46 protein-coding genes (2 of these 46 only partly in view) are annotated in these 57671 nt (G+C 39.2%); 45 read left to right on the plus strand and 1 reads right to left on the minus strand.

Translation table 11 applies throughout. The features are described from left to right. The 4 genes in view from BO18_RS10190 to BO18_RS32645 are tightly spaced (at most 40 nt apart) and all read left to right on the plus strand, a layout consistent with a single transcriptional unit that may run on beyond the window. Window positions 1-176 carry the end of a Gfo/Idh/MocA family oxidoreductase gene (locus tag BO18_RS10190; protein ID WP_034445912.1) on the plus strand. The gene continues 820 nt to the left of window position 1, outside the view, so the window shows 176 of its 996 coding nt (coding positions 821-996); the start codon falls outside the window, past its left edge; it ends in the stop codon at window positions 174-176. Further along, window positions 166-1110: a Gfo/Idh/MocA family protein gene (locus BO18_RS10195; RefSeq protein WP_034445914.1), complete on the plus strand. Its 945-nt coding sequence runs from the start codon at window positions 166-168 to the stop codon at window positions 1108-1110. Before BO18_RS10190 ends, BO18_RS10195 begins: the two co-directional genes overlap by 11 nt. Window positions 1111-1112: 2 nt before the next feature. Further along, window positions 1113-1877: an acylneuraminate cytidylyltransferase family protein gene (locus tag BO18_RS10200; protein WP_034445916.1), complete on the plus strand. Its 765-nt coding sequence runs from the start codon at window positions 1113-1115 to the stop codon at window positions 1875-1877. A 40-nt stretch (window positions 1878-1917) separates the two neighbouring features. Then, window positions 1918-2514: an acyltransferase gene (locus BO18_RS32645; RefSeq protein ID WP_185752397.1), complete on the plus strand. Its 597-nt coding sequence runs from the start codon at window positions 1918-1920 to the stop codon at window positions 2512-2514. Here BO18_RS32645 and BO18_RS10210 read toward each other — a convergent pair. Further along, window positions 2511-3338 carry an NAD-dependent epimerase/dehydratase family protein gene (locus BO18_RS10210; RefSeq protein WP_034445917.1) on the minus strand — a complete coding sequence of 276 codons (828 nt, stop codon included), beginning with the start codon at window positions 3336-3338 and terminating at the stop codon, window positions 2511-2513. The two genes, BO18_RS32645 and BO18_RS10210, sit on opposite strands and share 4 nt — an antisense overlap. A gap of 193 nt (window positions 3339-3531) precedes the next feature. Between BO18_RS10210 and BO18_RS10215 the strand changes: the two genes are divergently transcribed. The 41 genes from BO18_RS10215 to BO18_RS10420 form a co-directional block, all read left to right on the plus strand. Further along, window positions 3532-4461 carry an alpha-1,2-fucosyltransferase gene (locus BO18_RS10215; RefSeq protein ID WP_034445919.1) on the plus strand — a complete coding sequence of 310 codons (930 nt, stop codon included), beginning with the start codon at window positions 3532-3534 and terminating at the stop codon, window positions 4459-4461. Between the two features lie 168 nt (window positions 4462-4629). Further along, complete coding sequence (locus tag BO18_RS36620; protein WP_442856562.1) at window positions 4630-4839, plus strand: alpha-1,2-fucosyltransferase; 210 nt, start codon at window positions 4630-4632, stop codon at window positions 4837-4839. Window positions 4840-4873: 34 nt separating this feature from the next. After that, entirely contained in the window at window positions 4874-5821 is a 948-nt protein-coding gene (locus BO18_RS10220; RefSeq protein WP_034445921.1) for a glycosyltransferase family 2 protein, read from the plus strand. A gap of 1 nt (window position 5822) precedes the next feature. After that, window positions 5823-6569 (plus strand): class I SAM-dependent methyltransferase, encoded by a 747-nt coding sequence (locus BO18_RS10225; protein ID WP_034445923.1) that lies wholly within the window; start codon window positions 5823-5825, stop codon window positions 6567-6569. Window positions 6570-6586: 17 nt separating this feature from the next. Further along, window positions 6587-7000, plus strand: a complete 414-nt coding sequence (locus BO18_RS10230) for a sugar 3,4-ketoisomerase (RefSeq protein ID WP_034445925.1) — start codon at window positions 6587-6589, stop codon at window positions 6998-7000. A gap of 58 nt (window positions 7001-7058) precedes the next feature. Further along, window positions 7059-8516 (plus strand): DUF6056 family protein, encoded by a 1458-nt coding sequence (locus tag BO18_RS10235; protein WP_185752398.1) that lies wholly within the window; start codon window positions 7059-7061, stop codon window positions 8514-8516. Window positions 8517-9274: 758 nt separating this feature from the next. Further along, window positions 9275-10891, plus strand: coding sequence for an ArnT family glycosyltransferase (locus BO18_RS10245; RefSeq protein ID WP_034445932.1), 1617 nt, complete (start codon window positions 9275-9277; stop codon window positions 10889-10891). A gap of 103 nt (window positions 10892-10994) precedes the next feature. After that, window positions 10995-12422: an MBOAT family O-acyltransferase gene (locus tag BO18_RS10250; RefSeq protein ID WP_051688642.1), complete on the plus strand. Its 1428-nt coding sequence runs from the start codon at window positions 10995-10997 to the stop codon at window positions 12420-12422. A 125-nt stretch (window positions 12423-12547) separates the two neighbouring features. Beyond that, window positions 12548-13447, plus strand: a complete 900-nt coding sequence (locus BO18_RS10255) for a hypothetical protein (protein ID WP_185752399.1) — start codon at window positions 12548-12550, stop codon at window positions 13445-13447. 26 nt (window positions 13448-13473) lie between these two features. Beyond that, on the plus strand, window positions 13474-15090 hold the full coding sequence (locus tag BO18_RS10260; protein ID WP_034445937.1) for an ArnT family glycosyltransferase: 1617 nt from the start codon (window positions 13474-13476) through the stop codon (window positions 15088-15090). Window positions 15091-15207: 117 nt separating this feature from the next. Then, entirely contained in the window at window positions 15208-16986 is a 1779-nt protein-coding gene (locus tag BO18_RS10265; RefSeq protein ID WP_034445940.1) for a DUF6020 family protein, read from the plus strand. Next, window positions 16983-18656, plus strand: a complete 1674-nt coding sequence (locus tag BO18_RS10270) for a hypothetical protein (protein WP_034445942.1) — start codon at window positions 16983-16985, stop codon at window positions 18654-18656. The genes BO18_RS10265 and BO18_RS10270 overlap by 4 nt, the downstream gene beginning before the upstream one ends. Then, the gene (locus tag BO18_RS10275) at window positions 18653-20284 is read left to right on the plus strand and encodes a hypothetical protein (RefSeq protein ID WP_034445944.1); all 1632 of its coding nucleotides are present in this window, start codon (window positions 18653-18655) and stop codon (window positions 20282-20284) included. Before BO18_RS10270 ends, BO18_RS10275 begins: the two co-directional genes overlap by 4 nt. Before the next feature lie 43 nt (window positions 20285-20327). Then, entirely contained in the window at window positions 20328-20759 is a 432-nt protein-coding gene (locus BO18_RS10280) for a hypothetical protein (protein ID WP_034445946.1), read from the plus strand. Window positions 20760-20792: 33 nt separating this feature from the next. Beyond that, the gene (locus BO18_RS32650; protein WP_051688643.1) at window positions 20793-23600 is read left to right on the plus strand and encodes a glycosyltransferase family 4 protein; all 2808 of its coding nucleotides are present in this window, start codon (window positions 20793-20795) and stop codon (window positions 23598-23600) included. Further along, window positions 23569-25281 carry a hypothetical protein gene (locus BO18_RS10290; RefSeq protein WP_034445948.1) on the plus strand — a complete coding sequence of 571 codons (1713 nt, stop codon included), beginning with the start codon at window positions 23569-23571 and terminating at the stop codon, window positions 25279-25281. The genes BO18_RS32650 and BO18_RS10290 overlap by 32 nt, the downstream gene beginning before the upstream one ends. Beyond that, window positions 25268-26938, plus strand: coding sequence for a hypothetical protein (locus tag BO18_RS10295; protein ID WP_185752400.1), 1671 nt, complete (start codon window positions 25268-25270; stop codon window positions 26936-26938). Before BO18_RS10290 ends, BO18_RS10295 begins: the two co-directional genes overlap by 14 nt. Before the next feature lie 18 nt (window positions 26939-26956). Further along, window positions 26957-27967, plus strand: coding sequence for an acyltransferase family protein (locus tag BO18_RS10300; protein ID WP_034445953.1), 1011 nt, complete (start codon window positions 26957-26959; stop codon window positions 27965-27967). A gap of 1 nt (window position 27968) precedes the next feature. Next, window positions 27969-29723 (plus strand): ABC transporter ATP-binding protein, encoded by a 1755-nt coding sequence (locus BO18_RS10305; RefSeq protein ID WP_034445957.1) that lies wholly within the window; start codon window positions 27969-27971, stop codon window positions 29721-29723. 88 nt (window positions 29724-29811) lie between these two features. After that, a complete protein-coding gene (locus tag BO18_RS32655) occupies window positions 29812-30576 on the plus strand; it encodes a hypothetical protein (protein ID WP_051688645.1) in 765 nt (254 codons plus the stop codon). A gap of 119 nt (window positions 30577-30695) precedes the next feature. Continuing rightward, on the plus strand, window positions 30696-31823 hold the full coding sequence (locus BO18_RS10315) for a DegT/DnrJ/EryC1/StrS family aminotransferase (protein ID WP_034445959.1): 1128 nt from the start codon (window positions 30696-30698) through the stop codon (window positions 31821-31823). 10 nt (window positions 31824-31833) lie between these two features. Beyond that, window positions 31834-33033 (plus strand): glycosyltransferase, encoded by a 1200-nt coding sequence (locus tag BO18_RS10320; protein WP_034445961.1) that lies wholly within the window; start codon window positions 31834-31836, stop codon window positions 33031-33033. A gap of 56 nt (window positions 33034-33089) precedes the next feature. Then, window positions 33090-34058, plus strand: a complete 969-nt coding sequence (locus BO18_RS10325) for a hypothetical protein (RefSeq protein ID WP_051688646.1) — start codon at window positions 33090-33092, stop codon at window positions 34056-34058. 39 nt (window positions 34059-34097) lie between these two features. After that, the gene (locus BO18_RS10330; RefSeq protein ID WP_034445964.1) at window positions 34098-35252 is read left to right on the plus strand and encodes a glycosyltransferase family 4 protein; all 1155 of its coding nucleotides are present in this window, start codon (window positions 34098-34100) and stop codon (window positions 35250-35252) included. Window positions 35253-35254: 2 nt separating this feature from the next. Beyond that, on the plus strand, window positions 35255-36088 hold the full coding sequence (locus tag BO18_RS10335) for a glycosyltransferase family 2 protein (protein ID WP_034445968.1): 834 nt from the start codon (window positions 35255-35257) through the stop codon (window positions 36086-36088). A gap of 2 nt (window positions 36089-36090) precedes the next feature. Continuing rightward, window positions 36091-37962, plus strand: coding sequence for a hypothetical protein (locus BO18_RS10340; RefSeq protein ID WP_034445972.1), 1872 nt, complete (start codon window positions 36091-36093; stop codon window positions 37960-37962). 119 nt (window positions 37963-38081) lie between these two features. Continuing rightward, window positions 38082-39431: a WecB/TagA/CpsF family glycosyltransferase gene (locus tag BO18_RS35595; RefSeq protein WP_242856550.1), complete on the plus strand. Its 1350-nt coding sequence runs from the start codon at window positions 38082-38084 to the stop codon at window positions 39429-39431. A 541-nt stretch (window positions 39432-39972) separates the two neighbouring features. Beyond that, on the plus strand, window positions 39973-41256 hold the full coding sequence (ltrA, locus tag BO18_RS10350) for a group II intron reverse transcriptase/maturase (RefSeq protein ID WP_034445975.1): 1284 nt from the start codon (window positions 39973-39975) through the stop codon (window positions 41254-41256). A gap of 172 nt (window positions 41257-41428) precedes the next feature. Further along, window positions 41429-42856 (plus strand): sugar transferase, encoded by a 1428-nt coding sequence (locus BO18_RS10355; protein WP_034445977.1) that lies wholly within the window; start codon window positions 41429-41431, stop codon window positions 42854-42856. 107 nt (window positions 42857-42963) lie between these two features. After that, window positions 42964-44016 carry an NAD-dependent epimerase/dehydratase family protein gene (locus BO18_RS10360; RefSeq protein ID WP_034445980.1) on the plus strand — a complete coding sequence of 351 codons (1053 nt, stop codon included), beginning with the start codon at window positions 42964-42966 and terminating at the stop codon, window positions 44014-44016. Next, window positions 44013-45509 carry a DUF6056 family protein gene (locus BO18_RS10365; RefSeq protein ID WP_034445982.1) on the plus strand — a complete coding sequence of 499 codons (1497 nt, stop codon included), beginning with the start codon at window positions 44013-44015 and terminating at the stop codon, window positions 45507-45509. The genes BO18_RS10360 and BO18_RS10365 overlap by 4 nt, the downstream gene beginning before the upstream one ends. Next, a complete protein-coding gene (locus BO18_RS10370; protein WP_034445984.1) occupies window positions 45509-46447 on the plus strand; it encodes a glycosyltransferase in 939 nt (312 codons plus the stop codon). Before BO18_RS10365 ends, BO18_RS10370 begins: the two co-directional genes overlap by 1 nt. Window positions 46448-46684: 237 nt before the next feature. Next, entirely contained in the window at window positions 46685-47854 is a 1170-nt protein-coding gene (locus tag BO18_RS10375; protein WP_034445986.1) for an NAD(P)-binding protein, read from the plus strand. Window positions 47855-47875: 21 nt separating this feature from the next. Next, window positions 47876-48643: a glycosyltransferase gene (locus BO18_RS10380; RefSeq protein ID WP_034445989.1), complete on the plus strand. Its 768-nt coding sequence runs from the start codon at window positions 47876-47878 to the stop codon at window positions 48641-48643. 263 nt (window positions 48644-48906) lie between these two features. Next, window positions 48907-49998 (plus strand): DegT/DnrJ/EryC1/StrS family aminotransferase, encoded by a 1092-nt coding sequence (locus BO18_RS10390; protein WP_034445994.1) that lies wholly within the window; start codon window positions 48907-48909, stop codon window positions 49996-49998. Window position 49999: 1 nt separating this feature from the next. Then, window positions 50000-51586 (plus strand): glycosyltransferase family 39 protein, encoded by a 1587-nt coding sequence (locus BO18_RS10395; RefSeq protein ID WP_034445996.1) that lies wholly within the window; start codon window positions 50000-50002, stop codon window positions 51584-51586. A 73-nt stretch (window positions 51587-51659) separates the two neighbouring features. Continuing rightward, window positions 51660-53255: a hypothetical protein gene (locus tag BO18_RS10400; RefSeq protein WP_185752401.1), complete on the plus strand. Its 1596-nt coding sequence runs from the start codon at window positions 51660-51662 to the stop codon at window positions 53253-53255. 23 nt (window positions 53256-53278) lie between these two features. Further along, entirely contained in the window at window positions 53279-54298 is a 1020-nt protein-coding gene (locus BO18_RS10405; protein WP_034446000.1) for a radical SAM/SPASM domain-containing protein, read from the plus strand. A gap of 25 nt (window positions 54299-54323) precedes the next feature. Next, a complete protein-coding gene (locus tag BO18_RS10410) occupies window positions 54324-55277 on the plus strand; it encodes a glycosyltransferase family 2 protein (RefSeq protein WP_034446003.1) in 954 nt (317 codons plus the stop codon). A 27-nt stretch (window positions 55278-55304) separates the two neighbouring features. Then, complete coding sequence (locus BO18_RS10415) at window positions 55305-56789, plus strand: ArnT family glycosyltransferase (RefSeq protein WP_034446005.1); 1485 nt, start codon at window positions 55305-55307, stop codon at window positions 56787-56789. Between the two features lie 143 nt (window positions 56790-56932). Then, window positions 56933-57671: the 5' portion of an SGNH/GDSL hydrolase family protein gene (locus tag BO18_RS10420; protein ID WP_034446007.1), read on the plus strand. The gene runs 455 nt beyond the window's last position; the window shows 739 of its 1194 coding nt (coding positions 1-739); it begins with the start codon at window positions 56933-56935; the stop codon falls past the right edge of the window.

Genomic DNA, 57671 nt, shown 5'->3' on the forward strand with positions numbered 1-57671 from the left:
ATGAGGAGGTGCAACATCAGGAGGGTTATAATCAACTTATAATTGAAGATGATTATGAATCTGAAGTGTTGGATTTTCTTAACTGCTTAGAAAACAATAAGCAACCCGATTATGGTTTTGAACAAGATAAGATAGTTTTAAAATGGGTAGATAAGATAGAAAAAAATGAAAATTAAGACATTAAATGTTTGTTTTATAGGTGTTGGATCGATAGGGAAAAGGCATATTAGAAACCTGAGAGCGTTATGCCCAAAAGAAGGCATTGAGCTAACTGTTGATGCATTAAGAAGAACTGAGTCGAGAAAAGATGATGAAGGGTTGGTTGATACTGAGTATTATCAAATCACTGATCTTCCTAATAATTATGATGTTATATTTATTACAAATCCGACAGATAAGCACGTAAAGACATTGCTTGATGTTCATGATAAGGCAAAAAATTTTTTTATCGAAAAGCCAATTTCATCCGTTGGTGATTTGCTGAAATTGGATGGTTTTGTTTTTGATTCGAGCAAAGAGTATTACGTTGCATGTCCGATGAGATATGAGGGTGTGCTTCAATACATCAAAGAAAACATTGATCCCGGATGCGTGTTGTCTGCTCGCAGCATATGTTCTAGCTATCTTCCGGAATGGAGACCTGGAATGGACTATAGAGACTGCTATAGTGCTCATAAAGATATGGGTGGAGGAGTAGACATAGATCTTATACATGAATGGGATTATTTAACATGGCTTTTTGGCTATCCTATTAAGATTAGTGCAATGATAGGAAAAAAATCAGATTTGGAAATTGATTCAAATGATTATGCTATTTATATTTCTGAATATAGAAATAAGATAGTAGAACTGCATCTTGATTATTTTGGTAGGCAGTCAGTAAGACGGTTAGATTTATTTACTAAAGATGATACTATTGTATGTGATTTTTTGGAAAATACAGTATGCTATCTGAAGCAGAATAAGAGAATAACATTTGAAGAAAAAAGAGATGATTATCAGACACGTGAGTTAGAACATTTTTTAGGCATAATTGATGGCTTGATTCAGAATGACAATACACCTCAGATGGCCTGTAAAACGTTACGATTAACACAAGGAGAGATATAGTTTTGAAGAAAAAAATATTATTCACATTATGTGGAAGGGCAGGATCAAAAGGAATAAAGAGCAAAAATGTGAGGTTTTTTTGTGGCATACCGTTGGTATACTACTCATTGTCCGCGCTAGAGTTATATCTTCAATCAGATTCTGCGGAGTATGAATATAGTATTGCATTGTCTACAGATAGTCCTGAGCTGATGGAACAGGTAAGGAATTACACCAGTTTACATGTGGAAATGATTAGTCGCTCTGACGAATTAAGCGGAGATCTGGTAGGGAAAAAAGATGTAATACTAGATTGCTTGATTCAGATGGAGGATAAAGAAAGATGTAAGTATGATGCTGTTGTTGATTTGGATCTTACATCTCCGTTAAGAACAAAAACTGATATTAAAAATCTTATAGAAAAGCACTTTGCTACAGATGCAGACATTACATATTCAGTAACTCCAGCGCGAAGAAATCCTTATTTTAATCAGGTTCTACAGGTGGAAAAGGGATATAGGAAGGTAATAGTATCTGAATTTACTGCTAGACAACAAGCTCCGGAAGTGTTTGATATGAATGCTTCACTATATGCATATAATCCTTCTTTCCTAAAAAATGGGGGTGGATTTGAAGATGGCTACTATGAAGTTATTCAGATGTATGATACGGCAGTGTTGGACTTGGATAATGAGAATGATTTTGAACTAATGCAAGTAATAGCGAGATATTTGTTTGAAAAAAATAAGGATTTTGGGGAAGTCTTCGAAAACGCTAGACGAGTATAATGCGAATCCTGTTGAGTGGGGCTTATAAAATGGCATGGGTATGAGTTTATTAGATAAGGCAATTAGAAAAGGAATTAACTATTACAAGAATAAGTGTGAAGATGAGATACTTTCTCAACTCGGTGTATCTAAGAACAGAGGCATTAAGATAGTACATCCTTTTTTTATAGCGCATCCTGAGCTTGTCGCTATAGGGAATGGAACACAGATTTTGGCTGGTTCGAGAATACAGTTGTATCCGGAACTGGTTGAAGAAAAGCCTCATTTGCGAATAGGCAGTGGATGTTTTTTTGGCTACAGACTGTGCATATTGGTTGGAGCAGATATTACTATTGGTAATAATGTTTTAATGGCTAGTGATATAACTATTGTTTCTGAAAATCATGGTACAAATCCGGAATCTGAATTACCTTATAAGAAACAACAACTTAAGGTTGCTCCAGTGACAATTGGAGACAATTGTTGGATTGGCGACAAAGTAATAATCCTACCGGGAACAAACATTGGCGAAGGATGTGTGATTGGCGGCGGCGCTGTGGTTACAAAGGATATTCCCTCGTATTCTATTGCGGTAGGAAATCCGGCTCGCGTTATAAAAAGATATGATTTTGATATGCACAAGTGGGTGAAAGCTTAAGAAGACATAATCTTATTTATAATTGAAGGATCCCCCCATACTCCTGGTGAATCATATGGACGATCAGGGAATGCGCCATATTTTAGTTTTATGGTCATTCCTTTTTCTTTTATATAGCTTTCGACTTTATCTGCCAGAGATATTGGGGTGCCGGTACATACGTTTATTACTCCGGTATAAGTACTTTGGAGACTGGCTTTTGCGATCATTTCTGCAAGCTCGTTAACGTTTATAAAGTCGTACAGTCCTTTTCCGCTGGTAAACGGGAACTCAGTTTTGCCTTCTTCGTTTGCCTGATAAAGCTTAGCAAAAATTGAACTTCCGTGGGCATCATCTCCGAAAATGTAGAACGCTCTTAACCAGTGGAAGTTTACTTTTTTATCTTTGGTATACAAAAGTAGTTCCTGGCGTAGAGCATTTTTAGCTATGCCATACATTGAGAGCGGATTGCATGGAGTATCAGCGTTGATTGCACCTTCCCAATATCCTATTTCATGCATGCTCCCCATGACTGTAAGGTACTCTAAACCACCATCTATCATATGATTGAGGAATGTCACGTGGTTTGATAAGTCTGCCATATGAGCTACAGAGTTATGAACAAAACCATCCCGCCATGCAAGGTGGATAAGCACATCAGGGCATCCGAGCTGGGCATAAATATCTTTATCACCTGAAAAGATAGATAAATCGACTCTTTTTGCTCTGTCATCAAGCCCTTTAAAAGTAAAGTCAGATGCATAGACTTCATGACCAAGGTTAAGACATGATGTAACTACATGTCTTCCAATATATCCAGATGCGCCGGTTACTAGTATTTTCATATGATAACATTTTGCCTTTCAAATATTTGATAATTTAGATTAAGCGGAGCTAAAGTTTTGAGATTAAAATGAATATTTCTGTGAATAATGATATCATGTAATTCTGCAAAAAGGCAGTAGAAATTATGGTGACTGTAATTTCGCATTTGTGGTATCATAAATCAAGGCGGTTAACACAATTTTAGGTGCGTAGATGAAAAACAAGACAAAGATAATATATCTTCCCATTATGGGCAGGATTGGCAACCAGCTGTTCCAATATGCTTTTGCATATACTTTGCAAAGAAAAATGGGGAGTGATGTTAAAATTATTATTGATGAATATGGCGTAACATCTGTTAATTGGATAAATTCACTAAGGGATTATGATCTTCCTAATGTGGAGTATGTATCTGGGCGCGATTTGACTTTGGATAGGCGCGTTGGTAGTGGGAGTATGGCGTTTAAAGCATATATGCGTTGGTTATATACAGAAGATGCAAATGTGCTTTATAGCAGAGAACATATATTTCAACGATTGCTAAATAAGCTGGGATTGATTGCGATAGTAAGAGGGTATGGAAAATATTGGTTAAATAGTAAAAAGAGCGTATTCTTATATGGATATTTTCAAAGTGAGAATTTTTTTAAAGAGTACAGAGATGATATAAAAAGGCTTTTTGATAAGAGTATAGATTTAAAGAGCTGCAGCTATCCATATATCGAGGAATTAGAACATAGAAACTCTGTATGTATAAGCATAAAAATAGAACATAATACGGGGTCTTCAATTTATGATGTATGTGATGATGACTATTATAGAAGGGCTATTAGTTTTATCAATTCGCAAGTAGACAACCCCTTATTTTTCTTGTGCTCGGATAATGTTGATAAGGCGAGGAAACTATTCTTTGCTGATGTGGACGTTGATATAGTTTGCCAGCCCAAGGATTATAGTGTGTCATTGACTTTGTCAGCAATGAGTAAGTGCAAGCACTTTATTATAAATAATACGTCATTTGGATGGTGGGCACAGTATCTTTCGGACAATAATGAAAAGATCGTGGTTGCTCCAAAAAGATGGAAAAGAAATGATGACCCAGTGAGTATTTACGATAATCAAGATAGGTGGCATTTGATGTAGATAAATAATCCTTTGACAATGTTAAAGGGGTATTAAAAAACTTGATTTGTGCAAATACTATACGGAAAAGCAGACATATAGCTTTGATAAGGAAGCTTTAAAAATAAGAAATGAATATTTAGATGGATATTGGCAATGTCCAAAGTACTTTGCTGATGTGCCTATTTATTGGGGGAATTATATAATACTGAGGAAACGGCATATTATGATTTGGCACTTATGAGAAAATGTAAACATGCGATTATTGCTAATAGTTCTTTTAGTTGGTGGGGAGCATATGTGGGCGAAAATCCTAACAAGATTGTTGTGGCTCCTAATAGATGGACTAATGAAAAGGACTCATTTGATATTTGTGATGATGACTGGATAAGGTTATGAATGACTAGTACTATTAAAGATAAGATGGAGTATTATGAATAAACTATCAATAGTTATACCAGTGTATTTTAATGAAGATACGCTCGAGCATCTTTATGATGATCTAACGGATAAGGTTATCCACCAATTGGATGATTATGAAATAGTATTTGTTGATGATGGTTCAGAGGACAAATCCTGGGAAATAATAACTCTTTTGAGAAGCAAAGATTCACATATCAAGGCAGTTAGATTATCAAGGAATTTTGGTGAACACTCTGCAATTTTGGCTGGATTGTCAGTTTGTACTGGTGACTGCGCAGTTACTAAGCAAGCAGATATGCAAGAAGATAGTCTTCTTATTATGGAGATGTATAATAGTTGGAAAGCTGGAAACAAGGTGGTTTTAGCAGCTAGATCTGAGAGAGAAGATTCTTTTGGAGTCAAGTTTTTTGCGAATATTTATTACAATCTAATCAGAGGTTTTGTTAGTAAGCGTATGCCTAGGGGGGGATGCGATTGCTATCTTATTGATAGAAAAGTAATTGATGTTCTTCTCTCTATGGATGAAATGAATTCATCATTAACGCTTCAAGTTTTATGGGTTGGATTTAAGACTGATGTCATATATTTCCATAGAAAAGAACGTGAATCTGGGAAGGGAAGATGGACATTTGCTAAGAAATTCAAGTTATTACTAGATTCATTTGTGAGTTTCTCTTATATTCCAATTAGGCTAATGTGGCTAATCGGTATAGTTTTTTTTATCTTTGCTATTGTTTTAGCAATTGTAGTGTTTGCTGAATATTTTACGAAAGGTACTCCTGTTGCAGGTTGGTCATCCTTAATGTGTGTGCTTCTTTTATCAATGGGACTAGTTTTATGGATGTTGGGAATGCTAGGAGAATACGTATGGCGTACTTTTGATGCTACAAGAAATAGGAGACCATTTATAATTGATGAGATTTATGGCGAGCAATCAAATGGGGATAATTTGAAATAAGATGGATATTAACGAGATTAAAGGAAATAACTTTCACAGACATCCTTGGGAATTAAGTAGAACACGGTCTGTGATTAAGGATATATTAAGATTTATTGATATAGAAAGAGATATCAGATATATCAATATTGGAGCGGGAGATTTGTTTTTTGATGAGATTTTTATTGAACAGTTTGCTCCGAAATCAAACGTAGTTGCTGTAGACATTGGATATGAGCAATGTGAACCAGGCGTATGGGATAAAAACAAATGCAGATTGTATAGTAATATTGAGGAAGTAGATGATAATGAATTTGATTTTGCAATAATGATGGATTCATTAGAATACATACCCGAAGATTGTTCTTTTATTAAAAATTTTTCGAATATGATTAAATCTGGTGGATATATGATTTTTACGGTACCGGCTTTTTCTTCGATCTATTCGGAATATGATACTAATGTGGGAAATATTAGAAGATATAGCAAAGATGAATTTGAAAAGGTTATTTCACAAATAGATGGTGTCAATATAGAGTATTCTCATTATTTCTATTTTTCTCTTTTCGTGGTTCGCATAATTCAGAAGACTATTGGTATTAAATTTGCTGCCCACGAAGATGTTACAACACAGTGGAAGTATTCAGAGGGGGATTTTATAACGAAACTGGTGATTGCAATTTTGAATATAGATTATGCAATTTGCAAAATGCTACGTAAAGCTGAGTTTCCAGGATTGTCTTTATTAGTAGTATGTAAGAAAAAATAATATAAGGGTGAGTTGTAATGAACAAATATAGAGTGATTGATTTCGAAGAACTTGGAGATGAAAGAGGTAACTTAATTGTGGCTGAAGGTGAAAGCCGGTTTGTGCCATTTGAGATAAAACGAGTCTTTTATATCTATGGATCGGATGCCACGGTTGTAAGAGGACAGCATGCGAATAAGAAAACGAGATTTGTTATGATTAATGTTAGTGGATCTTGTAAAATAAAGGTTAACGATGGAATCTCGGAAACGATTGTAAATCTAGATACTCCCAAAAGAGGATTGTATTTAGAGGAAATGCTATGGAAAGAGATGTATGATTTTTCAAAGGATTCGGTACTACTTGTCCTGTGCTCTGAACATTATAATGAAGCAGAGTATATAAGAGACTTTGATAAGTATGTAAATATGGTTAATAAAGAAATGAATTAGCGTTTTTATTTGTTGGATTGTTTTTTTATAGCATAGATTCATATGGAGAGATGGTTTAGTGAGAAAGCTTAAAGTTTGCATTATTCTTTTTTCGTGTATTATTATTTTCCCAATATTATATTATTGTATGCTTTCTATACCTTTTGCAGATGATTTTTCATGTGCCACTGAGACGTTAATGTATGTGCAGGAAAAGGGTAACTATTTATCTGGCGCGCTATACGGTACGCGTAGATATTGGATGGAATTTCAGGGATCATACACAGGGATTTTCTTTATGTTATATCTAAATGCGTTTGCTCGCTGGGGATTAGTAGGACTGCGTCTATTTAATGCGGCATGTATGCTTGCCTTTTTTGTGTCTTTATATGTTTTAACAGATCGTTTTGTGAAAGATAGCGAACATAATTCAGTATCAACAATGGCTATTTTCTTTATTGTTTTATTCTGGAATACTAATAACTATATATATTCTGAAGTATATACCTGGAATAATGTAATTGTGATTTATATAATACCATTTATCTTTCTTTTTCTTGGTGAAGCGTTTTATTTAGATTATTTGCGTGAACAGAATCATGCCTGGTTGACAGCAGCATTTTTGGGAATTGCTATAGGTGGCGGAACTATTAATATTGCAACATTGGGGTGTGGATTATATCTCCTTACAGCTATTTATGGAATCTTGCAAAACAGAGTTAAAAACAAATTTAAACTTGTGTTGCCTGTTATAATTGCGATTATTTCTACACTTGCTAATGTACTTGCACCGGGTAATTTTATAAGATGGGGTGATGGAAGCAGAGTAAACCCATTATCGGTTTTTGAGACTAGCTTTCTTAATATAATTAAACGCTTTTGGCAATTATGTATAGGAACTCCATTTATTGTACTAGTGATGATAATGCTGATTTTGGTATATAAGTGGGCTAGATACAGTTTTGATGAAAAGTTGACATATAAACATCCAATTATGTTTGCTTTGCTATTGATTTTTGGGGCTACGCTAGTTGATTTTCCATATGCATTAGGAATAAAAGCTCAAAGTGTAGATACGGTATTTGAAGATAGAGCACTATTTGTTCAGGATATCACGATTTATATATTGATGACTTTATGGGTTTTCTATTTTGCTGGATATCTAAGAGCAAAGTGGCCACAACTTGAATTTGGTAAAAGCCATGGAGTTTTGATAGCTTTGACATTATGTGCAAATATATTACTACTTATAGGTGGCGGAAAAATTTTTGAATTAACTACTCCATACATGATTCAATCTATTATTAATGGAAGTGCGCATGATTATTCTGATTATCAGGAAGAAATAATGGAAATGGTGGAACATGGGGATGATGATGTCGTTATTTGGTATGACTCAAATAGGTGTCCTCCAAAAGATAGAATAATTCTTGGATTGAGACTGGGGGATGATGAGGAAAGATGGGATTATTGGCGTAATACAGCTATGGCAAATTTTTATAAGAAGAAATCGGTTAAGGTTATTTATGATGATTGATTTGTTATTTAAGGATATTGTTTATTCAAAGTGATATGATTTATGTTTTTATATAGTGTAATAGTAGGTATACTAGTATTCTGCTTACAAGTTATATTATGGAATATTCATAGCTGCAAAGATAAAAGATGAATACTATGTGTGGCAATTGCTGTTTTTTGAGTGTCGTTTTAAGGTTGGGCGCAGTGTTGTGCTTATTTCAGTATTATCTGTTATAGCGATTAAGTGGGTACAAAAACGATTTCATGGACAGAGTTATGAATGACCTTTTCTAGGGATAGAGTAATAGTAATATTATCTTTGCTATGTATTTGCTTGTTTATTTTTACGACAATGATTTATATGATGGGAAATAATGATTCGTTCATATATGATGTGACCAGCGCATATTTGAACGGACTACATGTTACCGATAGATTCTCTGCATTATTCCGTGCGGACCTCTCAATAATGTTTTTTATATACTTGCATATTACGATATATCTTCTGCTTATTAAAAGATTGATACAGAATCTTCTGTTTTATAGTGTTACTAGCGCTATTATTATGTACCTATTCCTAGTAGTGATGTATGTGCTTTTCTGGGCTAACACTAATATGTTCGAAAGCGGTGAGTATTTAACTGGCTTCGGCAGGCATATGATGACGCTGGGGGTCTATGATGAGGTGTTATTGGATTTATACTATAGCTTTCTTGGTGCTAAAAAAGATCGAGAATAGGCAGTTTAGGTAATTAATTTGGTCGGAAAGAGGTTTTTATGCTTCACATTGATAGTGAGATATCAAAGCACAAATATACGATAACAATGATCATAATAGTGTTCATTGCTTTTATAAACTTTGGTGTTGGATGCAACTGGGGAATAACCTCCATATTTCAACCGGATGAGAGCAAGCTGGTAAGTCCAGTTCGTATGATGGTAGAATCAAAAGTTTTGTTACATGACTATTGGGCATATCCAGCACAAGTATCTTCTAAGATACTGGCTTTTTTTCTGATTATTTGGAATAAGTTTATTCCATTGAAGCCGATACAGTATTTTTTTGCAAATAGATTTTTATATAGTATTTTAGGATCTGCTATAGTATTCCTAAGTTGGAAGATTGTTAAAAGAATAAAAGATGAAAAATTCGCGATTGTGTTTGCAGCCATTATGTCGGTTTGCCCTATTTGGTCTAGCTTTTCTAAACAAGTGACGGGTGATATACCAGCTCTATTTTTTTCTCTGTTGGTTTTATATATGGCGCAGATGCTGATAAAAACAGAACAAAAAAAGTATTTGATTCTAATGTCATTTTTTGCAGCATGTGCCACTTTAGAAAAATGGCATGGGGCATGGGTATGTTTTTTTATAGTTGCGGTTGTTTTACTGTGCTGTCAAGGATCATTTTCAAAATTCATAACAGATGGAATGATTTCTCTTGCTTCATATTTGATGGGGATTGTTATCCTGGCTCCCAATATTCTAATTGATTTTAAAGGAGTTATAGAAGGGATCCGCTTTACTTATGTCTATGATGGAACTATTGAGAACCCGTCTATTTCTGCATATCCGGCCTTCTTTTTTACTCATCTGGGGATTATTTCAGTTGTTTTTGTGATAATTGGGATTTGTAATATATTCAAATTGACGCAGAATAGTAACCTTGAATATTATGTTGTATATATGTTTTCTCCCATTTGCCTGCTTGTTTTTTGGATGTTCATGAGGCGAACATCTTTTTCCAGATGGGGCTGTGGCATATATTGGGGAATAATTCTATTTTTGGTCGATGGCATATGGGCTTTAATACATGATAAGTCTAAGAGCGTTAAGGTCATAGGTGTGATAGGCTTTGCCATGGTATTTTTGTGCTTTGCTTCTGAGAGCTTATTGGTGGATTTGATAGCAATTTATTCAAATAAGGATAGCAGGATAGTTGGAGAGGAAGTATTAAGTGGCATAGGTGCAACGAATGAGAATACTCTATCCGACTATTACACCACACTTTCTCCCGGGGGAATGAGAGAAGCTGGAGAGGGTGTCCCTATAGCATTTCGTGATTATGGAAGTGACTTTGCTTACGAGGAAGATGGAACGTCATATATGCGATATGACAATATTAAATATGTTGTAATTGGCGGTTATTATGGGCAGAAGAATATTGATGGGTATGCAGTTGTAAAAAATAATGGGAAACTTTTGAATAGCCTACAAAGTTGTAATTCTGATTTTGATATCTTCCAAAGAGCGGCTGGATCCGGAAAATGGAGTGATGTTGAACTAGACACACTTAGAAAAAATATAGATGATATCAAGACGATACTAAATGCAGATATAATAGGGCCATCATTTTCAATATATGATGTATCAGATTTTGTGAATGGACAGTGAGTAAATACTCAAATGTGTGTACCTAAACAAAATGAGGCCACAACTTTACTGTGGATTTCAAAGATTTGAATATGCATTTCGATGTTCATGAAGTAGGGGAGATATGGGGTTAGGAATAACGTCTTCTGAATTTATAGTTTTATTACCAATTACTGCGATACTTTATTACTGCATTCCAATTCAATATAGACAATGGGGGCTATTACTTATAAATATTTTGTTTTATATGAGCTTTGGATTAAATGGTATCTATGTTATTGGAGTTGAAGCAATAATAGTTTATTTTTCTGGCAAGATAATGAAAACTGGTAATATCGGTGGGCGAAAACTGGTATTAACTTGTTCTATTCTTTTATTGGTCTCAATTATTCTGCTTTTTAGAATTATGCCTAACAACAAAACTTCTATCGTTGCACCTTTAGGACTGTCATTTTTTACATTAGGAGCAATTTCCTATGTTGTAGACGTATATAGAAAAGATGTTGAACCTGAAAAAAATATAATAAAACTGCTAACATGGTTATGTTTTTTTCCGACTATAACATCAGGACCTATTTATAGATATAAAGATTTCCAATTTGAGTATAACAGGAATAGTTTAGAATTAAATGCGGATTATGAGAGAATAATATGCGGAATAATTTACATGATATGGGGGTACTTTCTTAAGCTTGTTATTGCTGAGAAAGCGGCTATTCCTGTAAATTATGTCTTTGATAAAATGGGAACGGAGTATATTAATTCTGTTGCTTTTGTTATTGTGGCAATGCTTTATTCTGTTCAGATTTATACTGATTTTGCAGGCTATTCTGCTATTGTAATAGGAATGGCACAAGTATTCGGGTACAGGATATCCGAAAACTTTTCAGCACCATATTTGTCAACGAGTATTAAGGAGTTTTGGTCTAGGTGGCATGTTTCTTTGAGCAGATGGCTTAAGGATTACGTGTATATTCCACTTGGAGGAAATAGAAAGGGAACATTAAGGCGAAATATTAACATTTTTCTTACGTTTTTAGTAAGTGCAGCATGGCATGGATTCGGATTACACTATTTGGTTTGGGGAAGTTTACATGCTTTTTATCAGATAGTTGAAGCTGTTTTGACCAAATCAGGTAGATTTCTTGACGATAATTTGGGAAATAGTAAGGCTATTAGTGCCATAAGAAGAATCTTAATGTTTTTAGCTGTTACTTTTGCATGGCTGTTTTTTAGAACGGGTATAAAGGATGCTTTATACTATGTGAGTCAGATTGTTGTTGCATCTGATATTACGAAGGAAAGCATGGATTTACTGATGTATGGTATGGGGATTGAAATTTGGGACTGGTATGTATTGATTATATCGATACTTGTTATGACTGTCGTCGATGTTTTAACATATAAGAATAAAAGAATAGATGTTGTTTTGTTCCAGCTAAAATTCTATTTGAGAGGACCTTTGATAGTCATTTTACTTTTGGCTATTTTGATTTTTGGTGTTTATGGAGATCAGCATGACGCAAGTTATTTTATTTATAGATACTTTTAGTGTAAGGGTAATGAGTGATGAATAGGTTATACGTTAATAGAGCGTGTAGGATAATTGCAATAGTTTTAGTTACCGCGACTGTTTTTTATTTGTATTTACCAAAAAGAAATTGGCATGTATCTGATATGGTTGAAACAGTAGGTGAAAACAGGGTAGATGTGCTTTGTTTCGGATCGAGTCATGCTGCAAATGGATTTAATCCGATTCAAATGTATGAAGATGAGGGAATTGCTGCATATGTTATAACGTATGGTTCACAAGCACCATGGCAGTCATATTATTACATAAAGGAGGCATGTAAGGTTCAGAATCCGAAGTTGATTATATTTGATACATATATGCTGGGGGCAATTCAGAATGAAGATACTTATGAGATAAACCAGCCAGTAATAAATATGCTTAATTGCCCACTATCTATTAATAAGATAAAAACAGTTATGGTATCAAGAGCAGATAGTCGATTAGATTTATTACTGGTTTTTCCTTTCAATCATGACGAGGAGTTTAATGGCTTTTCACTTAATAAATTCTATGGCAAGTATATTGACTCGATGGGATATGATTATAAGGGAGTGGTTGTTGCTGGTGACGTAGGCGATGATGTTTCGAACTGCATGTTAACAAAAGCAATAAGTAAGAAAAATGAAAAATATCTTAGGAAAATAATAGATTACTGTAAGGAAAATGAGATTGAGTTGATTCTTGCTAATACACCGTGGCCATGTGTAACTGAAGAGGTGGAGATGTATTTCAATTATATTGCTCAGATTGCAAGAGAGAATAATATTCCTTTTATTGATGGGTGCAAACTGTATAAAGAAATGGGGATTGACTACAGTACTGATTGTTGTGCTTCTGATGGTCATTTAAATGATAATGGCGTGACAAAATATAATAAATGGTTGGAAGACTATCTCTCTAGTAACTATGAACTACCTGATAGACGTGGTGAAACGGATTACGCGCCATATGAAAGAGGAATTGTATGGTTAGAAGAGGTGAGAAAAGAGAATGATGAGAGATAAAGAGATATTTTTAGGGAAAGTGATATATGAGTGATATAAAAAGACGATATAACCTATGCAAAATAGACTATATTTTATGCTTTGTTGCCACTGTTTTTGGGGGCGTTTTTCGATTCCTAGGATATAATTGGGGAACTGATACGATGCTTCATCAGGTTGATGAGGGAAGAATGGTTGATCCGGTTATTACGATGGTTGAGAATAAGTCTTTATTTTATGATTCATTTGCGTACCCAGCACATTGTTTTTCTAAATTGCAGACATTGATTGTTGTGATTTATAGACATATTTTGGGCGGTGAATCATACAATTTTTTGGTAAAAGAATATTTGATATGCCGTTTGGTTACTGCGTTGGCAGGGACATTAACAATTATACTTATATTTCTAATAGGAAATGCAATATACAAACATGTTGGAACAGTCAGTGCGTGTGTTTTGGCAGTATCACCTATAATGATAATGATGTCAAAACAAGTTACTGGCGATGTTACAACATTGTTTTTTTCGGCAATAATAATGCTCTTGGCATTGTGTTATATAGAGAACAAAAAGATTAAATACATTGTTTTGATGGCCATTGTCGCGGCTATGGCGACAATGGAAAAGTGGCACGCTGGTGCCGATGGTGTATTTATCGGCATTATTATTCTTGTTTTTGCAAAATCCATTGGCGAGTTTATTAAGAGAGGAGTAATTGCATTCTTTACGTACATTGCCAGCATTATTGTTATTGCACCAGATATTACATGGAATCTAAAAGGGGCGATAGACGATTTTTTTTATATTGCTGTTTGGGATGCCGGGCAAAAGCCAGGATATTTTACTAACCTAAAAGCTTATTTTGTTAACTCATATATGGGCCTGGGAATTATTTTTATTATTCTTAGTATTTTAGGATTATTCTATGTGCTGGTTAGTAAAGAGAAGAAGTTTTTAGTCTTATTGATATGCGTAACAAAGTTAGGTATACTTTGCGTTATGAATAGAACGTTTCTAAGATGGGCGTTGGAATTGTTTTTTGTACAAAGTATTCTTGTTTCATATGCAATTTGTAAGCTGTTTGAATATAAAACGGTGGGGAAAGTGCTTTCAGTAATAACTACTTGCATAATTATTATTGAGATGACACTTGCTACTGTTTTCGTTGATGCAGTTGCAGTAGCCAGAGATCAGGATGTTAGATTTCTTCAAGAAGAATTTTGTAAGGAAAATGGAATAACTATCAATAATGCTGTATCTGGACGATATACGGCGTTCAATACAGCTGTCAGAATTGATCCTAGCTATTTATTTGCAAGTGATGATGGCAGTGATGTATTTCGCTTCATTGATGGAAAACTATATAAGATTCAGGACGTGGATTATTATGTGTGGAGTGGAAGATCATATAATGAAACTGATGATATTTTAGAATACCTTGATAGAAATAATAGCTGTATATGGGATAAAAAGCTTGATTACAGAGATGTGGCAAACATGCCTTATCAAAGAGAAAGTATGACTACTAAAAATGATATTATATTATGTAAAGAATACTTAAAAGCTATTGGTGATATGATGAATGGAGCTATTATAGGGACGTTTGATATAAAAATATATAATATATCAGATTTACCTTATTACGATTCTGGAGAAGAATAATATGTGAATTTCAGAAAGAGAAGTATAGTTTTAGTGTTGCATTCAGATAAAGAGATTATTTTAGCCAATAGAAAAGAGAAAGAGAAAAATGAGGTTATAGTTAAGGGAAAATGATATATGGATACTACGGTAACAAAACTGTTAAGTATGTTTAAATGCAAAAAATTCTTGATTCAGTGCATAATCTTAGCTACTTATGGCGGACAGTTGCTATACAGTGATGCACGCTATTTTGTGTACGAAGTAACAATTGTGTTAGCTCTAGTATGCCTTATCCAGAATTATAATAAAAAAATAGATAAAAACAGGGGGATAACGTTCGTCTTTTCTATAATATTTTCTCTGATTGTATTGTTGGCAAATTATAAGATTTGGGAGTATCCATTCGTACCTGATTCTTTTAATAATCGTTTTGTTGTTTTGTATAAGCTTATACTTGTATTTATATTTCTTATAGGTGGTTTCGTCACCTTTTATAATATCTTTGAGTCAATAGTGTTGAATTCGAATTCAATTAAATGGAAAAAGCAGTATTATTCTAAGAGAAAGATTATTATTATTTTTTGTGCTTCTTTTTTTTCTATTGTATTTCCAAGAATTATTATCCTGATCTGTTGCCATTATCCTGGCGTTTTTATGTCTGATACACTTAGTCAGGTTGGACAGATTGTAGCAGGGGAATATACTAATCACCATCCTTTTTACCATACCATGCTTATTAAATATGTTATGGCTTTGGGGATGTGGCTTTTTAATGATATTAATGCGGCATATGCGACATATAGTGTCTTTCAAATTTTGCTTTCTGCGATATCGTTTTCAGCTGCTGTTAGTACAATGGCTGTTATAGGGGCACCTATTTGGGGGATTGGCATATCTGTGGCGTTTTATGCGCTTATGCCATATCACATTATGTATAGTATCACTATGTGGAAAGATACAGTTTTTAGCAGCTTTTTATTACTGTTCGTTGTTTTTACCTATAGGTCTATAAAATCTATAGGATGTCAAATAATAAATCTTATAGTATTGTTTTTAGCAAGTGTTGGAGTATGCCTGTTTCGGAGCAATGGATTTTTTGTTTATGCGCTTTCTGTGATAGTTTTTATTTTGCTATGGAGATTTGGAGAAAAAAAGGTTTTATGGGTTTTCTTATTTGCACTTGTTGTGGGATTTTTCCTTAAACATAATGTCTTAACAATGATGCATGTCAGACAGCCAGATACAATTGAGGCGTTATCGATTCCTGCTCAACAGATTGCCAGGGTAGTACAGGAAGGAAATACATTAAGTGATTGGGAAAGAAAGACTCTTGAGGAAGTGATCGATGTTGAACGAATTGCTGAAGAGTATCAGAACAATGGCTCTAACCCGATCAAGGATCTGGTCCGAGAAAAGAATAATCAGCAACAAATAGTAGATAATAAGCTCACGTACATAAAGCTTTATTTGATGTTGGGATTAAAGCATCCTGGGGCATATATCAGAGCATGGGTAGATGAGACGAAGGGCTTTTGGAATGCCGGTTATAAATACCCATATTTATATTTTGGAGTTCATGAAAACTATTTTGGTATTGAGAGAACAATTAGAAGTGAAAGGCTGAGCCTTATTTTTGATGAGTATTGTTGGATGTTTGATGATTTGAAAATATTGGAGCTACTAACCAGTATAGGGTTATTTACTTGGATAAACATTGTATGTTTCTTTATTGGTTGCATTAAGAGGGATAGGATTACTGTATTAGTATCGTCAGTAATAGTTTTTCTTGTATTATCCTTGATGTTAGCAACTCCGGTTTGGGCGGAATTCAGGTACATATATGGTGCTTTTTGCGCTTTGCCTATAGTGGCAGTTATAGCGCTTAGACCAAATGAGGAGACCACCGAAGTATGAGATTAAGAAAAACTGATTTCCTGTATTTGGGGGCTTTTGCTATAGTCATTGCAATACTTGTATTTAGGTGCTTTTATGGAATTGGACTGTCATTTTCAGATGAGTTTTCGCAGCCAGCTGTGGTAAAGAGATTTTTACAAGGGGATAGAGTGCTGATTGATGACTGGCAGCCTGCAACAACGCTGCTTGGTTTTTTTATGTCTAAAATTGTCGGCATTTTCCCGGCAGGAGGAATTAGCCTTCTTGGAATGCGCATTGCATATGTTATCTTTCAGGTTTTAGTCTCTTGCATCCTCCTGGTAGTTTTGGGATGGAAAGATCCTACAACCAGAATAATAGCAATCGCATATCTTTTGTCTACGCCCTACGGAATTATGAGCATATGCTATAACACTGTGGCGATTGCCGGATTTCTGATCTTTTTGGCACTTACTTTTGGGAATGAGAGTAGAAATCTAAAGAGAAATTCGTTTCTGGCCGGAGTGGCATTGGCGTTTTCTGTTGTAGCTATCCCACATGTGGCAATCATTTTTGTTTTATATTGTCTGGTTTCAATAGTCCTGGCATTTCTTCATAAAGAAAACGCTTTTTTTTCTGTTAGAAAGCTAATCTGGATTTGTCTGGGCATTATGGTGCTATTTGTTCCTTTCTGTATTAGCGTGCTTATGAATGGAACAATCCCGGAATATGTTACTAATCTTCACTATATATTCTCTGACCCGGAACATAATGCTGGGATTGTAAGCAAGCTTTTTGCCAGTGTCTATCGGGTTATCAGGGTGTATTGGAGGGCCTGGCTTCCCTTAATTGTTTTAGATGGAGTTCTTATCATTTTTCGAAAGAAGAATATCAGTCTCCAATTGATATATGGTATTTTGTGTGCGATTATCATATATGCTACAATACGCTTTGCATTTATTTATGGCAGTATTTCTATAAATCTTATGCTTGTGCCAATGTTCTTTTATGGATTACAGGCAATATTCATACTTCTTTATATAAAGGAATCTTTACGACCATATTATCGGGAACTTTTATGGTTATTTGCCGGTTATTTATTTGCTACATGCGATTATCTTGCGACAAATACTGAGATACTTTCAATGTCAGCTATGTTCATAGTTTCAGCTATGGCTTCAATCAGTTTAAACATTAAGCTGGTTCACCATTGTTTGGAAGGTAGTAAGGCCGCAAAGATATCGGTGTATAGCACAATTGCAGTATTTATTTTGTCGCAATTTGTTTTGCGTATGACATTTATATGGGGGGATGCTTCTGTGGCTGAGCTAAATAAAAGGATTGAGATAGGTTTGGCCAGAGGCATATATACTACAGAAGAAAACGTCAGGGAATACAATATGGTACAGGATATTATCCAGGAAGCCGGGCTTCAGGATAGTGATAAGGTCCTTTTTGTGCCCGCAAATCCCATGTACTATCTTATGTCAGATGCAGAGATTGCATCTCCTTATGTTATTAGGTTTAAGACAAGTGTTGAAGAACTTGGCTACTACTATTCAGTTCATGATTATAAGTTTCCGACCAAAGTGGTGATAATAAAAGGAAAAGAAGATGAACTACTTGAGGAAGAGGCTGTAGATTATTTTACTTCTTTGGATTATCAGTGTAACATTAGTGAAGAGGATTATATTATTTTGGAGCATAGATGATAAAGAAAACCAGAGAATACGTAATATATGCAGTTATTATAGCGCTCCAGCTTGCTGTGATGCTGTATTGGGCAAGTGCTAAGACAAATTATTTTATTGATGAATTATATTCATTTGAACGGGCAGTTTCTTATTCGGGACAAGGAAATTCATCATACTATATCCAGCTTACACCTGATTGGAAGATGAATGAATGGATGAGTAATGCGGAGTTAAAGAAGTATTTAATTGTCTCAAAAGAGGAGCATCTGCTTAATTTACCGTTTTTGAAATGGCTTAAGCTGCTATTTAAAGGAAGAAGCTACAATGGGCTGCTAAACATAGCAATGTCTCTAGCTGGATATTCAATAATTACGTCACGACCGGGAATTGCACTTAATATGATCTTTTTCATTCTGGCAGAGATTTTTTTGTTGCGGCTGATAACAAGGCTAAAAATGAGTGCGCCCTCAAAAGCTTTCGCTCTTGCAATGTTTGGCTTTTCGGGATATGTGATAGGGATTGTCGAGTATATTCGTTTCTATTCATTAGTGATATGGCTGTTGCTGGTCATTCTTAATCTGTATCATGTTGTCTGGTCGCAGGATAAATTACCTACTATCATCGCTGGCGTAGTTGGCATTTATGTCCTTATTTTTTTCTCATACAATCATACAGAGCTTACCATTCCTTATTTTGGTGCGATGTCTGTTTGTTTTATAATTGGATTAATACGTACAAAAAAGTGGAAGCAGGTTATTTCGTACAGTGGCTTTATGCTACTTGGGGGAATATATGTAATTAGTAGTACCGATTACTTACAGGCAGTACTTAATCCAGCTGAGTACACAGGCAGCTCTGTTGTAAGCCGGATAGCAGAAAATCTTTTGCATCCTTCTTTTGATGCGATCAGCTACTATTTTACCTTCTTGAAGGGGGTGTTTGCAGGCTATTACTTTGGGCATTCGGGATTATTGGCGTTGGCAGTGATCACTGTTTTGCTATACCTCATTTTTGCCTACAAGGTAGTTACTATTGATTTTCGAAAGCTCAAGATGGGCAGTGATTCTGCATTTATACTGGTCATTGCCATAGCTGCAATTATTTATACTATGTTTGCAGCTATTGAAGACTTCAGTGATGGCGGCTCAAGGTATAATTTTTTCAATTTTGTTTGTGCGACAATAGTTTTCTGGTATATTGTTGACAGGCTGACTGTGAAGATAGAACCCGAAGGAATAAGAAAGCGTACATTTGGAATCATTGCATTTTGGATACTTATAATTGCTTTAATGCCGTTTGTGACCAGGAATGTTGAGTATATTTATGAATCAGATGCTGATTTTAAGGCAAGGATAGAACAGCATAGTGATGAGGATGTTGTGTTATATGTGAAGGATCTGGATGGTGATATAACAAATCATGAGTTATATGACTGCGTTCATCAGATGCCGGATGAATCATCAATATTTGCGGTTGATCTGCTGACATACCAGTATGATAAAGTTGCATATCCTGATTCTTTCGTGCTATGGAGTAAGGACGGATATGATTTGGATTTGGTTATAAGCGACCTGAGGGAAAGCGGATATAGTATTGAAGACCTAGGAGTTAACCACGTTTCGTGTGCTTATTATGTGACGAGATGATTGGTGCGTATATGAAGTTTTAGTATGGTAAAAGGATTGGCTTATGTGGAATATTTTAGATGATAATGGAATTGTACTTGCAATTGTAATTAAAAGTAATTATGACAAAAAGGGGATCACTTTCTGTACTCCCGATGATTATTCGCAGCAGCTGGCTTACATGCATCATGACGCCGGTCACGTGATTTTGCCGCATGTACATAATGAAGTTAAGAGAGAGGTTCTTTTTACCAAAGAGGTCTTGGTGATCCGAAAGGGCAAGCTTCGCTGTGATTTTTATACAGATGATCATGAGTATATAAAGTCAATCGTGCTTGAAGCAGGAGATGTTATACTTCTTGCATCCGGTGGACATGGATTTGAGTGCCTTGAAGAAACTGAGATGTATGAGATTAAGCAGGGACCATATGCTGGGGAAATGGATAAGACAAGATTTGATCCTATACCCAATGAGATGCTTAAAATCGAGGATTGAACAGTCAAAAATCTTTATTAGGAATTAGACTAAATGGGGACAATAAAGTCATTAAGCTCGAAAGAGCCTGATAATAAAACTGAATACACCGTAGCTGAGATTGTTTATCTGGCTTATTTTGCTGTTATGCTGGGGGCTAAGGCTATAGGGCTATATGAAGGACAGCCTGCATATAATATCTGTTTGATAATTGGCGCTGGATTATTTGCTGTGAAGGTTTTGCTAACCAAGCATTCACTTATAGAGTATCTCATCATTGGGCTGTTATTGGCGCTTGGGGCGATGGTATACTATCAGTCGGGCGAGAAATCACTCTTGATATTTCTGACGATGATGCTTGGGTTGAAAGGCGTCAGTTATCGGAAGGTTATTAAGATGAGCGCATGGATTTGGGGAATAGTCTTTATTTCCATGTATGTGCTTTCTGTGGTTGGCATTCTTCCGGAAAAGGCATTTACTCTTGACAGGGCAGGGTGGCCTCCAATCCTGAGACATTCCCTTGGGTATCCTCATCCGAACACACTTCATATTACTTACTTGATATTCAGTATACTTATACTTTATTCATTTCATGATCTTTCAAAGAAGTATCTTACTGCAATTGCTGTGCTGCTTATGCTTGGTAATTGCTATGTTTTTATGTATTCTCTGAGCCGCAACGGCTTCCTTATTACAACTATATATATCTTTATAGATATGTTTCTTCTATGGAAAGAAAAGCTTAACAGGTTTGAGATCATAGTTATAAAAGCTATTTTTCCATTCAGTGCGCTTGCAATGATTGTATTTCCGCTGGTTATTAAAGGGGATTTGTTTGAGCTGTGTAACAGGATATTTGCAGGTCGTTTCCAGTTTACGAGATATTTCCTGACCTATAAGCCCCTGGAATTCTTTGGAATACGTGAGATTCCTCTGCCATGGGATGCGTTTGTAATTGATTCTTCATATGTTTATCTTATATTCAGACTTGGGACAATTGCCTTTGCATTGTATTTTGTTTCTATGATTCTGCTTATAAGAAAGCTCCACAGGGATAACCTGCGCCCTGAACTTGCCGTAGTTTTGGCTCTTACAATTGGCGGTATAAACGAGACATATCTGTTTAACCAGTCATTTAAAAATTTTATCTTTTTGTTCCTCGGTTTTTACTTATATGACACCTTAAACAGAATAGCAGTTGATCATTCAATGGCTTTTACCAGAGAATGCATAGGATTTGGAATTGGAAACAGATGCCTGGAATTCAGTACCAGAAATAAATCCTCATACAGGATGATACCGATTAATATCTATGCTTTTACAGCATTTCTTTTTGTGCTATGCGGTATTCTGACAAGTCTTGTATATTTTATTGCATTCCCGACTCCGCAGGACATATACCTTCCCAAATATGAAACTCTTAAAGGCCGTGGCGAAGAGGTCTATCTTACATCAGATGATGTTAAGAACTTAAAAAAAGAGGGCAATATAATAAGGGGATATGAAGATGAATCTACCCCGCTTTATCGGATTTATCGCAAAGGTACAGTCAAGGTTGAATACATAAGGTATATTGTAAGCTATGGTCTCTGGGCGGGATCGATTGTATCAATAGCTTTTCTTCTCCTTTGGATTGCCAAAAGAAATGTAAGGCTTATTTTACAGAATAGAAATATTGGAAGTGATTATAAGGAAAATGTACTCATAGTTCACAATTATTATCGAATTCCCGGTGGAGAGGATATAGTTGTGGCCAACGAGAAAGCCCTGCTGGAAAGTAACGGACACAAGGTTATTCTTTATTCCAGGAACAATGATGAAGCCGGCGACAAAGGTTTTATTCAGAAGATTGGGCTGGCTTTTGCATCGCTGTTTAACATAAGAACCTACAGGGAAATATGTGGAATAATCGAAAAAGAAAAGATAGACGTTGTACATGTGCATAACACGGTTGCGCTTGTCAGTCCCGCAGTTTATCTGGCAGGTATTAATCGCGGAGTTCCTGTGGTACAGACTATTCATAACTTTAGACTGGTCTGTCCCAATGGAGTGTGTTATATAAAAGGACATGTGTGTGAAAGATGCATAGAACATGGCCTTAAAGCATCTCTTTTATACAATTGCTATAGAGACAGTAAGCTGCAGACAATGGTAATGGCTCTTTCTATGAAACTTCAGAGGTTGTTACTTACGTATAGAGCGTTGAATTACATCTGTCTTACGGAATTTAACAAGGAAAAGCTGCTTTCTCTTAAACAGATCAGAGAAGAAAATGTATATGTAAAACCTAACTTCACTACAACTGAAGCAGATATTGTGCCATATAGCAGCCGAAAGAAGCAGATTGTATATGCCGGACGTATAGAGAAGATAAAAGGAGTGGATCTGTTATTACAGGCGTGGATGAAGCTCGGAGACAAGGCGCCTAAGCTTGTGATATGCGGATCTGGAGAACTATCTTCCTGGTGCCATGAATACATCGATAACAACGAGATGGACAACGTTGAGATGCTTGGTCAGATATCCAACAGCGAGGCAAAGAAGCTTGTAGGTGAGTCACTGGCTATCATATATCCGACTCAGTGGTATGAGGGTTTTCCTATGGCAGTCGCTGAAGCTTACACTATGGGGACGCCGATTATAGCAGCGGACATTGGAAATGTTGGAAATCTTGTCATAGAGGGAGTAACAGGACATAAGTTCAAATATAATTCTGTAGTTTCCCTGGCTAAGGCTGTAGAAGGATTTATGAATGCGCCGATAGAATTGCCGGATGAATATCTGACAATGTATACAGCTGAGAGCAATTATGCCCAGTTGAAGGCGATTTATGAAGAAGTTCGAAAGAAAAACTTCGGGTAATGTGGTAATGATAAAAAGTAATGAAAGAGCTTTTGCGATAGCTCTATGTGTTTTAACAGTTGTGGGCATGGTGTTCAGGGTGCTCTATGGCTGGGATCATGACGAATCATATAATATTTTGCTTGCACAAAAGATTGCTGATGGAAAGGTCCTTTTCAGGGATATGTGGGACCTTCATCAGACGGCAGCTATTTTTCCGGCGCTTTTGTGCAGACTTTTTGTGTCCATAACAGGTTCAACTGAAGGAATTGCAGTTTTTTTGCGAGCAATGGCTTGTCTGGTACAGATTGTTCTTTCTGTTTATTTTTATTTTGGATTAAAGCGTTTTTATGGCAGCAGGTGTGCATTTGGAGCAGCTTTTGTGATTGCGAACATGTTGCCAAGAGCTACACAGGAAATAGAATACTCAACCGTATCTGTATGGGGCTGCATGATCTGTTCTATGTTACTGCTTCAGATCAGCAAAGAAGGAATGAATTACGGGAAGTTATGTATTGCTTCTGTTTTTTACGCTGCAGCAGTTTATTCATACCCTACGATAATCATAACAGTGCCTTTTGTTGCCTTTTTGATTATCTTTATAGTTGCTGACAACAGAAAAACAGGAGTGTTAGCAGCACTTGCGTTCTTTGCTGTATGCATGGTATGCGCAGCAGTACTGGTGGCATACCTATTAGCCAATATGTCGGTATCAGACTTTATTATGACAATTAGAGAACTCGGTAAGAATGGCGACCATAGTACGTTATTCAATGCGTTTACCAGGATAGATTATATTAGTAAGAGTGCGGCAAGACTCCTGGCGATGGGAATTGCAGCTGCTATTTTGGGATTTGTGTTGAAGCGGCTGTTTAAGATTGAGATTAACATTGTATATTCATTTGTTCTCCTGACTACGTTGTTTGTTGTCATATTAAACCTTACAGGGATCAGACCCAGTGGCCCATTTGGACTGCTTGAGAGGTATATTGGCGCGGTAATTCTACTGCCTCTTCTTAGAATAAAAGAGGCAGAACGACCAATGGTATGGCTTTTCTATGGCTTTGGGATAGCAATATATATTGGCGTGCTTATGGGATCGAATCTTGGATTCAATGAAAATGCAATGTATCTTGAGAGTTCAATCGTATGTCTTGTGATCATGATGATCAGAAGGATTGATGAGTATCAGGGAAAGACCTTTGGTGTTAGCGTTGCAGCTGCAATTGTTTTTTTGTTGGGAATTATGTTCTCATCAGCGTATTTTGTCCGAATAGATAGTACAAAACCTGCAAATGTCATGCAGTGTACAAGTACGTTGGAAGAGGGGCCACTTCGGGGAATAAAGGTTTTTCCAGAGCAGGCCGGGCAGTATGAGCAGCAGAGTAAGTCTGTTAAAACAAATACTGAAGAGGGTAAGTTGTACACTCTTTTAACCAGAGAACCTATAATGTATTATTTTGTCAAAGGAGAGTATATCTCTGCCCAGTATGCTGCTACAGGTCAGTATTATAACGAGCAGTGGATTGATTTTTATACACTCTTTGGCAGGGATATTCCGGATTGTTTTCTTCTCAGTAGGACAGATTACAGTGATGTTTCAAAATTCTACGAAACTGAGTTTGGGCAGTGGGTTATGACGAATTATTCCGAGAACTCTTCCAAGAGTGATGATGCATTTGCCGTGTTTGAAAGAAGATAAAGAGGTATTGTGGGGAATGACGCGTTTTTTGGACCATATCATATCGGCCTATAAGAAAATAGTCGTAATGCTTATGCGGATAATGCTGTTATTCATATTTGTTGTTTCATTTGTGAGTACCAGCACATTGACGGATGATATATCAGAGACAACCCTTTTTATCGGGGACAATATCCTGGTTAATATTCTTGTTATAGCAGCTGGAATTGTAGCGTTAGTTATTTTGATGAAGACCGGATTTACCCCCAAAATCGTTGAAAACAAAAGGTGCTTGTGGGGCATTGCTATTATATTTGCTGTGGGACTGACGTGGATAGTAACGTCAAGATATACTCCAAGATCTGATCAGATGGCTGTTTATGCGGGGGTGGAAGCGCTGAGGCAGGGGGACTATTCCAGCTTTGTAAAAGGAGAGTATTTCTCCAAATATCCGCATCAGATGGGAACTATATATATATATTTCCTGTGGTCACTTATTTTTGGAACGAGAAATGTTTTGGCATTTCAGCTTCTTAATTTACTGGCGGTTGTGCTCTTCTATAAAAAGCTGGGAGACATTTGCATTCATCAGGGGATGGATACAAAGTACAGAATGTATTTATATCTGTTGGGGATAGCTTTTTATCCGCTTATTATGTACAGTTCTTTTATTTATGGAAATGTTCTTGGACTAGCGTTATCAGTAGCGGCTATAGATTATGAAATTGTGTTTTTAAAGAATGGCAGTAAACTATGCGGGATAATGTCACTGCTGGCTATTCTTGTTGGAATCTTTGCAAAAAAGAATTATGCCATTTTCTTAATGGCTATGATAATATATGCCATATTTGAAACGATCAGAAATAAAAAGCTTTTACAGGCTGCGTACACTGGACTCCTGATTGTAGTTCTTTTGACAAATTCACTCATTCTGGAAGGGATAACCTATAAGATTACTGGGATAGAGAACGATGGTGCTATGAGCTCCTGGTCATATGTGGCCATTGGTCTGCAGGAAGGACCCAGGGCAAACGGATGGCATAATGATTTTGAGGCAAATTCATATCAGGAGAGTGGCTTTGATGCTGATAAACAGAAGGAAATAGCATTATCAAGCATTAAATATTCATTAGGACAGTTTGTGTCAGATCCGGGGTATGCCAAGGAGTTTTTCTTGTTGAAACTTGCTTCTGAGTGGAACAACCCAACATTTGAATGCCACTGGATCAATCAGGTATGTGATTATGAGGAAGCCCAGAGCAATCTGACTAAGGAGATAAATTCTTACAGCGCAAGTGGTATAGAGTATAGCTATCTTGACGCGTTTATGATACTTATTCTGATCGGGGCAATAGCGTTGTTCTGGCTTAAAGATGAGTATGGATTGACGCAGTTAATACTGGCGACTGTATTTGTCGGCGGATTTTTGTTCCATATTGTCTGGGAGGCTAAGGCACAGTATACATTATCCTATTACGTGCTTCTGTTTCCATATGCTGCTTCGGGGTACTCGTGTATCATAGATTGCATTAAGCATAGGAATAGCATACCTAAGCGTAGACTAATAGGGCTTCTGGTATGTACTTGTCTTATAAGTCTCTGCATTGGAGGAGATTTCCGTTCACTTGTAAGAGATACAGAGAGTTGGCATAATTATGTGGCAAATGGCGTTCTTTGATTGAGGAATTATTATTGCATGAAATGGATTGATGATATATACAGCAAAAATAGAGATTACTCCCTGGATGTTTTGCGTGCGTTGGCTTGCATTATGGTAATAGGAGTTCATTTTACGCAGAGAATTGCCATTCCCAGTGCTGTTGGACGCTTTTTTGAGAAAGGGTCTACAGGAGTAAGCTTCTTTTTTATATTAAGCGGATATCTGGCGTATGTTTCATTGGAGAGATTATTTCAAAAAGAAAATGGAACCTTTAATGTGATTCGGAAGTTCTGGCTGTCAAGGGCTGCGCATATTCTCCCATTATACTTTCTCATCATTTTGTTTTATTTCATTTTATATACTGTTGTTCAGAAAGTGCCGGAAGATAGCACGGGGCTTTATTGGATCAGATATATTCTCATGCTTAATTTATGGATTCCGTCAGAGTATGACTTCTGGATCAATCTGGGAGCAGTTTGGAGTATCAGTGTATTTGTGTTGTTTTATCTGCTTGCTCCGTTCTTATACCTGTTTGTCAGGAAATACTATGTAGCATGGGCTGGTGTTATCATTGGATATGCGGCATATAAAGTTACAGAAAATGTCGGTACAGGCAGGCTTCCTTTTCGATTTATGTTTTATTTCCTGATGGGAATACTGATTTATTTAGCTGAACAGGAAAATAAAGATTTCAGGCTCTGTGCTGTTTTGCTGTTTTTGATACTGTTTTGTTTCCTGACAGGATCCGGCACAGCAGTGATTTCACCTGCTATTGCAGCGGTATATGTGGTAATGACAAGAAGAATCAAACCGCTATTGAATAAGTGGAATCTATGTTATAAAGTTGTTACTTTCATAAGTGTTATTTCATACTCATTATATTTGATACATGTGGCGGTGTTGCTTTTCCTTGATGAGATTTTTGATGAAAAGGGAATGCTATATGTCTTTTTGTTTGTATTACTTACATTAGGATTGTCGTGTATTACATACGTTTTTGTTGAAACTAAATTTGCAAGGAAACTGATGGGAATTTGGAGCAATTGATATGGTGGCTATGATCAGGAAAATGCTTTCTATTTTTGATAGAAAGCAAAGGGTAAAGATATATGTTCTTCTATTATTGATTTTAGGAGGAGCATTAATGGAAACATTGGGGGTTTCTGCTATTCTCCCGCTTGTTTCTGCTGTTACAGATCCTTCTATTATTGAGACAAATAAGTATTTCAAGGCCGTAAGTGATATTGTTGGAGTCCATGATCACAAGACGTTCATTTTGATTTTGACCCTGGGACTTATTGCTGTTTATGTAGTCAAGAATATATATCTTATTCTTTTGAACATTGCACAGAACACCTTTACGAACAACACTCAGAGGCGGATGTCAGTGAGCCTCATGAAGTCTTATATACAGCAGAACTTTCTTTTTCATTCGTATCATAATGTGGCGGATTTAGAGAGAAATGTTAACAGAGATATCAACAGCCTTATTTATGTTTTAACAAATCTGCTCATGCTGTTCACAGAAGTAATGGTGTGTGCTATGCTTGCGCTTTTTTTACTGATAACGGATTTTTCTACTACTATAGTCCTTGTATTGATAATGCTTGGATTCATGTTCTTTTTTATTAAAATCGTGAGGAAGAAGCTCAAGTTTTATGGGAATAATTCCCGATTGGCGGAGGCAGAAAAAAGCAAGTTTTTCCTTGAAGCCTTTGGCGGAATTAAAGAAGTTAAGGCAACCAGTACTGAAGACTATTTTGTGGAAAAGTTTGATAAGTCCTTTGCAAAGTTCACATATGCCAAGCGCATGGAACAGATATTGACATATATCCCCAGGCCACTAATGGAGTCCATCTGTATTTGTGGTATTTTGTTGTTTATGGCAATCAGAATAATGATGGGGACAGATGTAAATAGCTTTATTCCGGTAATGTCCGTTTTTGCGGTTGCGGCAATTCGAATGCTTCCTTCTTTTAACCGAATCAGTGGGTATATTGGATCTATTATGTTTCATAAGACATCGATAGATGGGCTGTATGATGATCTTATGGAAATGAGAAGACTGGAAGATAATAATGAATCGGATAATGGGCAGGAGATACCTTCCGGAGATATTGTGATCAGGGAGCTGAAATTTGCATACCCTTCCAAACAGGAGAAGATGATTCTTGATGGAGTGTCTTTTACTGTTCCGTACAATAAATCAGTGGCTTTTGTGGGCCCTTCAGGAGCTGGGAAGACCACGTTGGCGGATCTTATTCTGGGAGTTCTGAATCCAAATTCAGGAGAGGTATCTGTTGGCGGAGTTGATGTAATACAGAATAAATCCACATGGCATAGAAATGTTGGATATATTCCGCAGACAACATATTTAACAGACGATACAATAAGAGCTAATGTTGCATTCGGCATAGAAGAAGATAAAATTGACGATGCCAAAGTGTATGCTGCTATCGAGGCTGCGCAGCTTTCTGATTTCATAAAGGAACAGAAGGATGGCATTTACAGTAATATAGGTGACAGAGGAGTTAAAATATCCGGAGGTCAGAGACAGAGGATAGGTATTGCAAGAGCGCTTTACAACAATCCGGGAGTGATAGTGCTTGATGAAGCAACATCTGCTCTTGATAATGAAACAGAAAAAGCAGTTATGGATGCGATATACCAGCTGTCAGGTAAAAAGACAATTATAATTATTGCACACAGACTGACGACTATTAAGAATTGTGATCTTATCTATGAGATAAGAGATGGGAAGGCTACACAGGTAACTTATGAAGAGTACAACGCTGATCATTGAGCCAAGAGGAGGGCTGGGAAATAGGTTTTTGGTTATTTCATCAGCTTATAATCTTACTAAGGATTGTAATATTAGCAGGATTATTCTCTTGTGGGATAACATAAATGAATGTGGGTGTGATTTTGAGGATGTTTTTGCGGGGCTTCCTCAGATATTTAAAGTCCATAATCTTAAGTTTATCAACGAGTCATACAAGACAATGCTTACGCATTTTAGGCTTGGCAGTGTCATTGTTAAGGCGTTGCAGCGAGGACGTCATAAATTGTTTAAGCTGGCAATGAAAGTAGTAACTGAAGAGGTAAATCAGATAAAGACAAATGAGGAGATGAGCTCCCTCAGAAAAAGGATTATCAATAAAAAAAGAAAAAGGATATTCATTGAGAGCTATAATCAGTTCTATGGGGATGTAGACCTTTCTTTTGCTTCGTTTAATAAGGATGTAGTAGAAAGAGTTGACCGGTATAAGGGAAGACTTGGCACATATGATGCAATGCACATCAGAAGAACTGATAATGAAATGGCTATTAAGAATAGTCCGACGTATTTGTTCTATGACAAGATGGAAGAACTTATTGGTTCTGATGATAAGATAAAAGTTTATGTAGCAACTGATGACGAAGCTATTTTGAAGGACCTCAAGGATAAGTATCCCCAAAATGTGTATTCAGAAGCAACCAAGGCTGTTTCCAGAAGAACTTCAGAGGGAATACAGTTTGCGCTGTATGAAATGCTGATACTTGCGGGAGCAAAAAATCTTTATGCCAGTTACTATAGTACCTTTTCCAGCATGGCCAGCTGCATAGGTAGAAATAATATAACCATTCTGAAAAAGGAAAGCAGTATTGGTGAGTAATAGGCAAGCTGTGGTTACGAGAAAGAGGCTGGCGTCGGTAATATCTCGGCGATATAATATTCATAGAATACTGACTTTACTGAAGCGAAAGATTGAAAACAACCAAAATAGGAGACTATATGCCAAACAAACGTATAAGTGTATGTGAGCCGTTTTTAAATGGCAATGAAACTAAATATGTTATGGACGCTGTATCTACAGGATGGATATCTTCAAGTGGATCTTATGTGACAAAGTTCGAAGAGGCATTTTCCGGATACTGTGGAGTTAAACATGGAGTTGCTGTATGCAATGGCACTGTTGCTTTGCATTTGGCGCTCGCTGCCCTTGGGATAGGAAAGGGCGATGAGGTTATCATTCCCTCTTTTACCATGATAGCTACTGCGTTTGCCGTATGCTATGTGGGAGCAATGCCGGTATTCGTTGATGCTGATAAGGATACGTGGAACATTGATGTTACAAAGATTGAAGAAAAGATAACCTCTAGGACAAAGGCAATCATTCCGGTACATATCTTTGGAAATCCTTGTGATATGGATGCCATCGTGGATATTGCAAAAAGGCACAATCTTTTTATTGTTGAAGATGCTGCTGAGGCCCATGGAGCTACATATCACGGTCACAAGGTGGGAAGCTTTTCTGATATCGCCTGCTTTAGCTTTTTTGCCAATAAGAATGTTACTACAGGCGAGGGCGGCATGTGCGTAACGGATGATGAGAGATACGATGACCTTCTGCGTTATTACAAGAATGTCTGCTTCCCAACTCACGGGCCAAGGAATTATCTGCATGATGATATTGGATTTAACTATCGCATGAGTAATATTCATGCGGCTATCGGTCTTGCACAGACTGAAAAAGCTGATGATTACAAGAAAATGCGTATGACTAACCACATGCTTTACAAGAAGCATCTTGCTGATGTTTCCGGAATTATCTTCCAAAAAGATGAGGAAGAATCCGAAAATGTTGGATGGATGAATACCATCATTGTAGATCCTGATAAATATGGGCGGACAAGTGATGAACTGATAGCTCATCTTAAGGATAATAATATTGACACAAGACTTCTTTTTAAAAGCATGCATGTTCAGCCGGCTCTTAAGAAATACGGTTGTGATTGCAGTGGAGAGTATCCTGTGACAGATTTGCTTTCTGAAAATGGTTTTTACTTACCAAGTGCATCAAATCTAAACGAAGAGGATATCGCCCATATCTGTGGTGTTATCCATGAATTTGCCAGATAAGGGTTTCTAAATGAGAGTTGGAGTATATTTTGACGATGTAACGCCGGAAAAGGGCGGCGCATCCAGTATTTTAAAGACAATTGAACAGGAACTAAAAAAGGTTCAGGAAAAGTATGAAATCGTTATTTGCTTTAACGGCGGAATGAAGTTTCCATACAAGAGCATTCGAGAGAATCTTACTTACATCAATGTGGACAGGATCAGATATAAGAGTATACCTAAAATGTTTGTCAGAAATGCCGGAAATAGTATCAGAAATGCCGGATTAAGGTTTTTTTATCACTCTCCCAGGATATATAGAGAATCTTACCTTGACTATTTAGCAGAAAAAGAGGGGATAAATATCTTTTGGTTTACCTATCCTGCGGATGTTGATCTTACAACACCGTTCATTTACACAATATGGGATATTGGACACAGGGTGATGCCGGCCTTTCCTGAGACTACAAAGCCTATGTACAGATGGAATGGGCACGAAGCGCAGTGCGCAAGGATGCTTGCCAAGGCAACATTTATTCTTACCGGAAACGAGACCGGTAAAAGAGAGATATTGGAAAACTATAGTGTTATGGAGAGCAAAATTAGGATTGTGCCATTTCCGATAACTTTTTTTTGTTACGGAGATGAGGAAAAACCTAAGTTTGATTTACCTGAGAAATACTTTTTTTATCCCGCACAGTTTTGGCCGCACAAGAATCACATATGCATAGTGAAAGCAATTCATAATCTGAGAAAAGAGAAGGGCATTGATGCCCATGTGATTTTTACCGGCTCCGATAAAGGAAATAAGGGATATATAGAGAAAATGGCTAATGAATTGGGGGTAAGTGACCTTGTGCACTTCACTGGATTTGTTAGTTATGAAGAAATGAAGTATATCTATACCCATGCGCTTGCTACTATCTTTGCATCGCTTATGGGGCCCAATAACATCCCTCCGATAGAGGCTGTTTATTTGAAGTGTCCGTTGATTATTTCTGATATTCCGGGGCATAAAGAGCAGATGGGCGATGGAGTTACTTTTTTTGATGGATATGATTACGTAGATCTAGCTAGCAAAATGGCTTTGTTTTGCTGTGACGACAATCGTAAGGAAGAGGCAGTTGATAAACAGGAAGGACTAAGAAATAGTCTGATTGAGTATGATTATTCATCTGGAATCGTTGAAATACTTGATGAATTCGAAAAAATGGAAATGACATGGAAGTGACGCGAGTGGATATGTTAAATAAATAGATGTATTCGAAGTGGTGTTGAGGAAAAGACATGAATGATAATAAACTAGCCCCCATAGCAGTATTTGGATATAACAGGCTTGACAAGCTTCAAATGTGTATAGAATCATTGGCTAAAAATACTCTATCCAAAGATAGCGAGCTGTATCTTTTCATAGATGGATATAAGGAAAATAGAGATAGTGCTAAAGTGAAGGAAGTTCATGAATGGGCAGAGCGATTGGGCAGACATGATGATTCAGAGGGCTTGTCAAGTCGGTTCAGAATGGTTCATGTATCAATAAAAGATAATAATGTAGGCCTTGCAAATAGTATTATTTCCGGAGTAACAGACCTGATGAATGGATATAGCGAAGTAATTGTGGTGGAAGATGACCTGATTACTTCGCAAACTTTTTTAGAGTATATGAATGCTGGCCTAAAGTTCTATAGGGATGACCCTTCTGTGTGGTCAGTGGCAGCGTATGGCTATAAACTAAAGAGCTTAAAAAAATATGATCACGATGTTTATGCCAGTTATAGATCTTCTAGCTGGGGATGGGCTTCCTGGAAGGACAGATGGGAAAAAGTGGACTGGTCAGTTTCAGACTATGAAGTGCTATGTAATAGCAAATCACTTCAAAAACAATTGTGCTTGGGAGGCGGAGATCTTTATCCTATGCTCCAAAGGCAGATGCGTGGTGAATCAGATTCCTGGGCTGTAAGATGGGCATATGCTGCGGCAATGTATGGAATGGTAACGATTTATCCTAAGGTGGGATTGGTTTGCAACTCGGGATTTGATGGTAGCGGAACTCATTCAGGCATCCGAAAGACTAAGGATTACACGTTTTCTGGTAATAGTAAAGTTAATTTTGAACATGTCAAAATCGATGAACGAATCGCTAAAGAGTTTTATTTATTGCATACTGACACAATATGGAAAAAAGTAAAAAGAAATACATCTCCTATTAAAATGGTGAAATTATTAAAAAAATGGTTGTTCCATATCGTCGAGTAAAAGTCAAGCTTTGTGCTTGTGGCAGGAAGATAAGAGGTTATGAACATCGTTTTTCTTAAGCTATATATTACTAACGAAGTGAATGATGTGTTTTACAATTCCCAGGAGATGGGGATGGCTAGAGCATTGGTAAAGGCCCATCCTGAGCACCATGTAGATATTGTGCTCTTGTCTCGCACTGTATCTGCGAGGCAAGATGCGATCGTCGCTTCGAAAGGTAGGGATGAGAGTGGAGCTTCTTCGGGAGATGATAGGATTGTAATCCATACCTTACCGGGAAAAGGGATTGGACATCATGGCATTATTGACCTCGATATCCTGAGAGAATTAAAAGCGGATTTGGTACATCTACTGGCTGACAATATGCTGTATGCTCCGAAGTTGATAGACTACTGCCTTGAGAATAACATCAAGTGTCATCTATACATTGGAACCTTGTTCACGGACAGCAGCGATGGCTTAAAGCAGACCATTAGCAAGTTAATGCTTGGATGGAATATCAGGGCATACAAAAAAGTTCCTGTTTATGCTAAGACTCCCTATGTTCAGAAGCAGCTTAATGCCCAGGGAGTTATGGCAAAGCTTGCACCGGTAGGACTTCCACAGGAAGGACTTAAGGTTTCTGATAGAGATATTTATGAGATCAGAGAGCACTATGGAATGCCCTTTAATGTGAAGATTCTGCTATTTGTTGGCCGTCTCGAGGAATACAAAAGACCCATAGAAGCTGTAGAACTCTTAAAAAATCTGAATGACTCGGGTGGAAACTACCATCTCCTTATGATTGGTGACGGCGTTATGGCGTCTGAGCTTGATACAAGGGTAAAGGAGTTGGGGCTTCAGGGGAGTGTGAGGCGGATTCCCAAGATACCAAACTCCGAGATGGCTGAGATATACAAAGCTTGCGACTTCTTCATTAACTTTAACAGAGTTGAGATCTATGGCATGGCAATTCTGGAGGCAATGGTTGGCTTTTGCCCTGTTCTTGCCATGAGAGCACCAGGGCCTGAGTTTCTTATAGACGACGGAAAGACCGGATTCCTTTGTGACTCGGAAACAGAGATGAGGAAGAAGATAGCTCTTTTATCCAAGGATGATAATCTCAGGCAGGAAATAACTGGGAACGCCAGGGAGCATGTGGTAAAGGACCTTACCTGGGATAAGACGATAGAAGTCTTTGAAGACTGGAAATAATTATGAATGTAGCTGTAATACTTACCTGTTTCAACAGGTCTCAAAAAACTTCAAATTGTCTTAGAACACTGATCACGGGCAATCCGTCCCTGTACTTTCGTTTCATTGTGGTAAATGACGGAAGCACCGACGATAGTGCGCAGGAACTATTAAAAATAGATGAGGAATACCACAATGTAACCCTTATAAACACTGAAGGGAACCTGTACTATTCAAGAAGTATGCGCCGTGGAATGGAGTGGCTGAACAACTCCGGGAAACGCTATGACTACGTACTTCTGGTGAATGATGATGTGACCTTTAACGCTGGTGCAGTAGAGAAGCTGATCAAGGAGAGCGAAGCCAAGGACGGAGCCATAATAGTTGGTGCAACCTGTGACGATAAGGGCAACTTTACTTATGGCGGAGTCAGGAATAAAGGAGCTGTGGCTGTTGAGTATATCTCAAATGAGCACCCGGAGGTACATTGTGACAGCTTTAATGCCAACTGTGCGCTTATTCCCTGGAAGGATTACGTAAGCGTTGGACCTATGGATGGCTATTATGCCCATGCCATGGGGGATTTTGACTATGGATTTGACCTTCACCGTCATGGAGCGAAGATATATACTTCAAGTTTTCTTGTAGGAGTTTGTAACAGAAATCCTGTGGCAGGAACCTGGGGAGACACCAGTCTTTCCTTTGGTGAAAGGCTAAGGAAAAAGGAGAACCCAAAGGGGCTTCCCTTAAAATCATATTTCCATTATCTTAAAAAGAATTACGGAGTAGGAAAAGCGATGATTTTTAGTATCACGCCATATATTAAAATGTTGTTGGGACAGCTTAGGAGCAATTGATAATGAATTCATCTAAATCTAAAAAGAAAATATATATTGCAGAAGTGGTAGTTGTTTTATTCTATTTGGGGCAGATGCTCTTTTTTCATTTCAATGCCGAATTACTAGTTGATTATGATAGATTCAAAAGGTATTTCGTGTATCTTGTAATAATTTTTTCTTTTATAAATTTAGTGATATGCTTTAGGGACAAGAGCCCTGAGGAACAGAAAGCCTGGCTCGTGGTATTATTGGTGACTTTTTTGTCTTCTATTCCGTTAATGTTTAAGGGAATTAATATGAATGGACATGATATAGAATTTCATGTTTTCAGGGTTGAAGGGTTGCTTCAAGAGTTGAGGATGGGACATATTCCGGCTAGAATATATTCCATGTGGTGTAACGGCTATGGATATCCTGCACCTATTTTTTATGGCGATGTTCTTTTAATATTTCCTGCAGTGCTGAGAATCTTTGGATTTTCAATTACTACTGCTTTTAAGTTCTTTATTTTTGCTGTTAATCTGGCTACGGCTATTATTTCGGTTATTTGTTTTGAGAAACTGTTCAACAGCCAGAAGATAGCGCATCTTCTCGCTTTCGCTTTTTGTCTTAATCCATATAGGCTTACAGATGTATTTATAAGGCACGCTGTCGGTGAGTACTGTGCAATGATATTCTTTCCGCTTATAGCGTTTGCTTTTGTTATGATCTATGAGGGAGGATATGTCTATAGCATTTTACTGGCTCTTGGAATGACAGGAGTAGTGCTTACTCATACTTTGTCGATTGAAATCGTTTCTTTTGCATTGCTGGTTTTCTTTATTATAAGATTTAGGGAGAGTTTTAAGATTCGGACTATAAAGCTTTTTGCGCTAGCTGTGTTTTTTACGACTTTACTTAGTGCCTTTTTCGTTGTCCCGCTTGCAGATTATCTTATTAGAGCTATGACTATGTCTACAGTTAGTGTGAACAGTGGCCTGAAGATTCAGGGAAGTGGAATCAGTATAGCAGAGCTTTTTACCTTTTTTGCTAATGATCCGGATTCACACGTGCAACTTACCCCCGGAATATTTCTTTTCCTGGTACTTGGCTTGGCTATATGGCTTATTATCAAAGGTCTTGCCACAAAGGAGATTAAGGTACTTACTATCACTTCAGCATTGTTTTTGCTAATGTCGACCAATGTATTTCCTTGGAATCTTATCGCTGATATTAAGGTTCTTAACATTATAACTCAGGTACAGTTTGCTTGGAGATATCTGGGAGTTGCATGTATTACACTGACGCTTCTTTTGGGATATATTCTGAAAGAGCAGAAAATACGGAATGTTTTGTGTGATCAATATAAGATTAATGTTTCACGCTACTGCGTTATCCTTACTACAGTGACATCACTTGTCTTTGTGAGCCTTTTTGCTTTTGATCCATCCCTTTATTACTATGAGGAAAGAGACACATATTTCCCTCAGGGACTGGCTGAATATTCGAGAGTTGGGATTGGGGATTCAGGTTATGTTCAGACTGATTTCGAACTGTATACAGGAGAAGTTTTTGGTGATTTTGAGAGCGTGGAAATACTTGATAATACCGGACTTAATATGACCGTGGCTATCAGGAACAAACAGAAAGAAGTACAGGTTGTGCTTCCTAGAACCAATTATCCCGGCTACAGGGTTGGTGATGATTTCGGCAACAGTTATGACGTGTATGACAGCGACAATCTTCTTGTGGCATTTGATCTTCCTGCAGGGTTTGACGGGAAAATATATTTGTCTTATGTGCAGCCCTGGTACTGGAATGTGGCTTTGGCTGTTTCAATAATTGCAGTTATGGGATTAATTCTATTTCTGTGTTTCTCAAAAAGAAGGAACTGGAGACATTCTGGAGAATGAGATATAATTAAGATGTCATATTTTATTGGAGTTTGAGCGTGAATAGTAAGACAGGATTACGTTATCCTATTAGGAGAATATTTTTCATTGACGAGCTGGCAGTTTTGACGGCTTGTTTTTTGTCTTTAAAAATAAGGTTTGGAGAGAACTTCAGCAACTGGGCAAGCATATTTAATGGCCTTTATGTGGAGTTTATTTTTTATCTTTGCATCATTCAGGCGTTGGTGTTCTTTGCATATGATGCCAGAAGGGTTTCCGTGTTCCTTCAGGATCCGGTGGAGAATTTCATGTCGGTTCTTAAGAGCAAAATCCTGATGATCGTACTGGTGATGTTCTACCTCTACGGAGCTCAAAAGGGGGAACTGTCCTCAAGGCTTGTGGTGGCGCTGCTGTTTTGTCTTTCTGTGTTCATTGGCTACGCCTTCAGGATGACATACAGGAAGATATTCCTTAAGAACCACGCCTGGGAGACAAGGCTTAGGACTATGGAGCTTAGGGCTCCTTATCCTGGCAGCAAGGAGATAGTAAAAGAGCTTCAGGACGGCGGTTACGATAATGTACTGATCCACCCAATTTTCAAAGATGGGGAAGTGGATGATAGCACCCTCCAGACTCTTAAAACTTGTGAAAAGGCTGGCATAAGGGCGTTTATAGGCCTTGAAACACAGGGCTACAAGGTTCGTTCCGGAATTGTGACTGATGTAAAGGGCTATGCTACGATTCCTGCCTACATCCGCAAGGAGAAGTTCAAGCTTTTTGGCATTAATTACAGCATTGCAAGGCCTGAGGAGGCTGTTCATCATGTCATAAGACACATCAAGGAACTAAGTGGACAATATATCTGCTTCTCTAACGTCCACACCTCTGTTATGGGAAAAGAGAATTCGGACTACCGGGAGGTTCTTAACAGTGCAGCTTTTGTCTTCCCTGATGGAAAGCCTGTTGCAGTTCTTCAGCAAAAGAATGGCATCATGGGAGCTGAGCGTGTGGCCGGTCCGGACTTCATGGAGCATATGTTCAGAAATACTCAGGATGGAAAAATAAGCCATTTCTTCTATGGTTCATCCCAGGAGACAATTGATGCCCTTAGAGAGAATCTTGAAAGAAACTATCCTGGAATTAATATAAAGGGAATGTATTCTCCGCCTTTCAGACCTTTATCTGACGAGGAGGACAAGGCAGACGTTGATATGATAAATGAGTCTGGAGCAGATATTGTGTGGATCGGTCTTGGCGCTCCGAGACAGGAAAAATGGATGAATGCCCACAAGGGCAAGATTAACGGAGTAATGATGGGAGTTGGTGCCGGTTTCGACTTCCACGCCGGAACCATCAAAAGAGCTCCTGCATGGATCCAAAAGATTGGTTTTGAGTGGCTCTACCGCCTGTTCCAGGATCCGGGACGTCTCCTTAAAAGATACGTTGTTACCAACGCCAAGTTCTTCTGGTACCTTGTAACCAGCCGATAAAAGCGACTTAAAACATCTCAAAAGCAACTCTGTTACGGAGTTGCTTTTTTCTGTTTGCGCGCCATGGGCGCGCTCTAACGGGTGCAAGTCCCGAACACGCCCAGATAGTGGGAAGTGTATAGCCGAACAGCAAGGGTGTCCATTGTGAGGTGGAATCTGAAGGAAGCTGTAAGCAAATCTCTGGTCCGACGGACAGAAATCACATATAAGGCTAGGCTACGAGAGATAAGTTGGCAGAAAGCAACGAAGTCTAATAACTATCACATTTGTAGTAGCAGAGTAAATGTGGCGGATATATGGAGAGAAAGAGCGTGCACCTTAAGCGTGGAGATCTCACAGAGGTTTCATTAGCCTAGTAACAACGAACTGTGAGAAGTCAGCCGAACCCATAGTAGCGAGGAAGTCTCTGTAATGGAGATGGAGTGAAGGGGTGAACAATCAATAAGTTTGAGTATGTCTCGTGTTGCAGAAATGACAACACCTGCCGTAACCAATCGGGATAAAGGTGGTCAAATCAAGCGAGGCGGAAAGGAAAGAACGCATGGACACAAGTAGTCTAATGGAGCAGATACTATCTAGTGATAATCTCAACAGAGCATATCTGCAAGTCGTACGAAACAAAGGTGCAGAGGGAGTGGACGGAATGAAGTACACAGAACTCAAGGAACATCTTGCAAAGAACGGCGAAATCATCAAGGAACAGTTGAGGACAAGAAAGTATAAACCTCAGCCAGTACGAAGAGTGGAGATACCAAAGCCTGATGGCGGTGTCAGAAACCTAGGAGTACCAACAGTAACAGACAGATTCATACAACAAGCCATAGCACAAGTTTTAACACCAATCTATGAGGAACAATTTCATGACCACAGTTATGGATTCAGACCTAATAGATGTGCACAGCAAGCAATCCTAACAGCGCTCGACATGATGAATGACGGTAATGATTGGATTGTAGATATTGACTTGGAAAAGTTCTTCGACACAGTTAATCACGATAAACTTATGACTATCATAGGTAGAACCATAAAAGATGGAGATGTTATTTCTATTGTTAGAAAATACCTAGTCAGTGGAATCATGATTGATGATGAGTACGAGGAATCTATTGTGGGAACACCACAAGGAGGGAATCTCTCGCCATTATTGGCGAATATCATGTTGAATGAACTTGATAAGGAGATGGAAAAGCGTGGGCTTAACTTTGTAAGATACGCAGATGATTGTATCATCATGGTTGGTAGTGAAATGTCTGCTAATAGAGTTATGAGAAATATCTCCCGATTCATTGAGGAGAAACTAGGTCTCAAGGTCAACATGACCAAGAGTAAAGTGGACAAGCCGCAAGGACTTAAATACCTTGGATTCGGATTCTACTTTGATTTCAGGGCGCATCAGTTTAAGGCAAAGCCACATGCAAAATCAGTAGCAAAGTTTAAGAAGAGAATGAAAGAACTAACTAGCCGTAGTTGGGGCGTTAGCAACAGTTACAAGGTGGAAAAGCTCAATCAGCTCATCAGAGGTTGGATAAATTACTTCAAGATAGGTAGTATGAAAACACTTTGCAAGGAAATGGACTCAAGAATTCGTTTTAGATTGCGTATGTGTATTTGGAAACATTGGAAAACTCCACAGAATCGTATAAAGAATTTGATGAAGCTTGGAGTTGATAAAGACACGGCTTGGAGTACAGCCTATACGGGCAAGAGGATAGCCTATGTATGTCAGCTAAGAGTAATGAACTTTGCGATAAACAAAGAAAGACTAACCCGCTTTGGATTAGTCTCAATGTTAGATTACTACACCGAAAGATATGTTACTTGTTAAGTTGATTGAACCGCCGTATACGGAACCGTACGTACGGTGGTGTGAGAGGTCGGGAAAATTTATTTAATTTTCCCTCCTACTCGATTGGCATCCTTTTATAAATATCCTTTGACCCACGGCGGGTGTGGCTGTATAATGTTCTACGATTGTTATGAAATAATGGGAGCATGAAATGAATCAGAAATACAAGACCTTTCAAACGTATATGCTGTGGGGAATAGATATGGTGTGCATTGTGGTCACCTACTTTTTTGCTACATGGCTAAGATACAATGCAACCAGGGACTACGGTGACAAGACGCTGCACTACATGGTGTGCGTAATATTCCTTCTGGCGTGTTCAATCTACACCTTCCTGGCAGACTGGAATAGAGACTTTATCTTACGTGGCTACGCAAAAGAGCTGTTCTCGGTTCTGAAAACCATTGGCATCATGGTACTGGGAACACTGGTAACTGTTTACTTTCTGAACTGGACTAACATCCTTTCCAGATTTGTGATCATCAACTTTATCTGGATGGATATAGTGCTTACCTATATCTGCAGGATTCTGTTCAAGAGATTTTTATGGCGCCACATCAACAGCGAGAACAATGTTACCAAGGTCGTGGTTGTTTCAGAAAAGGCCTTGATGGAGAACACCATCAAAAGACTTATTACTGAAGGCGAGAAGGTTGGATACAAGGTTGTAAGAGCCTACTGCGCAGATGCAGAAAAGCCTGAAGGTGAAGAACCCTGGTACATCGAGGGAGTTCATGTACATTACGGTATAAATGATCTTACCTCAAGGCTTATCACTGATCCCTTTGACGAGGTAATGATCAATGCACCTCATATTTCTCAGGGACAGCTTGAAGACGTGATTCTTGGTTTTGAGGAGATGGGGGTTACAACCCACTACAACCTGGAGCTTCCAAGCGTAGGAATGGCTCGTGCTCAGGTTGAGGAGTTCATGGATTATTCAGTTCTGACCTATTCCATGAACCGAACAAGCTACAAGAGGCTCTTTATAAAGAGATTTTTCGATATCATTGGTGGATTTGTGGGACTGGTTCTTACAGGAATTATCACTATCTTCCTTGGACCTGCCATCAAGCTTGATTCTCCTGGCCCAATTTTCTTCTCCCAGACCAGAGTAGGAAAGAACGGCAGACGTTTTAAGATCTACAAGTTCAGGTCCATGTACATCGATGCTGAGGAACGAAAGAAAGAGCTTGAGGCACAGAATGAGGTTAAGGGTCTCATGTTCAAGATGGAGAATGACCCCAGAGTTACCAAGGTTGGAAATTTCATTCGCAAGACCAGTCTGGATGAGTTTCCTCAGTTCCTGAACGTCCTTAAGGGCGAAATGAGTCTTGTAGGCACAAGACCCCCGACAGAGAATGAGTTTGAGCAGTACAACGAGCATTACAGAAGACGTCTTTCAATGACGCCCGGTCTTACAGGCCTTTGGCAGGTGAGCGGTCGAAGCAATATTGAAGACTTTGACGAAGTAGTTAAGCTGGACCTAAAATATATCGACAACTGGAGCCTTACTGAGGACTTCAAGATCCTGCTGATGACAGTGGGGGTAGTTCTTTTCGGCAAAGGAGCAAAGTAAAGATTTCGAGGCAATCCTTAGGGGTTGCCTTTTGAATTACTATGGAAAAAAATGGGGAATCGGTGGTAAAATACCATAAGGGATTAAAATGAGGAGGGTATGCGTAAATGCTTGATAAGAATGTAAGCCTTGAAGGCAGGAGAATCCTGGTTACAGGGGCGGCGGGGTTTATTGGTGCCAATCTTGTGATGGAACTAATTAAAAGATATCCTGACTGCCGTATACTTGGCGTTGACAATGTAAATGATTACTACGATGTGGGCATAAAGAAGTACAGGCTTGATAAGATCGCAGAAGTCGTAAATGAGGATGAGCAGTTTGAACTGGTTCGTGGAAGCATTGCTGACAGGATCCTGATTGATAATGTGTTTAATGAGTTTAAGCCTGAGGTTGTGGTGAATCTGGCTGCCCAAGCGGGAGTTAGATATTCTATAGAGAATCCTGATGCCTACATGGAATCCAATGTGATGGGATTCTACAATATTCTCGAGGCTTGCAGACATAATCCCGTTCAGCATCTGGTGTATGCCTCAAGCTCAAGTGTTTACGGCGCAAATAAGAAGATTCCATATAGCGTAGATGATAAGGTGGATAATCCGGTATCTCTTTATGCTGCAACCAAGAAGAGCAATGAGCTTTTGGCACACGCATATTCAAAGCTCTATGGAATCCCTGCAACAGGCCTAAGGTTCTTTACCGTATATGGACCTGCAGGCCGCCCTGATATGGCTTACTTCGGTTTTACTAATAAGCTCCGCAACGGAGAGACTATAAAGATATTTAACTTTGGCAATTGCAAAAGAGATTTCACCTTTGTGGACGATATCGTAGAAGGCGTTGTGAATGTGATGCAGGTAGCGCCTGCTGAGAACGAAAACGGTGCCAGATATAAGGTCTATAACATTGGCAACAACGATCCGGTGAACCTTCTTGATTTTGTAGATATCCTCCAGCAGGAGCTGGTTTCAAATGGTGTGCTTCCAGAGGATTACGATTTTGAAAGACACAAGGAGCTGGTGCCAATGCAGCCGGGAGATGTGGAAGTTACTTATGCTGACACGAAGGCTTTGGAGGAAGACTTTGGTTTTAAGCCGTCGACACCTTTAAGGGAGGGCCTTAGGTCTTTTGCAAAGTGGTACAAGGAGTATTACAGGATATGAAACTTAAAACATCAGCGATAAGCTGGGGAGTGACTTGCTTATATATACTGTGTATCATCCCATTGCTTTGGGTTGCCTGGTACAACTATCCATCGGCAGATGATTTTTCTATGGGCTACAGAGCTTATTGGGATTACAAGGCTTCAGGCGGGAATGTCTTTGCAGCAATCTGGGCTGCTTTGTACATGGCTTGGTACGACTATATGAACTGGATGGGGTACTATACTTCGACCTTTTTTCTGTCGCTTCCACCCAGTGTTTTTGATGAAAGACTGTATTTTCTTGGAGCTTATATCCTTATTGGGGCTTTAAGCCTGTCAACAATCTACCTGTTCAAGGTGATATTTGTAAGAGTCCTTGGAAGAGACAAACATCTCACAAACTGCATTACGATGCTTACACTGCTTATGACTGTTGTGTGCCTCCCCAGAGGTGGCACGAGAGTTGAGGCTTTCTACTGGTACTGTGGTGCGGCAAATTATATTCTGATGTATTCCTTTGGGCTTTTCTACATTGGATTACTGCTATCTGCAGTTGTAGATGAGAAGCGCCGGAAAAGAATCTTTCACATTGTTATGGCCTGTATCACAGCAATTCTCGTGGGCGGCGGAAATTATATGTCATCCCTTTGTGCGGCTGTTTTCACATTGATGTTTATTGTGTGGGTTTTCTACAGGAAGAAAGACAAGGTTTTTCTTATGCCTGCGGTTGTTAACCTTGTAGCCTTTGCCCTTAGCTGTCTTGCTCCAGGAAACAATGTCCGTGGAAGTGATGTTCAGGGCTTTGGATTTGTTAAGACTATTTTTATCTCTATATACTATGTGCTGGATCTATGCATTAATGAATGGACTACCTGGGCGGTATTGCTGCTTCTTGTTATGTGTATGCCTTTCATGTGGAAGATGACAAAGGACTGTAAGCTGACCTTTAAGTATCCTTTGCCGGTGCTGTTCTTTGGATATATGTTTACAGCTGCCAATGTGGCACCACCTTTGTTCAGTCTGGCTAATATTGAGTCCGGAAGACTTCGTGCACTTTTCTATATCCAATACATTTTGTTATTGGTGCTGTGCCTGTTCTATGTTTTGGGATGGATTAGGACGGTTGTTACAGGAAATAAGTCTGGCTCGGAGCATGCTGAAAGTCAAAACATTGGGTATATCTCAGGAGCATCTGCTAAAATGCTGTGTGTTTCTGCTATTCTATTTGCGGTTTTGTCTATTATTACAGTTATTCCTGATATGGATTTCTTTTCCACCACCTGTGCTATAGAAGATATAGCCAGTGGTGAAGCGGCTTATTACAGGCAGCAGAACATGGAAAGAAGAGAACTGATGCTGGATGATTCTGTCACAGATGTGGTAGTTGAAAGCTATAAATATGAGCCTGATATGATATTCCTGGTGGATATTACCACGGATCCTGAGTTCTGGACAAATAACAGCATGAGAAGATATTATGGTAAGAATAGTGTTGTAAGGACGGAGAAGTAATGGCAAAGTATAAAAAGTTTGTCTCTGTGGTTGCCTACATGTGCAATTCCGGGGACAGCGTTGAGAATTTCATCAAAAGTGTTATGGGTGAGGCGACAGCTCTTTTTGATAAGTGTGAGCTGGTGTTGGTGAATGATGCCTCTACTGATGACAGCCTTGAAAAGGTCCGTGGGTACTTTGATAAGAATCCTTCGGATTACATGGTGAGCATTGTTAAGCTTGCTTCCAGACAGGGCGTGGAGATGGCCATGAATGCCGGAAGAGATCTGGCAATTGGAGACTTTATCTACGAGTTTGATGACTGCGTAGTGGACTACGACATGACAGTTGTTGGAGAAGCCTTCGAGGAGTGCCTTAAGGGTAACGACGTGGTGTCAGTATCTTCTGATTCAAGGACCAGGTTGTCATCAAGGCTCTTTTACCATGTGTATAACAGATTCAGCGGAACTCAGCACCCCATCGGAAATGAGACCTTCCGCGTGCTTTCAAGGCGCGCTGTAAACCGTGTCAAGGCCATGGGAGTTTATATTCCTTACCGTAAGGCTGTGTACATGAACAGCGGACTTAAGGTTACCGGCATAAGCTACAAGTCAATGGCAGCCGGCAGAGGAACGCATTCAGTTAAAAGAAAAAGAACCGGACTTGCACTGGATTCCTTCATTTACTTCACAGATGTGATGGAGAAGGTATCCTTGGCCATCAGCGTGGCATTCTTTGTTATTGCGCTTATCGTTGTGATCTACGTGGCACAGAGCTTCTTTATGGATGAGCAGCTGGAATCCGGCTGGGTTTCTGTTATGGGATTCTTATCCATCGGATTTTTGGGAATCTTCTCGCTGCTGACTATAGTGCTGAAGTATCTTTCAGTTGTTGTGAGCCTGGTATTTAAGCAGCAAAGGTACCTGGTTGAGGACGTGGAGAAGATTTCCGGGAATTGAGCGCATGAAACGAGCAAGGTAAGGCTACTGCTTCTTTGAAATGGATTTCTACGTAGCATGAAATGGCGCTGGACTCGGAAAAACTTAATACAGAATGCTACTTAAACGTGATTTATTTATGATAAGTAGCATAAGCTCAGCCATCAAACGCATAAAGAGGCATTTTGAGGCTACTTTGCTGTAAGTATTGTGGTAGAAGTAGCTTTGGCATAGAAATACTTGATAGGATGATTTGATTTGGGGACTAATAATACTTACGACAAGATAATAATAGGCGGTGGGCTGTATGGCCTTTATGCTGCGACCTTTTGCGGGAAACGTGGAGAGAAGGTGCTGGTGCTGGAGTACGACGATGCGCCTTTCAAGAGGGCGACGTACATCAACCAGGCCAGGGTACATATGGGATATCATTATCCGAGATCTCTTTCTACGGCACTTAAGTCAGCTGGATATTACCGCAGATTCCATGAGGACTACGGGTTCTCTATTCATGAAAAGTTTAAGCAAATTTATGCTACCAGTGGACAGTTTTCATGGACAAATGGAGAGCAGTTTAAGGATTTCTGCAAGGCAGCAGGGATCTACTGTAAGGAGGAAGCACCTTCGGCTTATTTCAAAGATGGAGCTGTAGATGGAGCGTTTCTTACTGAGGAAGATACCTACGATGCGATGATCCTCCGTGACTACTTCCTGGATGAGATTGCAAAGCTTCCGGGAGTTGAATTACAGCTGAACGCAAGGCTTGGATTCATACACAAGCTTTCGGACAGATATGAGGTTGGATATGGAATCGCGGATGAAAATACAGGCAGCCACGTGGCGTCAGCTCCTTTTGTGCTGAACGCAACCTACGCATCCTGCAACCAGATCCTCAAGATGGTGGAAGACAAGACAGGCTCAAGTGATGATGACTTCAAGTCCTTTGGAATAAAATATGAGCTTTGCGAGATCATTCTCTGCAAGCCCTCCAAGGCTTTGGAACCCTACGGCTTTACAGTTATGGACGGACCATTCTTTTCGATTATGCCTTTTGGAAAGACCGGCTATCATTCACTGACTTCTGTTACCTTTACGCCTCATGTTACAAGCTACGATGAGGTTCCGAAGTTCAGCTGCCAGATTGGAACAGACTGCAAGCCGGAGCAGCTTTGCAACTGCAACGACTGTCCTAATAAGCCGGCATCTGCCTTTGATTACATGAGTCATCTGGCTGAAAAGTACCTGCTTCCTGAGTACGGCTACACCTATGAGAAATCTCTTTTCTCCATGAAGCCAATTCTTAAGAGCAGTGAAGTGGATGATTCCAGACCAACAACAATCCGGGTAAGCAGCACAAATCCTACATTTGTCAGCGTGCTTTCCGGAAAGATCAACACGGTTTATGACCTGGATGAATACCTTAAGTAAAATATATGGAGATATGAGTTAATGACAGTAGATATACTTTTCCCGGTTCTGAATGAGCACCTCCGCTTAGAGCGCGGAATCAGGAGGACCATGGAATACCTTGATAAGAATAAGAGCATTCTGGAAAAGGATGCGACTTTTACCCTGACGATTGTGGATAACGGCTCAGATGATGACACGCCTGAAATCGCACAGCGCCTGGTAAAAGAATTTTCGGACCACGATACACCTTATATAACTGTAAGATACTTCCGCCTTGAGCAGAGAGGTGTTGGAATTGCCTTCAGAAAGGGCGTTGAAGAGTGTACTTCAGACGTGGTTGGTTACATGGATATTGACCTTTCCACAGATATCAGTTACCTTCAGAAGATGATCGAGATCTTCAGGGATAAGCCTGAGATAGTGTACGTAAATGCTTCCAGATTCTCTAAGGAATCTGATGTATCTGGTCGTAAGTGGTACAGGAAGATAACTTCAAAGGGACTTTTGATTATCCTTAAGAGCGTCCTTAAGATGAAGAGCACCGATGCAATCTGTGGCTTCACCTTCGTTCGTAAGCCCGAAGCCCTCCGCCTCGTATCCGAGTGCTCCAACGACAACGGCTGGTTCTACATGATCGAGTTCCTGCTCCGCGCAGAGAGAGATGGAATGAATATTTTAGATATGCCTGTTGAGTGGGTCGAAGACTATGATACAACGGTAAACGTGCCAAAGACCGTCAAGAACTATCTGATCAACATCAGGCGACTTAAGAAGGAATTCGACAAAGAAGATAGAGCGAGAAAGTAATCTATGTTTATATGGTGCCGGCAATCTAGCAAATGTTATGTGCAAGGAGCGATTCTTCAGCTCTATGGAGAGAAGACAGGCTCACAGCTTGGCTTCTCGGAATGTTTTGAGCTCTTGAGCAGAGTACTTGGCGAGGTATTTTTCGAGCCTAGTACGAGCCAAGGGCATGCACTTAACGAAGTGTTTTTGAGTTTAGTGCAGTGTCCCAGAGCGACGGTACATACATTTGCTAGATTGACGGCACAGAGGAAGGAGATAATGCAATGCTGAAACGAATTGATCTTACAAGAGACTATCATAAGCATAAGGCTGAATATATGGCTGCCATTGAGGCGGTGTGCGAGGAGACTGCTTTTTCCGGTGGCTCTTTTGCTGATAAATTTGATAAGGAGTTTGCGGACTACTGCCACGTTAAATATGCAACCGGCGTAAATAACGGCACCACAGCACTTCAGGCTGCTATGATCGCGCTGGGAGTTGGCCCTGGGGATGAAGTTATTGTACCTGCCAACACTTATATTGCGACAGCCTGGGGCGTTACCCATGCTGGAGCAACCCCTGTTTTTGTGGACTGTACAGCTGACACCTGGGAGATTGATCCTTCGAAGATCGAGGAGAAGATCACAGATAAAACCAAGGGCATTATCGGCGTTCACCTTTATGGACAGCCCTTTGATTTTGCAGGGGTTAAGGCTATAGCTGATAAGCATGGACTTTTCGTTGTTGAGGACTGCGCTCAGGCCCATGGTGCTGAGTTTGAAGGAAAGAGGGTTGGCGGACTTGGAGATATCGGATGCTTCTCTTTTTACCCGGGAAAAAATCTCTATGCCTTCGGTGAAGGCGGATCCTGCACCTCTAATAACGAAGAATATATTGACACGATCAACGTGCTTAAAAACCAGGGATGTCGCGTAAGATATTATCACGAGAGGATTGGCTACAACATGCGTCTTGAGGGTGTTCAGGGAGCAGTGCTTTCTGTAAGCCTTAAGTATCTTGATGAATGGACAGCTCGTCGCCGTGAGATCGGAAAGCGCTACATGGCTGAGATCAAGAACGATAAGTTCGTGCTCCAGGCTCACCCTGAGAACACTGATCCTGTGTTCCACCTCTTTGAGGTTCAGGTGCCTGATCCGGACGCATTCCTTGCATACATGGCTAAGAACGATGTTGAGTGCAACAGGCACTATCCTGTTCCCTGCCATCTCCAGAAGGCCTATGCAGACCTGGGATACAAGGAGGGTGACTGCCCTAACGCAGAAAGACTTGCTGCTCACTGTGCAACATTGCCTCTTTTCCCTGAGATGACAGATGAGGAAGTGGCTCTTGTAATAAAGCTCTGCAACGAGTATTAAGATGAATAAGGCGCTGAATATATTCAACAGAATAATAGCCGGCTGTCTTATGCTTGCAGCTGTTGTGGTTCTGGTGGTGAGCACATTCACTACCATCTATTACGACATGCATATTGACGTGGATTTTCCACAGTATGGAAAAGAAAATATCCCGCTTTTGGCAGTTCTGGTGGCAGCAGTATTTTTGGTATTCTGGCTGATCTACAGGGCTAAAGGCTTTCAGAAATCCTACATTTTTTTAGGACTGATGCTTTGCTTTGTAACTGCCTATTGCCTTACGTTGATCTTTTCTATAAGACCTCTTCCTGTGGATGATTCTCTTTTCCTGGATAATGCTATCAACGACTTTATGGATGGGGATTACAGCTCACTGACCAGTGGAGGTGGATACCTTAACACCTGGCCCTTTCAGCTTGGATATGTTGCATTTGGCCAGATCATGGTGAGCATTTTTGGAAAGAGCAATTACTTCGCCTGGGATATTGTGCAGCTCTTTTGCATACTTATCACGATTTATCTGATCTATAAGATAACCTGGGAACTTTTCGAGGATGAGGAAGTTTGCGGTATTGTGGCGCTGCTTTCTATGGGCGCTTTATTCTTTTATAACTATGTGACCTATATTTACGGCGATATTCTGAGTATGGCACCTCAGACGCTGGCTCTGTACATGATGGTTCTGTATGTTAAGCGGGAAAAAGATGGCTATGCGCTGATCTCGGCCATTTCCATAGCCTTGGCGGTATTGCTTAAGACCAACAGTGAAGTGACATTGATCGCGCTGGTGATGATACTGATAGGGAGTGCTTTTCGCTCTAACTGCCAGAAGGTAGATGGGGAAAATGGTGAAGGAACTGCTGCAGATGGCAATGCTACGGTCATAAAAACAAAGAGCAATCTGCCTAGACGCCTCGTCAACCGAATAATCCTGGCAGTCATAATGGTCCTCATAACTTTTGGTGCAAAAGCCGGAGTGGATGCCTATTACTGTCATCTTACCGGCCTTCAGGAAATCCCGGGAGGAAGCCCTGCCTGGTCCCATATAGCTATGGGCCTTCAGGAAAGTGAGCTGGAGGATGGATGGTATAATGGATATAATTATCAGGTCTTTGGTGAGAATGGCTATGACACAGAAAAGACCGCGGAAGTAGCCAAAGCCAATATAATGGAGACCTTGACGGACTTTGCCCATAGGCCTTTGCATGCCTGCAGATTTTTCCTTAGAAAGTTCACAACCCAGTGGGCAGATTCTGTATGCATTTCAACCCACAACCTGGATCTGGTTTCAAGACATGTGGAAAATCAGCCCTGGCTCTGTGACTACCTGGTATTTGGACAGGGCTCTCAGGTGCTTATATGGGTAATGAATGTGTTTATGTCAGTGTGTTACCTTGGTGTGGCAATATATCTTTTCCAGATTCTGGTGCGCAGACATGCAACCACAGAAGAGATGCTTATACTGATACTGATCTTTGGAGGAATTGTCTTCCATGAATTCTGGGAAGGTGCCTCAAGATATACAATGAGATATTATATATACTGGCTGCCCTATGCAGCTTACGGAATAAAGAAACTGGTAAAGAGATAAGATTACTATGGACTTTTTTGCAAACACCTTGAAAGGAAAATATGATCTTTCGGATGATTACCATGAAGGAGGTTTGAAACCTTCCTTGTGGTGTCTTTTGAGCGCCTTTGGGATTCTTTTGATCTGCTCCAGGAGCTCTTTTCTCTATGTGTTCAATCTCTGGGATGATGCCAACAGCTATCTTACTGTGGGAAAGTGCATATTCAGGGGATTTGTGCCCTACAGAGATCTGTTCGATCAAAAGGGTATAATGCTGTATTTCATATATGGCTTGGCTTCACTGATATCAGCCACCACCTTCAGGGGTGTGTTTGTTATGGAGATAATTGCAGCGTTCTTTTCGCTCCTGGCGATCCTTAAGATATATCAGCTTTTCCTGGAGCCAAGGACATTTCCTTATATTCTCACGCCTATAACAGGGGCTGTGATATATTCTTCAAGGAATTTCTACTGGGGTGGATCTGCGGAAGAATTTCTTTTCCCCTTTATCCTGTGGGGCATGTATCTGTCAGTTAAGCACTTCAGAAGAAATTATCCTAAATCCATGGATTATGGTACGGTACTGGTTGGTGGTATTTTAGCTGGCTGTGTATTGAACATAAAATTCAATTCCCTGGGGTTCTTCTTTGGATGGATGGCGGTGGTGTTCTTTGCGGACCTTATAGGCGATAGGAATATTCCAAAGGCTATTATCAGCTGCTTTGTTTTCCTTGGGGGAATGCTTCTGGCAACTATTCCCTGGATCATTTACTTTGGAATCCATGGGGCAATCGGCGACTGGCTATATGTTTACATCTATAAGAATGTGTTTGAATACTCCGAGAAGATGTCTTTGGGCCAGAGACTGGCGGCTTTCTATAGCATAATCAAGGACCATGCCTTTAACAATAAGGTAGCAGCTATTTTCATAGCTATAGGAATTGTCTACTTCATTGCGTCAACTGTTTCAAGCCTTTTGTATGAGGACAGGAATTCCCTGGCGAAAAGAGATCGCTTCTTCGTTGAACTTCAGATTTCGGAGCTTATAAATCTCGGATCACTTTTCTTTTTCCACCTGCTGGTGATTTTTATTGGAGGAGTAAGTATTTCCTATTACTCTTTTCCAATAAATGGATTTGCACTGTTTGGTTTTATACCGTTTTGTTATATAATAGAAAGGCTCCTTAAGACACGTATTGAAAAGAACACTCACGGAAGGAATTACGAGGGGGCAATCCTTGATTCTTCCTTAGCATTTGGACTGAGCCTTGTTTCTTTTGTGGCAGCCATTATAGTAGTGTGGTTTGGCAGCGTGAATGTTAAATCCATGGGACTGACCCAGGATCAGCTTTGGCTCTATAAGTTCAGAGACTATATCAGGGCTTCGGGAGTTGAAGATCCAGGGATCATTGTTGAGAATGGATTTGATCCGGGAATCTATACGGTGCTTGATGTAGAACCTATTTGTTATTATTTCCAGACCCAGACCCTGAATATGCAGGAGGTTTTGGAATATCAGAAACAGTATCTTCACAGCGGAGAAGCGGATTTCATAGTATCCGTTGGTGGAGTGGCCGAAGGTGAGGGCGACAGGTATGACTTTATCATGGAGGAGCGATGCACTTTCTATGATTTTGATCAGTCCTATCTGCTGTACCAGAGAAACGATACCCCGGCTGAGGAACAGTAAATATTTTTTGAGGAGAATTAGTAATGCCAATCAGAGTTAACAGTTTTATGGGAAAGTTTGGCTGGTTTGCCAGAAAGCATTTCCCTATGCTTGCAAGTAATGCATATCTTAAATTGCAGTTTGTAACAAGATCCAAGTCACAGAAGGCTTACTGTGATTACTTCCTTAATGCCAAGGAAGTTCCAATGCCAAACGTGGTAAACATTGAGACCATCAATAGATGCAATTCCACCTGTGCCTTCTGTACAGCCAATGTTCATGCGGAAAAGAGACCTCTGGCTAAGATTGACGATGCGCTCTATGAGAGCATTATTGATCAGCTGGCAGACTGGGGCTACAAGGGACATCTTACTTTATACGGAAACAACGAGCCATGGCTTGATACTAAGATTGTAGAGAGACATAAGTATGCCAGGGAGAAGCTTCCTGAGAGCTTTATCTTCATGTCCACCAACGGACTTATCCTTAAGATTGAGGATGTTAAGGCCATTGCTCCATATATAAATCAGCTAATCATAAACAACTATTCATTGGAGATGAAGCTTCACAAGAATATTCAGGAGATCTACGATTACGTTAAGGCTCATCCTGAAGAGTTCAAGGATCTTGATATCCAGATTCAGATGAGATACCTTCAGGAGGTTCTTACAAACCGTGCAGGTTCTGCACCTAACAAGCAGGAGACCCAGAAGGTGATAAAAGAGACATGTCTTTTACCCTTCACAGATATGTGGATTATGCCAAACGGAAAGATGGGACTTTGCTGCTGCGATAACTTTGAGGTTACTGACTTCGGCGACCTGAACAAGATGAGTCTTAAGGAGGCCTGGGGATCTGAGAAGTTCCAGGAGGTTCGAAGGAAGATTGCTGAAGGCAGACAGAACTATCCATTCTGCAAGCACTGTGACTTTATTGATGCAGGCTTTAGAATGCAGATTGTAAATGCGATCCTCCGTGGAGATCAGGATGCAGCCAATAAGCTTGGCGGTCATGAGAGAATGAAGATCGGTAACAAAAATAACGATGATGATGGTATCAAATAATCACCATTTCGAAATGAGGTAAAGAGTGGATAAGATAGCGGTACTGATTCCCTGTTATAACGAGGAAAAGACCATTGGAAAGGTAGTCCGGGATGCAAAGGCTGCCCTTCCTGAAGCAACTGTATATGTGTATAACAACAATTCCAAGGATCGAACAGCTGAGATTGCTGCAGAGGCCGGTGCTGTCGTTCGCAATGAGTACATGCAGGGCAAAGGCAATGTCATAAGGCGTATGTTCCGTGAGATAGATGCTCTTGTTTATGTTATGGTGGACGGCGACGACACCTATCCTATGGAGTCTGCTCCTGAGATGGTTAAAGCGGTCCTTGAGCATAATGCAGACATGGTTGTTGGGGACAGGCTTTCTTCTACCTACTATCAGGAGAACAAAAGACCTTTCCACAACTTTGGTAATAATCTGGTACGTGGCAGCATCAATAAACTCTTTGACTGCAACATCAGGGATATTATGACCGGTTTCAGAGCATTCAGCTATGAGTTCGTTAAGACATTCCCTGTACTGTCAAAGGGATTTGAAATAGAGACTGAGATGACTATTCATGCTGTTTACAACAACATGCAGATCGACAACGTGGTTATCGATTATAGAGACAGACCGGCAGGTTCTGAGTCCAAGCTCAACACCTTTGATGACGGTTTCAAGGTTCTTAAGACTATTGCAAGACTATACAGAAGCTATAAGCCCTTTGGGTTCTTTAGTATGGTGGCAGCAGTGCTTGCCCTGCTTTCAATTATTTTCCTGGTTCCTATTATCAGGGAGTACTGGGCTACGGGCCTTGTTCCAAGGTTCCCAACCCTTATTGTATGTTGCTTTGTCATGATGGCAGCTGTACAGAGTTTGTTCTCGGGACTCATTCTTTCAACACTGGCAATCAATAATCGTCGTGAATTTGAAATGCAGCTTAATATGCTTCAGAGACATAAAGAGACAGACTATGCCAAAGAGGAGCAGAACTAAAAGTCTTATTTTATAAGAGGGGGAATTATGAAAAAGACTGTTAGGGGGGCACTATACATTGTCATGCTGGTATTTATACTGATTGACTTGTATATGCTGTTTCACAATTTGGGGGAAGGATTTTTAAATTCAACAGATGAGGCATATCATGCAACTAATGCCTATGAGATGCTTAAGGATGGGAGATGGATTGTTAATACCTACAGAGGTGCTGTGGACTATTTCAATTCAAAGCCTCCCTTTTGCCTGGATCTGATTATCCTGTCATACAAGGTCTTTGGTGTTTCAGCCTTTGCAGCCAGGTTTCCATCAGCTGTAGCTGGGGTCTTGACTCTTCTACTGGCGGTGGAATTTCTTTTACTTGTTAAGAAAGATCTCGCGTCAGCGGCTTTCTTTCCGGGGCTTTTCGCTTCATGTTCAGCTTTTTTTTCTTTTCATATGTATCGCGCTGCCGAAATGGACGGATGGTTCAATCTGTTTTTTATGATAGCCATGTTGGCTCTTCTTGTCATGATTGAAAAGCCAAATGCTATGTATGTTTATGGCGCAGCTTTGGGGATGGCATACATGTGTAAGGGCCCTCATGCTGCCCTTATCTTTATTATCGGCCTTTTATATATTCCAAGGATCAAAAATGCTTTTAAGAGTCCGAAGCGAGTTGTTGTTTCAGCGTTCTTAGCGGCATTTTTGCCAATTTTATGGATGATAAAAAGATATTTATTTGATGGGACAAAATTCCTGGAAGCCCTGATGTTTGGTGAGACCGTGGAGAGGATGGCTGAAGCTCGGAGCTCATTTTGGGCACCTATAAGGAGTTTTGTTACCTCAAATATAATGATCATTTTTATCGTGCTTCTATTTACAGGAACTGTTATCAGAACGATAAAAATAAAGTCCTTTTCAGAGGCTGTCAAAGAGCTTGGAAAGTTCTTTGACGATAATTTGCTGTATGTTTATTGGGCTCTGGTTCCGGTGCTGTTCTTCGCTATTACAAAAAGTCATTTGTCCTGGTATACGTATGGCTCTTTGATTGCCATGTGTTTTCTGACGGCAAGTTATATAGGTGAATTTAGCAGAAATGAGGAGGTTGTGCTTTCGAATTGCATCATCTATGGCCTTGCGTTCGTAATGCCATTCATCTTTATTTTGCCATGTGTCAAGTGGGACCTTAATCTTAATCTGACTGCAGGCCACAACCTGAATAATTACACTGCCCAGATGATAGAATTTGGAAGGAAATATGGATATCAATATGGGGGAACCAATGCATATCTGGTTTCACTTCTCAGAGATGATTCGAAGCAGGGACACTGGGAACCTAAGTTTGTTGCTCCTGCGGAAATGTATTGTGACCTTGTTCCTGTGGACGGAACCGTGGAGGACTTTCTGGCAGAGGATAATGCCATTCTGGTTATAGATGAATACTACTGGGATGAATATGCACCGGTACTTGCTGGATATGTAATCCTTTCGAATGATGATTACCTTATCTTGAGTTCTGAGACATACTAAATAACGATAATTACAACCGTAAAATGGTTAAATTCTTAAGACTTTCTTAAGATTAGCAGCAGAACTTCTTAAGATTTGCCCAAAGCACTTCTCAAATGCAAAAAGCGTGATAAAATTGCATTTGAAAAGAGGAGACTGACATTATGAAAAATAAAGCTAGAATCTTACTAACATTTATGCTTACAATGAGTATTGCGCTGACAGGGTGTTCCATGGAGAAAAAGGATGCCCAGCTGGCAAACGAATACTTGACTGACAGCTTAGCAGAGAGCTCTACTACAGATGAAGCAAATGCTGAGAAATCTATAGTTGTCATGAAGGATCTCTTTGAACCTGAGCTGGAAGAATCTGTCAGCAATGAGAGCGCAGCCTCTGATAATGCTAACGAGGCAGTGTCCATAGAAAGAGACCAGTGTGTTGAGATTGTATTCTTTGGTGACAGTCAGATTGCTCATGGAAGAGATGATGGAACAGATATCCCTTCTCTTCTGGCTCAGAGAGTTCCCAATAGTATTTGCTACAACCTTGCCATTGGGGGGACTACAGCTTCTCTGGAAAAGAGTACCAGTGAGATTAATCCGGAGAATATGAAGTCACTTTCCTTCGTGGGCATGGTCAACTGCCTTTTAGGAAAGTCTGACAGAGAGGATACTCTTTCAGGATATCAGAATATATTAAGCACAATGAACTCAATTGATACTGCTAATGTGGATTATTTCATTATTGAGTATGGTGCAAATGATTTCTTTAACGAAGTGCCTTTGGATAATTCACTTTATGATGCGGACCAGTATCATTCATACTACAATGCACTTAAATCAGGTATCGATGCCCTTAAGAATGCGTGCCCGGATGCAACTATAATCCTGATGACTCCTTTTT

It is taken from the genome of Butyrivibrio sp. AE2032 (assembly GCF_000702965.1).

Coding starts and splice junctions, on each gene's coding strand:
- BO18_RS10355 (WP_034445977.1), top strand. CDS start 41,429: ATGAATCAGAAATACAAGACCTTTCAAACGTATATGCTGTGGGGAATA.
- BO18_RS10360 (WP_034445980.1), top strand. CDS start 42,964: ATGCTTGATAAGAATGTAAGCCTTGAAGGCAGGAGAATCCTGGTTACA.
- BO18_RS10380 (WP_034445989.1), top strand. CDS start 47,876: ATGACAGTAGATATACTTTTCCCGGTTCTGAATGAGCACCTCCGCTTA.
- BO18_RS32645 (WP_185752397.1), top strand. CDS start 1,918: ATGAGTTTATTAGATAAGGCAATTAGAAAAGGAATTAACTATTACAAG.
- BO18_RS10270 (WP_034445942.1), top strand. CDS start 16,983: ATGAGATTAAGAAAAACTGATTTCCTGTATTTGGGGGCTTTTGCTATA.
- BO18_RS10250 (WP_051688642.1), top strand. CDS start 10,995: ATGGGGTTAGGAATAACGTCTTCTGAATTTATAGTTTTATTACCAATT.
- BO18_RS10290 (WP_034445948.1), top strand. CDS start 23,569: ATGAAGAAGTTCGAAAGAAAAACTTCGGGTAATGTGGTAATGATAAAA.
- BO18_RS10275 (WP_034445944.1), top strand. CDS start 18,653: ATGATAAAGAAAACCAGAGAATACGTAATATATGCAGTTATTATAGCG.
- BO18_RS10210 (WP_034445917.1), bottom strand. CDS start 3,338: ATGAAAATACTAGTAACCGGCGCATCTGGATATATTGGAAGACATGTA.
- BO18_RS10245 (WP_034445932.1), top strand. CDS start 9,275: ATGCTTCACATTGATAGTGAGATATCAAAGCACAAATATACGATAACA.
- BO18_RS10215 (WP_034445919.1), top strand. CDS start 3,532: ATGAAAAACAAGACAAAGATAATATATCTTCCCATTATGGGCAGGATT.
- BO18_RS10370 (WP_034445984.1), top strand. CDS start 45,509: ATGGCAAAGTATAAAAAGTTTGTCTCTGTGGTTGCCTACATGTGCAAT.
- BO18_RS10195 (WP_034445914.1), top strand. CDS start 166: ATGAAAATTAAGACATTAAATGTTTGTTTTATAGGTGTTGGATCGATA.
- BO18_RS10395 (WP_034445996.1), top strand. CDS start 50,000: ATGAATAAGGCGCTGAATATATTCAACAGAATAATAGCCGGCTGTCTT.
- BO18_RS10335 (WP_034445968.1), top strand. CDS start 35,255: ATGAATGTAGCTGTAATACTTACCTGTTTCAACAGGTCTCAAAAAACT.
- BO18_RS32650 (WP_051688643.1), top strand. CDS start 20,793: ATGGGGACAATAAAGTCATTAAGCTCGAAAGAGCCTGATAATAAAACT.
- BO18_RS10415 (WP_034446005.1), top strand. CDS start 55,305: ATGAAAAAGACTGTTAGGGGGGCACTATACATTGTCATGCTGGTATTT.
- ltrA (WP_034445975.1), top strand. CDS start 39,973: ATGGACACAAGTAGTCTAATGGAGCAGATACTATCTAGTGATAATCTC.
- BO18_RS10340 (WP_034445972.1), top strand. CDS start 36,091: ATGAATTCATCTAAATCTAAAAAGAAAATATATATTGCAGAAGTGGTA.
- BO18_RS10390 (WP_034445994.1), top strand. CDS start 48,907: ATGCTGAAACGAATTGATCTTACAAGAGACTATCATAAGCATAAGGCT.
- BO18_RS10230 (WP_034445925.1), top strand. CDS start 6,587: ATGAACAAATATAGAGTGATTGATTTCGAAGAACTTGGAGATGAAAGA.
- BO18_RS10265 (WP_034445940.1), top strand. CDS start 15,208: ATGGATACTACGGTAACAAAACTGTTAAGTATGTTTAAATGCAAAAAA.
- BO18_RS10255 (WP_185752399.1), top strand. CDS start 12,548: ATGGTTGAAACAGTAGGTGAAAACAGGGTAGATGTGCTTTGTTTCGGA.
- BO18_RS10315 (WP_034445959.1), top strand. CDS start 30,696: ATGCCAAACAAACGTATAAGTGTATGTGAGCCGTTTTTAAATGGCAAT.
- BO18_RS10300 (WP_034445953.1), top strand. CDS start 26,957: ATGAAATGGATTGATGATATATACAGCAAAAATAGAGATTACTCCCTG.
- BO18_RS10220 (WP_034445921.1), top strand. CDS start 4,874: ATGAATAAACTATCAATAGTTATACCAGTGTATTTTAATGAAGATACG.
- BO18_RS10320 (WP_034445961.1), top strand. CDS start 31,834: ATGAGAGTTGGAGTATATTTTGACGATGTAACGCCGGAAAAGGGCGGC.
- BO18_RS10225 (WP_034445923.1), top strand. CDS start 5,823: ATGGATATTAACGAGATTAAAGGAAATAACTTTCACAGACATCCTTGG.
- BO18_RS10280 (WP_034445946.1), top strand. CDS start 20,328: ATGTGGAATATTTTAGATGATAATGGAATTGTACTTGCAATTGTAATT.
- BO18_RS10330 (WP_034445964.1), top strand. CDS start 34,098: ATGAACATCGTTTTTCTTAAGCTATATATTACTAACGAAGTGAATGAT.
- BO18_RS10405 (WP_034446000.1), top strand. CDS start 53,279: ATGCCAATCAGAGTTAACAGTTTTATGGGAAAGTTTGGCTGGTTTGCC.
- BO18_RS10260 (WP_034445937.1), top strand. CDS start 13,474: ATGAGTGATATAAAAAGACGATATAACCTATGCAAAATAGACTATATT.
- BO18_RS10325 (WP_051688646.1), top strand. CDS start 33,090: ATGAATGATAATAAACTAGCCCCCATAGCAGTATTTGGATATAACAGG.
- BO18_RS10365 (WP_034445982.1), top strand. CDS start 44,013: ATGAAACTTAAAACATCAGCGATAAGCTGGGGAGTGACTTGCTTATAT.
- BO18_RS10305 (WP_034445957.1), top strand. CDS start 27,969: ATGGTGGCTATGATCAGGAAAATGCTTTCTATTTTTGATAGAAAGCAA.